The organism is Haematobacter massiliensis, from assembly GCF_000740795.1.
Classification (GTDB): domain Bacteria; phylum Pseudomonadota; class Alphaproteobacteria; order Rhodobacterales; family Rhodobacteraceae; genus Haematobacter; species Haematobacter massiliensis.
Map to the genome: position 1 here is coordinate 1 of NZ_JGYG01000016.1, position 54489 is coordinate 54489.

The window sequence follows — 54489 nt, forward strand, 5'->3', positions numbered from 1 at the left end:
TCAGCCGCCTGTAGCGGGGCAGTGCCTTCGAGCGCCATTCGGTGATCTTGCCGCCCTCGTTCTCGATCCGGGCACGAGGAACCCGCACCGTCTCAGTGCCGAATGTGCCGGTCAGCTGCCGATCGCGATGCCCTTGGCCCGCTCGTTGCCGCGGCCGTAACGGAGCCGTCCAAGAAAGTCGGCCAGTTCCTCTTCGAACATGGACTCAATGGTGGCACGGACATTTGCCCGAAGGCGATCCTCGATCGGATCATACGCCCCTGCGTCGGGCAGTAGCGAAAAGGATGAGCTGTCGGTATTCTGCTTCATGGCGTGATCTCCCTGGCGGTTGCCGCCGCCGGTTGGGTGGGTGTTGGTTCACCCGGAGATTACGCCGCCAGCCAATTTCCACCACTTCCGAGACACGACCAAGCTGCGAGGGCGAATACGGTCGCCCTCGCAGCCAACTTCACGCCTCGGCGCGGGTCTGGTGACTGGGGTTTTCTTTCGAACTCAGATCGCCCGCTCTGAATGGAGTAGAAATCGCCGCGATGAGCTCTGCGTCCTCGCCGATGCCCGCATTTGGTGTAGTCAGCAGAGTGTCGCCGTAAAAGATCGAGTTCGCACCGGCGATCAAGCACAGGATCTGTGCCTCGCGGTTCAAGCTCGAGCGCCCTGCCGACAGCCGCACAATCGAGGCGGGCATCACCAGTCTGGCAGTGGCGACCATACGGACCAGTTCCAGCGGGTCGATGGGGGCCCGTCCGGCCAGCGGCGTTCCCGCGACCGGCACCAACGCATTGATCGGCACGCTTTCCGGATGCGGCACCATCGTCGCCAGCGTCTGCAACATCGAGGCGCGATCCCGCACGCTCTCGCCCATGCCAATGATACCGCCACAGCAGAGCTCGATGCCGTAACTACGCACCGTCGCCAGCGTATCCAGTCGGTCCTGATAGGTGCGGGTGGTGATGATCTTGCCGTAGAATTCGGGGCTGGTGTCGAGGTTGTGGTTATAGGCCGTGAGGCCAACCTCTGCGAGGCGCTCGGCCTGATGGGGTTTGAGCATGCCGAGGGTGACACAGGCCTCCATCCCGAGCGCCCTGACCCCCGCCACCATCTCGACCACGGCGTCGAAATCGCGACCGTCGCGCACCTGTCGCCAAGCCGCCCCCATGCAGAAACGCTCCGCCCCGGCACTACGCGCGGTGGCGGCCATGTCGATAACTTTCGCCGGATCCATAAGACGCTCACGGGTCAGCTCCACATCGCGGTGATGCGCCGATTGCGGACAATAGGCACAGTTCTCAGGGCAACCGCCAGTCTTGATCGACAGCAGGCTGGCCTTCTGCAGGCGGTTCGGGTCGTGGTGCGCGCGATGCGCGGCATTCGCCATCCCGACAAGCTCGAGCAGGGGCAGCTCATGCAGTGCAAGGATTTCATCGGTTTTCCAGTCGTGGCGCAGCGCACTGCTTGCGGATGTATCCAGCCTCACTTGAGCCCCCGCAGTCGCGCCATCCCCTGAGCCGCAAGCCCTACAACAGCGATCTTGGCGAGATCTCCGGCGAGGAAGGGCAGGACTCCGACGGCCATAAGCTGCTCCGATGGCACAAAGGCCGACAGCCAGATCAGGCCAAACCCGTAGACCACGCCAAGCCCGGTCAGCATCGCAAATGTCTGGCCAAGCCAACCCCGTCCCACAGCTAGCCATCCGGTTACGCCCGAGGCGAGCAGATAGCCGACAAGGTAGCCGCCGGTTGGACCGGCAATATAGGTCAGACCCAGACCGCGCGCAGGCGAGCCCGCGAATACCGGCAAGCCGGCGGCACCCGCCGCGAAATATACGGCGAAGATAGCCACTGCCATGCGCGGGCCGAGCAGGAGGGCAAAGGCCATGACCGCCATCGTGTGCAATGTCATCGGGACCGGCCAGAACGGGATTTGCACCTTGGCAGAAATCGTCATCAACGTGACGCCCGCAATGCCGATGGCCAGCGGGCGAAATACGCGGGCCAGGGGCGTTACAGTGCCAGAATACGGTGTGATTGTGGGCATTGGACCCTCCAAATTATCTATAATATGACGAATCCGTCGTTGCATAGGCACATGGATGGGGGTCTTCTGCAAGACCCCTCGCACTATTATAGATAATTATCGGAGCAGCTATCGCCCCCTTGGCCCCGTCCACTGCACATGGCGCGCAAGTATGGCGCAAGCGTTCATGGTGTCGCCAGCGCGAAGAGCGGCCAGGATAGCGCGGTGATCGCGATCGGTTGGGGCTTCCCATTCTGCCCGCCAGCCCGAAAACAGAAAGCGCGCGCTGGCGGCATGCAGATCATCAATACTGCGCATCAGGCGCGGCATATCGCAGGGCTCGAGGATCAGCCGATGAAAGCGCCGGTTGGCTTCCTCCCAACTCTGCACATCTGGGGCGTGGTCACCAACCCGCGTTGCTTCCTCAGCTTTATCAAGAATTGCCTTGGTCAGATTGGGCGCAGCATTGCGGAGCGCCATTGTCTCAAGTGCCGCGCGCATTCCAGCGACCTCTCTGACCTCCTTGGGGCTGAAGCCGGCAACCCGCACGCCACGACGCGGCTCGCTGATGGCAAGTCCCTGCGCCTCCAGGCGACGAAACGCCTCTCGCACAGGGACATGGCTGGCGCCAAATTCTGTGGCGATGTGATCCTGACGCAGTTTGTCGCCGGCACAAAGCGTGCCTGCAATAATCCGATCTGCAAGGATGCGGCTGATTTTGTCAGCCAAGGTTTCTTTGGTACTATCCGTCATTAATTATAGATAAAATGAGATTCTCACTTTGTCGATGGTCTTCACAAGGCAGAATCGTCTAGGCCGCCAGATCGGTAGGCAGCGCCCCCATTCCACCTTGCTGTCGGACAACATGAGCCGCGCTCCTGGGATCGGCCAGGGCAACGAGGCCCCTGTCCAATAGGATTTTGGCCCGCTTCCTCAGCGACACGCGCCAGTTCCTTCAGCGCCGAGAATGCCCGCACCACCCCGGCGACGGAGTTCCGATCGGTGATGGTGATGGCCGCAAAGCCAAGCTCGGCCGCGCGCTTCACCAGTTCCTCGGGATGCGAGGCACCACGCAGGAAGGTGAAGTTCGAGGTGACGCAAAGCTCGGCGTGAGGAATCACAGGAACACCCCCTGCGCATACCAGTTCCGAGATCCGGATTGTGGGGTGCGGAACAGCCAGAGCCGCGGCCCCTCATTGGTCTCTATCCGCCAATAGTCCCGCACACCGCTGCGCCATGCCGGATCATCGAACCACCATTCCGGGGTGATCTGCTCGGGGCCATGCGCCCGAAGGGTGGTGAAACCCATCCGGCGCCAGCTGAAGCGGGCGGGAGGGCTGCCAGAGACCTGGGCCAGAGCTTCCGCCGGGAAGAGGGTGATGGGACGGCGGGGGCGGCGTTTCGGGGGAAACGCTTCCGATGCCGTATAGGCAGCAGGGACGGTCAGGAAGCTGCGTTCTGGAATGCGACTGCTGGCGGGCAGAAAACGCTGCACCGCATCGAAACCCAGCCGGTTGCCGATCCGCGAGATCAGGTCGGAAAGCTCATCCTCCGCACGCGCCTGCGCGTTGCCGATCTGCTCGGGAGCCAGCGGTTCGGTCACCGTGGCGGAGAGGCGCAGCCCGTCGATCCCGAAGCCGGAATCCACCTTATCCCCCCCCTTGAGGAACAAGGCCGAGATCCGAGCCGGGTCCCGCATTGCGCGGGCTATACCGACGTTAACCAGGGCAGCCGAACGATCTACGCGTGCAGTTCCAGCCGGACAGCCCGGGCCCCCATCTGGGCCGATGTCAGCTTGTCGCAAAGCCGGATCAGAAGACGGTCCAGCACCCCCATCACATCGGCCGTGAGCCCGATCGGCTCGGGCAAGGTCATCCGCACCCCGAAATGCGGCGCATCCGCTTCGGCTGCGACAGGCTCGGCCTGGGTCCCAAGCGCCTGATCGAGACGGCGAAGAAGTTCAGCGCCGAACCGGCGCGCCAGTGGTGCCCGGGGCACAGCGGTCAGGTCGGCGATCTTGTGCAGTCCGAGGCGGGTCAGACCGTCGGCGACCGGAGCTTCAATCCGCAGCGCGCTCACTGGCGTCGGGCCCAGCCGAGAGAGCAACCCGCCTTCCGGGATCACCCCGCCACCACGGCGAGCAAGTGCCCAGGCTCCGCCCCGGGTCTCGGCAATGGCGCTTTTCGATGAGACCCCTGCCCTTTCGAGACGAGCCTCAAGATCGGCCAGAAGCACGACCTCGCCACCGAAGAGATGCGGCCCGCCCGAAACATCGACGATCAACCCATCCGTTCCGTCTTTCGCGGCATGAGGCCCGTAACGGCTGGCCCACCTCCGCAGGCCTTCAAGCGCCCTGCCCTCCCGGATCAGATCGGCGGGCCGCGTGGAGAGCGAGGGCACACCGCACGCGCATCGGTCAGCGGCATGCCAGGGTGGAGCCCGACGGCGCTTGCGGTGCTGTTGAGGCAATGCAGATGTTCCGCGTTCGACGCCCGGAGCGTCAACGCGAAAGGCCCCTCAACGGGGCGGACCCTCAGGCTGATGTCGCTCGCCAGCCTGGGGAACCAGATGGACAGCAGCCGTCGTGCCATTCCAACTCACATCATAGATTCCGATTGTTCCTCTTTTGTTCTTATTAAGGATCCAGCGATGACGAGTCGAGTCCAGAGGCGAGGGTAGCGGATCACATTTCCAGCGGGTCTCGGCGGCACTGCTTCCCCTGCCCTCCTGGATCAGCATCAGGCCAGTGGTGCCTCCGGCCTCGGCTGCCAGCTGGAGCCGCCTGCCCGCGGTCAGTGAGATTGGTTTCTCTGGAGCGGCGATCACCAAAGATACTGGCCGCGCCCGTAGCGCTTCTTCGACCGTCCAGAGCAGATCGGTCTCGCCCCTCGCCTCGATGAAGTGCAACCGCTCGGCAACACCGTCTGGCAGGGATCCCGGCATCGGCCGGTCGCGATCATGCGCCAGCACGATCCAGAAGACCGGCCCTGGCAATCTCGTGGTCTGGAACAGCGCAAAGCCGGTTCGGCCCCGGCCCTCGACTTCGTGGACGCGGCCCTTCACCAGGTGAAGCAAATCATCACTTCCAGCCTGCAGACGGTCACGCAGGTTCCGCACGTGTGCCCTCGGCGGCTATTTCGAGAAGACCATTGGCCAGCGGCCGTTGAAGCTTCAAAGCCTCGCTCGTATCCGCGGTCAGCCAGCAGCGCCATTCATCCGGGCGCGTGAGGATCACCGGCATGGCTTTGGGATGCACTGGTCGAACTGCTTCATTTGGCTCACAGGTCAGAAAGCCGAAGAGGTCAGTTGTCACCTCTCCCTCCTTCAGCTTTCTGACCGAAGTCAACTCGGTGTGGATGCCAGCGAAGAAGGCGATCGGGCGGTCCTTGCCGAGGGCAAACCAGACCGGGTTGTTGCGAGGTGCGCCGGGTCGGGCGTCGAGTTCGGAAAAGCTGGTGAATGGAACGAGACAGCGATGTTCCACGCCAAGCCATCTGCGCCAATGGGGTGAGCTGACATTGCGGATATTTGTGACGCCGGGGTCTGTGCGCTTGCCGGCCAGACAGACGGGTGGCGTCGGCATCCCCCATCGGGCCGTGGTCAAAGTCCAATCCCGTCCTTCACCGCGGGGAATGATCGGCGCGGCATAGTCGGGGAAGATGCCGGATGCAGGCGCGAGATTGCCTGCGGTATCGATCAGATCCTCACCGTCTTCGAGCACGCCCCGAAAGACCTGACGCATCGCGTCCTGGCTTTTGGTCTGAGCGTAAAGATTGCACATCACTCCACCTCGCAGCGTTTCCGCATGAGAACAATCAACGAACCTATCCGATTCCTCACGAACGGTCTATCCTGCTGTTTCAGGGCCACCCGATCACAGTCAGGGATCACGCCCGCAGGACGGATCTCACATAAGCATCAGGGTTGAGGATGGTTCCGATCTGCTTTGCCATGCGGTTTTCAAGCCTGAGAAGTTCCCAAAGCCCGAGCTTGCTTGCAGCGCTGGCGAGGATCTCCTGGCTTACTCTCAGCATGCTTCCGAATTCGAAAGCGATGCGTTTGGCCTCTTGGGCGCTTGTTGGCTCTTCATAGAAAGCGCTGACCTCGGTCAGGGCTCTCCAACTTGGAAGGTCATCGACTTCTCGCTTTCTTTTTTTTGTATCTGAGTCTTGCTCTATGTGGCGGACATTCTGTCCGTCAGAGGCGGGCTTTTGTTCGGTTGGCGGCAGGCCGCAAGTTTTTGCGGTGAGGGCCTGAAAGGCTTGGAGAACCGCTTGGTCTGGAGCGCGGTCCGTGGTGGTCTCCGCGCAGGATTTAGCATCAGCGGCTTCCGCTTTGGAGTGCAGGCGCTGCTCAACCTCTTCAACTTCGTATTGGACGACTGCTTGTGGGGCTGCATGTGACGAGAGGACAGCGGTCAGTTGCGAGAGAGCTGCCCGAGCCTCCACGAGTGTCAGTGAGGTACGCCGCACGAGGTTGCGTAGTCCGTCGATGAAGGTGGCGACAGTGTCGCTCAAGTGGAGTTCGGCGCAGGCCGCGCGAAGTCTGAGGATCTGGGCCCGCAGCCCGCGCAATTCGTCTGCCTCCTCGCGGCGGCGCAGGGCAAGGGCGAGCAACTCGTCGGACTGCGCGAAGAGGGGCGATAGGTCTAGCCCGAAGGCGCCGATCGGTTTGCCGTGCTGCATCACAGGGAAGCGCTTACCATTTGCACTGTCACGGCGCCGGATCAAGCCGGCGGCTTCGAGTGTCTCCAGATGCCGCCGCAACTGGCGGTCGGTGAGGCCCTTGGCGCGGAAGCACAGGGTTTCGTTGCTGGCATAGACCGTGAGCAGGGTGGTCGGAGAAACTGGCATTTCTCGGCCATCTGCGCTCTTGCAGGGAAGACAGCTCAACAGAGCGTCCAAGACAATGACCGCGCCTTGCCGGATGCCGAGATCGCGGCTGCATGTGTTGACCGCGGCCATGATGTCACGACGAGAGATAGGTCGGAATGCTGGCTGCAGGGTGATCGAGCCCATGCCGGGGAGCGAGTGCTCCGCAGATTTGGCACAGTTCGCCTGCGCCCCGGCCGCAAGGACCGTGGATGTGATGTGCTTCATAATGATCAGCAGACAAAACTATCCCGTTCGCTCGGAAGCGTTGCTCTTGATTCGTGATTCGGGGGCTGCTAGATTCAGGGTGTCTAATCGAGAATGCGCTTCGGCGCGGCAGCCTCCGGAGCTTCACAGCTTCGGGGGTTTTGTTTTGTTAGCCTTTCCTCCTTTCTGCTCTGCCTCGTTTGGTTATTCGTCGTCCTGCGGAGAACTTGATCTGAACTCCGCGTAGGATTGTTTGATGAAATCCTGAAGCCGGGTGTCCAGCCAGGAAGCGAACTCGGCAGTTGCTCCGCTTCGCTTTACGGTTAGCGTCACCGAGCTGCGTCCAGAACGGATCGTGACGCCGTCGACTGGGGTGCTCTCGGCGATGTCGTCATGTCGTGCACCGCGCTTTGTCGCCTCGCGAATGAGATGGTCCAAGCGCTCGTCGGAGGTCAGGCGTTCATTTGCGGTCCTCAGGATTCGATCAGCCGTCTTCTCGGTCAGCTTCCCAGCGATGAAGAGTTCTGCCAGCGCAGTCCATTTTGGTCGTCCGGACCTCTGTGCGGCACCAATGAGCGAACCGACGTCTGCAGGTACGGCCTGGGTGACTTTTGTTAGGTGGGAAAGACCTGCGGAGGACAGGTTAAGCACCGCCTTCGCTGTTGTTGGTTGATGGCCGGCATCGAGGATCGCTTGGGCGAACCGGGCCCGCTCATAGAAGGATAGGTTCCTTCGGGCAGCGTTCTCGAGGCCCTTAGCTATGAGCGCTGTAGCGTCATCCAGATCTTGGACGTTGGCTCTGACTTTAATGCCCAGATCACGACACGCGGCGAGCCGGCGTCGTCCGTAAATGACCTCGTAGCGACCTTCTGCCTTCGCCCGACGGATCAGTATTGGCACCTGCTGTCCCTGATCCCGGATGCTGTTCGTAAGGCTCTCGAGGCCGTCATTCGCTTCATCATCGTTTACAGCTGTAAACGGTGTAAGCCGGTCAACAGGTCCCCAGTCGTCGATCAAATTAGGTTCAATCTCGCGAATTGCGGCGAGAGATCCCTGCAGGGCGCCGAGTGCAGGCGCGGTGATCTTGGTCGACCGCTCGGATGGCGAGGTGGTGGAGCGCGCGATCGTACTGGCGATGCCTGTCATCCCGCTGAGTGATTTGCGAGCCATTACTTACGCCCCCAGGTTTGCCGGACCATCGTCTCGATCTCGCGGCCGATAGCGTCCATCGAGCCCCGAGCCCTGTCATATGTTGCCCTGGTCATATCTGAGCGAACTACCTCATAGAGAGACTGTTTGAGCATGGTCGCGTCACTGATTGCCGTGCTCTTGAGAGCGGTGGCTGACATGACGCGATCCTGAAACAGGGCCCGCATGAACGAGGTGATCTGCTGAGATGGGATGTCCGTGGGTTCATCGCGGGTGATGAGAAGCTTAAAGTGATCGTAGTTGAGCTCCGCGCCGGCATCTTCGATGACGCCCATGTAAGCACCTGCCAGTTCAAGGAACTGCGCAGTGGACGAAACGTCCAACATCGATGGGGTCATCGGGACAATTATCGAGGTCGCGGCGGCCATACCGGAAATCGTCAGGAAGCCAAGTTGCGGAGGGCTATCCATCAGGACCAGGTCGTAGTCAGCCTCGACCTGGGCGAGTGCATCGCGGATCCGGAAGTAAAAAGGCCTTTCGGGGTTGGAATGAACCGCGGATTCCGTCTCGAACTCTGACAGGACAAGCCGGGAAGGGGCGATCGCGAGCCCGGGGAAATAGGTTTGCACGATCACGTCTGCCATCGGCGAAGGGTTTTCATATTTGATCGCATCATAAATCGTGAGCCCATCGAACTCGATCTCGGGGCTGATACCACACATGGACGTCAGCGAGCCTTGGGGGTCGAGGTCAACGACCAGTACCCGGTAGCCTTGCAATGCGAGGTAGTGGGCAAGGTGGATCGTCGTCGTGCTTTTGCTCGACCCTCCCTTGAAGTTCATCAGCTGCCAGACTTGAAGCTTTTCGCCCTCCATCCGGCGTGGCAAGTAGTGACCCTTCTTCCGGGAGGTTCGCTCAAGAATCTCGCGCGCCTGCAGTATCTCCTGACCGGAGTAGTAGCGGCGTCCTCCACGGTTGGTTGCGGGTTCTGGCAGAACGCCGTCTGCATGAACTTTCCGCATGAACTGCCCGGAAACATCCAGCAGTTCCGCAACCTCTGGGGCCGAGAACTCGCGAAGTGTCTTGGTGTTGTCTGGAGCGAACGCAGCAAGGAGATGCTCCCTGATCGCGGCGTTCAGTCGCTCAGAGATGTCAGTAGCGAGTGCTGACGGGCGATCCGCGGATAGCGGTGTCACGGGAATCATCTGGTTGCCTCAAATCCGAAAATGTGGCCTTTTTCACGCCACTTGATGACAATGGCGGTGATTCACGGACTTATGTCAAGAGTTTCCTGCATATAGTGTCTATGCTGGCGCACAGAGACTAGATGCATGGCGAGGCTGCCCGAACATTTTACAGTTGTAAACGGTCGCCGCAGATTGCTGAGCTTCTAGGCATGGCTGCCGTCCTGCTGGGGTATGTCAGGAAGGCAAACAAGAGTAAGCGAATCTCCTTAAACCCGCCGCCTTGGACGTGGCCTCTCGACGTTTCTGGCCGCTGCCGAGGCCCCGCTTACCGTACCTGAAGGCTCCGGTGCTCCTTTGGGGCAAGTTGTCTCGGTCTCGAAGGTTTCTGCCAACCCAGATCAGCCCAGAAAGAAATTCGACAGCGAGTCACTGGCTCAACTAGCGGAATCAATCCGGCAGAAGGGAGTGATTCAGCCACTGGTAGGAAGACAGCTACATCAAACTGGTGGCTACCAGATTGATGCAGGAGAGCGCCGTTGGCGTGCGGCCCAATTAGCCGGCCTTTCGGTGGTGCCGGTGGTCGTCAGAGACTTCGACGATGATGAAGTGCTTCAAGTGGCGCTGATAGAAAACATTCAACGGGCAAAATTGAGTCCTCTAGAAGAGGCCGAGGCGTATCGACTGCTGATCTACCGATTTGGGCATACTCAAGAGCAGCTCGCAGATGCGATATCCAAGAGCAGGAGCCATATCGCCAATCTTCTCCGCTTGCTGTCGCTGTCTGAGCCAGTGCTAGAGATGTGTTGCGTGACAAGCGGCTGCCGAGGGGGCAGGCATGTGCGCTGATAACGTCGAAGCTGCCCATTGAGCTCGCACAGTAGGTAGTGGAACAAGGTCTATCGGTTGGCGAGGTTGAGCTTCTCGTCAAGCGCGAGGATCTGCGTCCAGTCGTGAAGCAAAACGTCGGCGGGCAAGTTCAAAATATCAGCCCTGAGCTGCTGCATCGTGTATCGATTGCCATGGGTATGCCTGTCGGCATCTCCCTGACGCGCGGTGGACGGAGAGGAAAACTTGTCGCAAGCTTTGACAGCACCGCTGATGTCGAGCGACTCTGCGAATTGCTCGAGCGTGCAGGGTCTCTGGAGCCGTAGTCGCATCCCGGACGTTTAGTTATAGACCTGCTGCTTTGGTCAGGTTCACCCTGAACCTATCGCGGCGGCGCTGATACCTGCGGGTCATCTCGGCGCTGGCGTGGCCGAGCTGCTTCTGGACATGACGCTCGTCGACCTCGGCTGAGGAGGCGAGACCGGCGCGAAGGCTGTGGCCGGAGAAGAGGGCAGGGCGGTCCTTCTCGGGCAGATCGCCCCGCAGTCCCGCTGTTTGAGCGGCCCGCTTGACCAGCCTTGCGACCTCGCGGTCATTAAGGCGGAACGCGCCGGGTTCCTTTCCGCCGCCGGTGACACGACGGAACAGTGGTCCCTGGCTGATACGCGCGAACTTCAGCCAGTCCTCCAGCGCCTTGACCGGGCAGGTTGCGGGTGACGACCCGCGACCGATCTCGACCTCGCGCCAGCCGGTTTTGCCGCGCAGAGTGACGAGCAACCCGCCGGGCAGAACCTCGATCCAGCCGCGCCCGTCCTCGGTCTGATCCCGGCCCGCGTCCAGCCCGGTGATCTCGGACCGTCGCAATCCCCCGGCAAAGCCGATCAGCAACATGGCCCGGTCCCGCAGGCCCCGCAGGGTGCCCCGATCGCAGGTTTCCAGCATGGCCAAAAGATCCTCGGGCAGGATCGCCTCCTTCTGGCGCGGCGGGGCGGCATGGCTGTTGCGGATGCCGGCAAGGACCGTCGCGATATGACGGTCGCGCCGGTCAAGGTTCAGGCCCCGTTGGGTGTAGGCCCAGACCAGCGCCGAAAGGCGGCGCTCGATGGTCGAGACCGCGTTCTTGCGTCCGCCAACCGATTTCGCGCCGGAAGCGCAGGCGGTGATATAGAGGCCGACGACCTGCGGGTTTGGCGTCAGCGCGTCCAACCCCTCGCGCCGGCCCCATCCGGCGAAATGCTTCCAGTCGGCAGCATAGGCCTTGCGGGTGTTGGCCGAACTTGCGGCCGCAGCATAGCCGCGCGCCCGCTCAGTGAGATCTCGCAGGGCAGGGGGCTGGTGGTCGAGCTGGGCAGGGGAGGGGGCGCCCCTCTTCGCGTCTTCCAGATCGGATGCCTCATCTGTCATGGCCATCTCCTTGGGCGGCACGCGCCGGCGTGTGCGCGCTGAGGCGCGATGCCGCCGGAAAAGCGCAGACAGAAGCTCGCGTTCTGCACGGCCTCGCTGGCGCGTCTTGGGTGGGATTTCGGGGCATTTTCTGGGTCCTGGAGCGCATTTCGCTATAGAAGAACATAATGACCGATAATGCAAACTTATTGGACATTGTGGAGCCGACAAAGCTGCGGCGCTATAGGTGCATTTCTCTGGCAGAAAGCGCCGTCACAATATAAGCTGCCGACATGGGAAAACCGCGCGCCGAGCCTTTGGAAACCTTGCCGATGCTGCCCCCGCTGCCGGGCTGGATCGTCTCTGCGCCGTCCGAGCCGCCGGAGGCTGCGGCCTTCCGGTCCGGGGCCGCGCTGGCGCATCTGGGTCAGGCAATGGCGTCGGGGGATGTGCCTCTGGCGCTGTGGCGCGATCGTCTGGCCCTGACGGCGGCCGAGAACTGCGCTGCGATGGCGGGGCGAAGGGAAGGGCAGGGCGCCTTGCGCGATGCCCTGCACCTGACGGGACCGGGCGACGACCCCGGCCCGGCGGGGCGGATCGCACGGCAGTGGTCACGCGCGGCGGCGCGGCCGGTTTCGGTCGCGCATCTGGTCAATACGCTGGACGGAGTAACGGCAGAGCGGATCGCGCTTTGCCTTGATGCCACCGGACCGACCCCAGTGGACCGCGCGGCGCAGGTCGTCGAGGCGGTGCTGACCGATAGTCCGCGAGCCGAGGCCGCCGCCCTGATCCTGTCCGATGCCGCGTTGGCAAAAGCGTTGGGGGCAACGCATGTGCTGCCGCTTCTGGCGCTGACGCTCAAGCCCCGCGATATACGCTTGCGGGGCGATGATCTGCGGCTGGCCTGTCACCGCGCCGTTGTCTCTGCCGTTCGGCAGGCGCTGCCGCTGGCCGGCGATCTGGCCCGTGCGGCGGCCCGCCTTCGGGCAGTGGCCCCGAAGCTGCGCGCCAAGGCGGCGGGCCGGGCGGTCGATCTGTTCCTGTCGCGCGATGCGCTGGTGCCGGGGGCATTGGCCTTCATGTCGGATCGGGCCGCGCGACGGCTCTGCGACCGACTGGTGGCGCTCGGCGCCGTGCGCGAACTGACAGGGCGGGACACGTTCCGACTTTACGGGGTCTGAGCATGGGGCGGCGCGAGGACACAGAACTTGACCGCGAATTGGCCGTTCTTCCCCCTGAGCTGCGCTGGCGGGAATGGATGCGTCGGATCGAGGCGGTGCTGTTCGCAAGCACGACCCCGGTGGCGCGCGAGGATCTGGCGCGGGTCGTGGGGCAGGGGGCCTCAGTCGATCTGTTGATCGAGGATCTGGCAGTGGATCTGGAAGGCCGACCCTATGAGGTGGCACAGGTGGGAAAGGCGTGGATGCTGCGCACGCGCGCGGCCTATGCCCCAGCGATCCGCGCCGCGGCGGATGTGGACGGCCAAGCGCTGAACCTGTCGGAATACGATCTGGCCGTGCTGGCGGCGATTGCGTATCACCAGCCGATCAGCCGCGACGGGTTGAAGGACATCTTCGGAAAAGAGATCAGCCGTGACCTGATCGGCCGACTTGCCGAGCGGGACCTGATCGGCACCGGCCCTCGCGAACCCCGCCGTGGCGCGCCTCATACCTTCGTCACCACCGAGGCGTTCTTGGCTGCCTTCGGGATGGAGTCCTTGCGCGACCTGCCAGACCCCGAGCAATTGGACGATGCAGGCCTGGCAGGCCCATCGGGGGCCATGGAAGGTTAGGCGACCGGCCAGGCTTCAGCAGGGAATCAGCGACTTTGGTGAAGCCGGATTGCTGCCCGCAGCAAGGCGGCCAGATCAGGCTCTCTGGAGGAGGAGGCCGGCCCCGGCCCGGCAGTTTCGCCAAGCCGATCTCTGAGCGTCCCGACCAACCCCTTGTGGTTTTCGGAGGCGCGGGCCAGCCCGAGCCAGAAGGTCAGCGGGCCGCGTTCTGTGGGGTCTCTTACCTCGATCTGCCGCTCTGACAACCGCTGGAAGAAATTGTAGCGAACCCGATGCGACAAGAATGGGACCGTTGATGTCGCCGTTCTGACGGGCACTGGGTGTTTCATAAGCTGCACGGCAAGAGACTTCCGGTCGTCCTGCGCGCGCTCAGCGGAATCAAGGCGCAGCAGATCGTCGATCAGCCGCTCGAGGCGCCGGGCGCCCGTGCTCGCCGGGCCAGTCGGTTTTGCGAGAGGGGCGTCGCAGAAGGCGCAGTACTGTTGTGGCACGAGGCGAGCCTGACGAAATGGCGCAAGGCTCTGCCCACAAGACGGGCAACGGTCGCGCAAGCGGCAGCCATGGCGAAAGCAGGACACGCGGGTTGCCAAGGTCCAGCTCCGCCGGAAATAGGGCACCTCGTCTTCCCCCAGGCAGGAGGGACAGAACTGCAACCAACAGGACTGCGCCGTCGATGTCCCTGCATCTTGCGGCCGGGTCCGCAGCCGCAAGCGCAGGGTCGAGAGTGGACTGTTGGCCAGACAAAGACCGTCGATCTCGTCGGGGCAGATCGCCGTATGGTCGAGCAGCAAGCGACGAACAGAATCCGGCAGATGCCGGTCAAGTTGCGCCGACCATGTCTCGCCGGCCACCCCGAGCACCGCTCCAAAATAGCGCGGCGGCACACCATTGGCATGTGCAAGCCGATGCAGCCAGCTTGACAAAAGCTCCCCAGAAGCTGGCCGGACGTCCACCGGCCAGCGATGCCCCGCGGCCACTCTATAGCGGCGGGCCGGGGAGACGGTGATCCTCTGCGCACTGCTGGTCATGTCATTGAATGGCGCAAGGCCGAGTTCCGTCGCCGTGACAGCGGTACATAGCCGAGGGCCATGACGGTGCTGGACGTGATCCTTTCCTCACCGCTCTCAACAGCTGCCACCGCCGTCCGGGTGACGATGTCGACCACCTCGCCAATCAGCCCTTCCGACAGATCATGGATCATTTTGGCCAGGGGAGGTCGTGAGAGGTTTGAGGCATGCGCAAGCGGCATGCTGGCCTCGAGACTGTCGAGAAGCGTGGCGAAGTCTTCGTCGAATCCCCACCGTGACACTGCGACCGTATCGAACCGCGAGCCCATTTCTTCAGTGTCGTGCAATGCATCATAGACAGCGATTTCGCCGACAAGCACGGGCGAGATGTCATGCACGCGTGCGATCCGCCGCAGGAACGAGAAGATTGCCTTCACATCCTGTCGGCGTCCGCGCAGAACACTGTGGAATTCGTCGAAGATGAGCAGGCGCGGCTTGACGCTGTCGAGAAGATGATCGACCTGTTCGCTGGCGCGGGACAGGCTACGCCAGCCGGCAGCTTGCGGGGCGCGCAGTCCGGACAGAATGCTGGCGTAGAAATGCGACAGGCCTGCCCCCTCCCGGGTCTGGATCACCCAGACCCTTTGCCGGTCGGCACGGCGCAGATGTTCGACGGCGAAGCGTTCGGCGATCATGGTCTTGCCGTTGTGATAGGGACCAGCAATCAACAAGCCGCGTGGACGGAGTGATGGCGGGCGTTCCAACAGCTGCCGCATCGCATCATGTGCCGCAGAGGCACCGGGATGGCCTATCCAGCGTGGCGCCCGAATATGAGCAATGCGGGTGGCAGCATCCGCATCGAGCAACGCTGAGGTTGATGGTAGGAGATGGTCGGCCATGCTACCAGGTCTCCACAGGAAAGACGCGGCGGGGTCGGTCAGGTTCTGGTCCGGTATGGGTCGCCTCCGAAACCTGCCCGACATTTTGATACGCCTTCGGCGCGTCTGCGGCGTGTCGGGCCCTGGTCATTTCCCGCAGGTGAGCCTTCTTGGATTTGGCCCCGGCGACGGTCGCCGCGATTTCCCGGCGCAGAAGCGTCTTTTCCTGCGCCGGTCGTTGTTGGCTCTCTCGCGTGCGCGCTCGGTCGGCTTCATGCTGCCAAAGGGTGATTGGCATGGTCACCCCATCCCGCCGCTTTACCGGACGCCAGATCCGCGTGTCGGGATCGGCGATGTAGATCCGGCTGATGTCCCGGGGGTCGTAGCATAGATCCAGAGGTGGCAACCGGTCACGGCGGGCGACGAGAGGCCCAAGCCATTGCTCGAAGTAGTCGATGGCGAACAGGCTGACGCCCTGGGGAGAGATGCGGCGTGTTGTGCGGGGGAGAAAGTTGAGCAGGACTTGGTCAGGATCATCGATCGGCCGGTCCGTCGGTGGAAGTCGCAGCTCCCATTCGAGGCGAGGCACAGTCAGCTTGCGCGCGTTCTGGGTCTGGTTGTGATCGACGATTGCCAGGGCGATGCAACGCTCGAGGGCCGCGAAGGTCAGACTTGCCCTCTCATCGGACGAATAGTCGCCGCGATCCGCGATCGACCGTCCGGTCTTGCCAGGAAGAGAGCGAAGCACCGTGTTCACTTTTCCAAGGAGGCGCTCGACAACCCCACCTCGGTGAACTGTGCCCTTGTTCCGGGTTCGGACGGTGATCCCGAAGTCGGCGCATCCTTTCGTAAAGGTACTGCTCTGAAATTCCTTGGCGGAGTCCACGACGATCTGCTTAGGGCGGCCATGCATCACCCACGGGTGCGCGATCCCGCGTTCGGCCAGCCAGTTATCCTTGCTGCATATCGCGTGGGCAAGGCACAAGGCGACCGAGAGCCGGGACGGACGCTCGAGGGTCAGACAGAAGCCGATGATGGCACTCGTCGCCACATCGGCGGCGATGGTCAGATAAGGTCTGCCAACGAAGATGCCATGATCGTCGATCACCTCGACGAACTGGATGTCGGCCGGGGTATGATCGATCTGGACGACCTCAAGGGCGTGGGCGGCACGGATGTATCCCGGACGCGGCTTCAGGCGGTGAAGATGCTTGCCACCGGAAAGCCGCCGCCGCGCGATCTCCTCTGGGGTGAACACGCGCGGGATCCGCTTGGCCACAGTGACATAGGACGGGGGCTTGTACCCTTCGCTGTCACAGCGCGCACGGATTTCGTCGACGATGGGCGCGAGATCGGGTTGCTCTGGCTGCAGCCACATCTTTCGCAAAGTGTCGGAAATGATGGCTTCCACGCTGGCCGATATCCTCGCACGCCGCGCGCCATTCGTCCGAGGAAGAAGCGACGAGACACGGCGGTCCTCCCGATACCGGGCGAGGTGATTGTAGACCTGACGCGTCGAAAGGCGCAGTTCCACCGCTGCCCGGCTGACAGCCTCCCGCATCGGCAAGTCGCCATCGAGAACCCGGTCAAGTTCGCGAGCGATCCGAACCGCCTTCGACCAAGCCTCGTCTGAAGCGCGGTAAGCTGCCCGCTCCAAAGGCCGATCTTTGCTGAGCGCTGTCATGCCGCCGTGCCCTTCAAAACCTATTGAAGTCCATAATGAAATTGAAATCGCAAAGCAGAAACCCGCGCCACTTCCGGAGGTACCTTGCGGAAATCATGTGAAAACCACGCAGTGAAATCGTGAAGGAAAAGCGACAGTGGTTCCTGCCCGGCCCGATTGAAGAGGAGCCCGACGATCTGCCGCCCTGGCCACGTGCCGAACGCCGCGAAACTGCGGTCCTCGACGACTGGCGAAAGGCCGAGGCGGGCCACGCCGCACGTCTCGCTCGCGCCGCGGGCCGACTAGGCGCGCTCGACGATCGGTTGCGACGTGGCCCGGAGGGATGGCGGCACCGGCTTGCCCTGATCGAAGCGGCTGATCTGAGCTGGTTTTCAGGCGACCGGATTGGCTCAGATCGGCTAGCGCTCTGGATCTCCATGCGCTTGTCCGGTGTGCAAGACGACACGGCGGCGCTCGCGCGTGTCGGTTGGGCAGTGCGGCGGCTGACAGGTGGGCCTGGACCCGAAGCCGACCTATCTGCCTTTCTCGACCGCCGTGACGCCGAGAATATCCCAGCTGAAGCCGAGTCCTTCGCGGATCGCGCGGGCGGTTGGTTAGGCCTGATGGCGGATGCCGCTGAACTGCACCCGATCACTCGCGCTTGCTTGGGCTTTCACCTCTGGAGCCTCGCAGGACTCGGGCAGTACGGCGACCGCATGGAAGCGGCAGTCACCGCAGCGCGGATCGCAGCCAGTGATGGGAAAGGGGCAATCTTTGCGCCTCTGGCCATGGCCGGGGCCGAGGGGCTGCGCTCCGGTGGCCTACCGGCTGACCGTCTTGCGCGCTGGCTCCATGGGATGGAGACGGCATGTCTGACAGCGATGCGGCACCTTGATGATATCGAGGCGTGGGCGGCGCGGGCGGAGGCCGAGATTGCGCGACTTTCGGGCAAGACGCCCCCGTCCTTGCGCGCCGTGTTGACCGAATGGCCACTCGTTTCCGCTCCGATGGCCGAGACCCTGACCGGCGCCAGTCGCGCGGCCGTCCAGCGAAATCTTGCGTGGATGGAGGCGCGGACTCTGATCCGCGAGGTGACCGGACAGGGGCGGTATCGGATGTGGCGGATATTGTCATGAAAGAAGGACGGAGATTGTATTGGTGTCCTGACTGAATGGGATCAGCGCCCGACGATTTGCAAACCGTCCTGAGCGAATGGATGGTGCCCCAGATGATCGTCCATCCAACGGAAACTACCAGCACATCTTGCGCGGAACGAACACATCGGGCCAACTCGAGGCATCACGGAGTATCGGGACATACTGGGAGGACTGGCAACAAGAAAAGGCCTGATCATCTGAAATCCCAGCCTCCCCTCGTGGGCCACCGCCGTCGGACTGAATACCTTCCAAAGAGATCGAACCGGAGCGCCACGACCCTACTACATCAAGTTTTGCCATAGTTGGTTCGAGAAGCGCGGGAAGCCTGATGGCGCAAGGTGATAGGGTCTAGTCAAGCATTTTGCGATACGTTGGCAATTTCCTTCCTAGCGGGCCTGCAAGAAGCCGTTCGAGCAAGGCACCCAGAACGAGCCAACCCAAGAAATTCACACCCAAGACCCGAGCGACATAAAGTCCGGCAAGGTCGGGCGGGATCATTGGTGCGGCAACAGGCACGGTTGGAGCATCCACAACGTGGGGCAAAGAGATGACGGCGAGTGCGACTCCACGCGCCGCCCAGTTCTCAAACCGGAGGGTGAGTGCCAATCCGGCAGCTGTGGCAACGAGTGTCAAAATCCACCACAACTGGCGCGAACTGAGATTTGCTGCAGGCATTCCCGGAAGCTCTGGCGGCAAGCCGAGCGCGGGGGCGAGAAATGCCACGGCAAATCCGGATACGGCAATCCCGACTGCCGAGAAGGGCCGGACGTTCGTTGACATCTGCGCAGCAGACATTGAAGCGCCAGCCAGGAGCCCGAACCCACACCACGTCAGCGTCAGAAAAATGACGGTCAGACCAGCTCGGGACAGATGGGTTCCCTCAATTTGCATGTCATCGGGTTGGATCGTTGTCGACATGCCAGGCTGATCTTCGGTTTGGACCAGCGGCAGAGCCAACTCTCCGGTTTCATAGCGTTCGGCTTCGATGATCAGAGGCTGGATCAGCCACAGCTGGAGCAGAGCGACTACGACGCCGGCCAAGGCACCCGCAATCAGCCCGCCAGAAAGCAGGGTCTTGGACATGACATGACCTCCAGCCGTCAGTGACAGGGAAATCCGGTCGCGTGCCGGGTGTCGTGAGTCGCTGCGTGCAGCGCATCGGGCTGGGAGAACCCTGCGAAAAATAGCAAAGCTGCCCCGAACACGGCGCTTAGGAGAACCGGCCGAAGGGAAGCATTCGAAGGCGAAACGGCAAGAGTCGATGTGGTCATGCAACAGGTCTCCGCCCGTCACACCCGACGGGAATGGGTTTCATCGAAGTCTGGCCGGTCTCCTGGCTCGCGGATCAGCACGGCCCTTCGCCTTCCCGGGCAGTCGCCCAGTGGCTTGATGAAGGGCCGCTACCGCATACAGTCGCGGGGGCGGCTGAGGCTTCGGGCGCCGCAACTGGGTCCGCCCTTCCCCATTCCCGATTGAGTTCCAGGGCTCTGCACCCCTTGAACACCAAACGCTGATAGGCTCGCGCCGATCCTGTCCGAAGTCAACTGACTACCGGATGGGCGAAAGCTGCATCGGTCCGCCCTTGGAGCCGTGCTGCCCCGTCCCATTAAGTCCATGCTCCACTCCTTGTCCGAGATCCGCAAGGATCGGACAGTCGGGCCGGTGGTCGCCGCAGCAGGCGTCCGCCAGGTGGCGCAGCGTGTCGATCATGGCCTGCATCTCGCGCACTTTGCGTTCGAGGCCGTCGATCTGCTCCGTCGCCAGACGCTTCACGTCCGCGCTCTGGCGGGTGCGGTCGCGCCAAAGAGCGAGCAGTTCCTCGATCTTCTCGACGGGAAAGCCCAGGTCGCGGGACCGGCGGATGAAGCGCAGCATCTGCACTTCGGTTGGAGCGTAGACCCGATAGCCCGACTCGGTCCGTCCTGCTGCCGGGATCAGGCCAATGGATTCGTAGTAGCGGATCATCTTGGCGGACACGCCCGAGGCCTTTGCGGCTTCACCGATGTTCATGACAGGTCTCCCTCAGTTGACGACCGCTGGCGCGAACCGCCGCAGCCGAAGTGCGTTGCCGAGCACGAAGACGGATGAGAGGGCCATCGCGGCGGCGGCGAAGATCGGCGACAGCAGGAGGCCGAAGGCGGGCCACAGGACACCTGCGGCAACCGGAATCAGCGCCGCGTTGTAGGCGAAGGCCCAGAACAGGTTCTGCCGGATGTTGCGCATCACTGCCTTGGAGAGTGCGATGGCGTCCGACACGGCGGTCAGCCGCCCGGTCATCAGCACCACATCCGCCGCCTCGATAGCGATGTCGGTGCCGGTACCGACGGCAATGCCGACATCCGCCTCGGCCAGCGCGGGCGCGTCGTTAATGCCGTCGCCGACATAGGCAAGCTGGCCGATGCCCTTCAGCCGCTTCACTGCATCGACCTTGCCGTCGGGCAGGACCTCGGCCACCACCTCGTCGATGCCAAGCTGGCGGGCGATGGCATTGGCGGTACGGGCATTGTCGCCGGTGATCATGGCGACCTTCAGGCCAAGGGCGTGCAGGGCGCGGATCGCTTGCGGTGTGGTGTCCTTGATCGGGTCGGCGACGGCGAGGATCGCAGCCAACTTCCCGTCGATAGCGGCATATAGCGGCGACTTGCCTTCGTCGCCAAGCCGCGCGGCGGTGTCGGCGAAGGGGGTTACGTCAAGGCCGAGCTTCACCATGTAGCGGTCGGCCCCGACTTCGATCTTCTGCCCGCCCGCAACGGCGGTGACACCGAAGCCAGTGACGGAGTCGAAGGTCGTGACGTCGGGCAGGGGCAACCCTTCCTCGGCCGCCGCCGTGACGATGGCGCGGGCGATCGGGTGTTCGGACTTCGCCTCGACCGCCGCGACGGCGGCGAGGACCGCGGCCCGGTCAAAGCCGTCAGCCAGCACGAGGTCGGTCAGCCGGGGCTTGCCCTCGGTCAGCGTGCCGGTCTTGTCAAGCGCCACCACCTTCACGCCTTGCAGCGATTGCAGCGCCTCGCCCTTGCGGAAGAGGACGCCCAGTTCCGCACCGCGCCCGGTACCGACCATGATCGAGGTGGGCGTGGCCAGACCCATCGCGCAGGGGCAGGCGATGATCAGGACGGCGACGGCGTTGACGAGGCCGAAGGTCAGCGCGGGGTCGGGGCCGAAGACCAGCCAGACGGCGAACGTCAGCGCGGCGAGGGCCATGACAGCGGGCACGAACCACATCGTCACCTGATCGACCAGCGCCTGGATCGGCAGCTTGCCACCCTGTGCGGCCTCGACCATGCGGATGATCTGCGCGAGCATCGTCGCTTCGCCCACCGCTGTCGCGCGGAAGGTGAAGGCGCCGGTCTGATTGACGGTGCCACCGGTGACGGCGCTGCCTGCGGTCTTTTCGACGGGCACGGGTTCGCCCGAGATCATGCTTTCGTCGATCCAGCTTGCGCCGGACGTGACTTCGCCGTCGACCGGCACCCGCTCACCGGGGCGGACCTCGACCACATCGCCGGGGCGGACCTCGGCAACGGGCACCTCGACCGTCGCGCCGTCCCGGACGACGCGGGCGGTCTTGGACTGAAGGCCGACCAGCCGTTTGATTGCCTCCGACGTGCGGCCCTTGGCGCGGGCCTCGAGATAGCGGCCAAGCAGGATCAGCGTCACGATCACCGCTGCCGCCTCGTAGTAGACGAAAGTGGTCCCTTGCGGCAGCACGCCGGGGGCGAAGGTGGCGACCAGCGAATAGCCGTAGGCGGCCGAGGTGCCCACCGCGACCAAGCTGTTCATGTCGGGGGCCAGACGGGCCAGCGCGGGCAGGCCTTTGCGAAAGAAGCGCAGGCCGGGGCCGAACAGGACGGCGGTGGTCAGGGCGAACTGGATCAGCCAGCTGGCCTGCATGCCGATGGTGTTCATCACCGCCATGTGGACCCACATGAACAGGTGCGACCCCATCTCCAGCACGAACACCGGCAGCGTCAGCGCGGCGGCAATCAGCAGGTCGCGCTTGAGCAACGCCTCGTCTGCGGCTTTCTTCGCGGCGGTCTCGTCCGCCGCAGCCATGGCAGGCGCAGCGGGGCGGGCCTCGTACCCCGCATCAGCAACTGAACGGATCAGCGATGCCAGATCGGCAGACCCGGTCACTGTCGCCCGCTCGGTCGCAAGGTTGACGGCGGCAGAGGTCACGCCCGGCACCGTTTTCAACGCCCGTTCCACCCGCGCAACGCAGGAGGCGCAGGTCATTCCCTCGATCTCCAGATCCACGGGACGCGCGGGTACGGCGTAGCCTGCACCCTCCACCGCCTGTACCAAAGCCGCGCGGTCCAGCGCCGGGCCGGTCACTTCGGCGCGCTCGGTCGCGAGATTGACCGATGCCGTTGCCACCCCCGGCACCGCTTTCAGCGCCCGTTCGACATGCGCCACGCAGGAGGCGCAGGTCATGCCCTCGACGTCGATCACCATCCGGGCTGTGGCGGTTACGGATGGTTGCCTTGCCTGCATGTTCATTGCGGGACTCCTTTCAAGGTGCTTCCGCAAACGGAGATAGGGCTTCCCATCATGGGAAGGTCAAGGGGTAACTTCAATTTTCACCTCACGGCTTTGTGGGGTTGACCTTACAACCGTGGGAAGCCCTATCTGATGGCGCATGAGGCAAAACGCTGAAGGAGGCACTCATGCAGTTCCATATCGAGAACATGACCTGCGGCGGCTGCGTGCGCAGCGTGACCAAGGCCATCCAGTCGGTCGATCCGGCGGCGGAGGTCAGCGCGGACCCCGGAACCCACAAGGTCGACGTCAAGTCTGTGGCCCCCCGTGAGCGGCTGACAGCGGCGCTGACCGAGGTCGGCTACGCGCCCGCCTGAAGCACAGACTTTCCACAACAGAGAAAAGGAAACGACCATGAAGAAGATCGCAATCGGTGCTGTTCTCGCCGCGATGGTGGCAGGCGGAACTTACGTGTATGCCCAGTCGGACGGCATGGCGGGGATGGACCACTCGGGCATGAACATGGGGGGCGATGGCATGGCGATGATGAGCCATGCCACGCTGATCCCGCCGGAACTGGCCAATGATCCGGCAACCGTGGCCTATGCGGCCGCGATGGACAAGATGATGGCGGACATGATGGTGCCCTATACGGGTGACGTGGATGTCGATTTCGCCGCGGGCATGATCCCGCACCACCAAGCGGCCATCGATATGGCGAAGATCCAGCTTGAATTTGGCACGGATCCCGGGATGCGCGAACTGGCCGAGGCGATCATCGCTGCGCAGGAATCCGAGATCGCCACGCTCAAGGCGTTTCTCGCCTCCAAGGGCATGTAAGCCCGGGATGATGACCTTGGGCGGCGCGGTCGGGATTGGCCGCGCCCCCTGCAAATCCGGGACGCAGGGAGTTCGGTTCCATGACCAACAACGCGCAGAAACCGGACACCCCGCCGCCGATGGCCGGAATGGACCATGCCGCAATGGGGCATGGTGCAAAGTCCTCAATTGATCACGCTGCGATGGGCCTTGGCGCGAAATCCGTCGATCATGCTGCGATGGGGCATGCGCCGCAGGGCGGTGGTGCCGACGCAGGCCACGGCGACATGGTGGCCGATTTCCGCCGCCGGTTCTGGGTCTGCCTCGTCCTTACCATCCCGGTCCTGGTCCTGTCGCCAATGGTGCGCGATTTCCTTGGGCAAGGGATGGCCCCGCTGTTCGCCGCCGAGGAATGGGTGGCCCTGGCCCTGTCCTCGATCATTTATTTCTGGGGCGGCTGGCCCTTCCTGACCGGCGCGCTTCCCGAAGTTCGCAGCGGCCGTCCGGGGATGATGACGCTGGTCGCGCTGGCGATTTCCACCGCCTATTTTTACTCCGCCGCCGTCACCCTTGGCCTTCCGGGGGGCGAACCGTTCTACTGGGAACTCGCCACGCTGGTGACCATCATGTTGCTGGGTCACTGGCTGGAAATGCGCTCGGTCCTCGGCGCCTCGCGGGCGCTGGAGGAACTGGTGCGCCTCCTGCCCGATACGGCGCTACGCGTCAAAGCGGATGGCGGGACGGAAGAGGTGCCCGTTGCGGCTCTGGTCGCAGGCGACCGCGTAGTGATCCGCCCCGGCGCAAAGGTGCCGGTCGATGGCACGATCACCGAAGGAACCTCTTCGTTCAACGAGGCCATGCTGACCGGCGAGTCGAAGCCGGTCAACCGGACCACGGGCGAGACAGTGATCGGCGGGGCGGTCAACGGCGAGGGTGCGGTCACCATCGAGGTGAAGGCGACGGGCGAGGCCACATATCTGTCGCAGGTCATCGCCATGGTGAAGGCCGCGCAGAACAGCCGGTCGCGGACTCAAGACCTTGCCACACGCGCGGCGACAGTCTTGACCTGGGTCGCAATCACCGTGGGCCTCGGGTCGTTCGCGTATTGGGTTTGGGCAGGCGAAAGCGTCACCTTCGCGCTGGAGCGGATGGTAACGGTGATGGTCATCGCCTGCCCCCATGCGCTTGGCCTTGCGGTGCCCTTGGTCGTGGCAGTGTCAACCTCGCTCGCGGCCAAGAACGGCCTGCTAATCCGCGACCGTGCCGCCTTCGAGCGGGCACGAGACCTGAACGCAGTCGTCTTTGACAAGACGGGAACGCTGACCGAGGGAAGGTTCGGCGTCAGCGATATCGTCATGCTTGAGGGTGGCGACGAGGCTGCGGCGCTGCGCATGGCAGCCTCGGTCGAAAGCCAGTCGCAGCATCCGATTGCGCAGGGGATCGTGGCGGCTGCAACGGGCAAGGGAATCGCCTTCCCGGCACCGGAGGGGTTGCAGAGCATCACCGGCGCGGGCGTGACCGCGAGGGTGGACGGGCAGGAGGTGGCCATCGTCAGCCCCGGCCACCTGCGCCGACAGAACACGCCCGTCACTGATCCGCGCCTTGCGGCATTGGAAGAGGCAGGCAAGACGGTGGTCGTTCTGGTCAAGGACGGCAAGCCGCATGCGCTTTTCGCGCTGGCGGACATCGTTCGGGCGGAATCGCGCGACGTGGTTGCCCGGCTCAGGGCCCGCGGTGTGCAGTCGATCATGATGACGGGCGATGCCGAGGGTGTTGCAAAGTCGGTCGCAAAGGAGCTGGGCCTCGACGAATACTTCGCCCAGGTGCTGCCGGACCAGAAGGCGGCCAAGGTGCGGGAACTGCGGGCGCGCGGGTTGAAGGTCGCGATGGTCGGCGACGGGGTCAACGACGCCCCGGCGCTGGTCGAGGCTGATCTCGGCATCGCCATCGGCGCAGGCACGGATGTGGCGGTGGAATCGGCCGACGTCGTGCTCGTCCGCTCCGACCCGCGCGATGTCGAGGCAATCCTCGGCCTGTCGCGCGCAACCTATTCCAAAATGGTGCAGAACCTGATCTGGGCCACGGGATACAACGCCTTTGCCATCCCGATGGCGGCGGGGATCACCTTCGGGACCGGGTTCATGATGACCCCGGCAGTCGGGGCGGTGTTCATGTCGGCCTCGACCATCATCGTCGCGATCAACGCCCAGCTTTTGCGGCGCTACCAGGGCTGACGCGCTTATCCCATACCATGCAGCCCATGCAGGCTGCCGGTCATCAGAACTGGAAGCAGGACCGGCGCGGCGACGACAAGGACCAGCAGACGCTCCCGCCATCGCGCCAGCCGCCAACACAGGAAGGCGGCCAGCGTCACGACCAAGGCGACCTCGAACAACCCGAAAACATTGCCGTAGAACCGCGCGTCCCAATAGCTGACCGGACTGCGGAACACCCAGTCCGAGACGGGCCAGAATTGGCGGCGGGCGTCATCGTGATGGGTCAGGAAATCCGCAAGGGCATGCAGGAGACCGGCACCCGCAAAGGCGCGCAGGATGATCTGTCTGCGCCAGACAGCCAACCCGAGCAGCCCTCCCCAGAAAAAGAAGCTGTGGTCAATCGCAAAGACCGACTGCCAGGTCTCTGAGAAGAAAAGCGTGCTGAAGACCTCATGTTCTGGCACGCCAACAACCCGGGTCGCCCAGAGCACCATCGCAAACATCGGCAGGTCCGGGGCTAGCCCTCCTGCGAGCGCTGCGATCAAGGTTGCCGGTGCTAGTGGCCGCGTGCAGACGGCAGCCCCGATCAGCATGTGCGACGGCGTGTTCATGACCTCAGCAGACCGGGTCCGGCATGGATGCTTCGTCCTCTGCAATCCGGCGCAGCAGCGCATAGGGGATCGCGCCGTTCAGGACGGTCCGTCCCACCACCAAGCCCGGAGTGCCGACAAACCCGAATATGTCGGCAAGTGCCCGCGTCCGGTCGAGGTCTGCCTGCACTTCCGGGGATGTCATGTCGCGGGCCAGCCGGTCGGCGTCGAGACCGACGTCGGCCGCCACGCGCAGGACTGAGGCCTCCTCGGCCACGAGCGGTGTTCGCATGAAGCGGCGGCGAAGCTCCTGCTGCTTGCCTTGCCGTGCAGCCGCGACCGAAGCGCGCGCGGCAAGCTCGGAGGGAGGTCCGAAGATGGGGAGTTCATGTTGGACAAGGCGGAAGGAGGCAGGAAATTCGGCCAGCAATGTGTCGAGGTCCCGCTCCAGCGCCCGGCAGTAGGGGCAGCGGAACTCGCTGAAATAGGCAATCGGCACGACTCCCGGTGTCCCGTCGGTGCCAAAGAGGGCAGGGCAGGGGTCGACACGCACAACTTCAGCACGCGCGAGGCGCTGGTCTGCATCTTCTGACGGCGGATCGAGGCCAATGAATGCCGGCGTTGCTCCGGACGTTTGGCCACTCCCTTCATGGCGGCGAAACGGCGGCAGATCCGCAATGTCGGCATAGCGCGGCCCTCGGCCCGGGAGCCGGTCCCAGGGAAGGGCACGCAGACCATAGATAAGGGCAACGATCCCGCCGAAGACAAGAAAGTCGCGGCGTCTCACGTTCACACCACAGTCACCGGTGTTCCAACCGGCACCTGTTCGTAGAGCTGGATCACATGCTCGTTTAGCATCCGGATACAACCGTTCGACACGGACTGGCCGATGGACCACGGCTCGGTCGTGCCATGGATACGGTAGTAGGTATCGCGCCCTTCCCGGTAAAGGTAGAGCGCGCGCGCCCCAAGGGGGTTGTTCGGCCCGCCTGGGACACCATCGGCGAACTGGGCATAACGGTCAGGATTGCGGCGGATCATGTCGTTCGTCGGACGCCAAGCAGGCCATTCGGCCTTGCGCTCGATGATCGCGGACCCCCTGAAGGCAAGTCCGGCCTTGCCGACACCGACTCCGTAACGGATCGCACGCTCGGTGTCGAAGACATGGTAGAGAAAGAAGCTTCGCGGGAACACGAGGATCTGTCCGGGCGCGTGCTGCTCGCGGACGCGCACCTCGCGCGGCTGGAACTCGTCGGCCAGCACGAATGGCTCTGCGGTATGGGCCCGAAGGATGGTGGGCGAGGACAGCGCTGCAAGTGCGGCCCCGCCAATGAGGAAGCGTCGGGAAATCATGCTGTCTCCTGAGAGGAACGAGAAGGATCGGGTTCGTTCAGGAGACGCGTCGCGGCGGAGGGGTATGGGGGTCCAAACTGCGGCTGGAGCCCATGACCGGCGTGATCTCGAAATGCGACGATCCGGCCACCGCCATCAGAGTGACAAGCAATGGCTCGCCGGGGAAAACAAGATGACACGTCCCGTGTCCTGACCCCTCGCCGCAGAGCGCATCCTGTATCAGGGGCTGGGCGTGAAGTGCGTCAGCATGCGTTCCGTGCGGCGATCGTTCTGAATGCGCCAGTCCGAAAAGGATGGCGAGCAGGAAGAAGCTGCACAGAAGAGCGGTGATCAATCGCATGGCAGGAGCATAGCCCCTCTCACGTAAGCACCTACTGATCACATCGGAGTGAGGGGTTAAATTCCTTGCAGGATTGGCGAAAACGCAACGCATTCACCTGTTTGTGACCCGGCCGCGATGCAAAGCCGTTTGACCTTCCCACGTTGGAAGGAAGCAAGCCTTCTGCAAAAAGGAGCAGAACATGCGATTCACTCGACGGCTTTTTGTTGCCGGAGCACTTGCCGCGCCTTTCGTGACCGGTCGCGCCGCCATCGCGTCGGAAGACACGCAGGGCCCGGTCCGCAACAACATCTCGGCTTTCCGCACCCACGAGTGGAGGGATCACTTCGATGCTCTGGGGGTCGGGATCATCATCTCCGACACGACAGCCAAGGTCCTCCAGCATTGGACGAGCGACGGTCAGATGTATCTCTACCCAAGCTCGGTCCCGCTATCGGACGAGCTGACCCGCCGGGGCTATACCGAGGTCGTCGAGAAACGGGTGAACCCGAGCTGGGCGCCGACACCGTCGATGCGGGAACGCAACCCGGAATGGCCGGCGTTCGTGCCTGGCGGCGACCCGACCAACCCGCTCGGCACCCGTGCCCTTTACCTGTCGTGGCAATACTACCGCATCCATGGTACACACGACACGCGCAAGATCGGCCGCCGCTCGTCGAACGGCTGCATCGGGCTCTACAACGAACATATCGAGGAAGTTTTCGACCGGACGCCGGTCGGGACGCAAGTGAAGCTGATCTAGCTAGATGAAACGTTCTTCGACCTCACCGAACGCACTCAAAGACCTGTTTTCGCACAGGTTGTTGCGGTTCGTATCGATGTGGCTATTGTCCTTGGTCCTGACGCTTGGCCTGGTTCTCGGACAGGCTGCGGAGGCGGGCTCGGTCGAAGATCATCATCCCGAGACTTCAATCGAGATCGCGAGCAACTTAGGGCAAGAGACCGCGCAGGCACCTGCATGCCACCCGGGCCTCGCCTGTACTGTTTTCGTGCTGCCCGAGGGGCCGGTCACAGCACTGTCGTTGTCAATCGTGATCACTCTGCGATCGGACCTGACGCAGTCGCAACGCCGCTTCGGCGGCCCGTCTGTGACCCTGCCTCCCCCCCGAACCCGTATCTGACAGTCAGGCCGGACGTGCGTCTGACGGTTCGATAGGCTCTCCGCAGCTCTGTCGACAGTTCAATCTCTGTCAGCCTGACACCAGACAGTTGTGCAAGCCTCACGATCCGCCGGAAGGGCGGGTCGCGGGATCGGTCAACAACAAGAAACCAAGGGCAGTCAGGCAGATGAAACCACAATGGACAGGCGCTTTGGCGCTTGCCGCTTCCGCAGTCGCGGCAGTGGCGCTGGCACATAACGGGGCGACGGGTGTCGTCCTGGAACGGATGAACGGAATGACGGCGATGCGGGACACGGTGGCTGAGCTGGCACCGATGATGCAGGGCACGGTCCCCTACGACACATTCATCGTGTCAGAGGGTGCGAGCGTCATTGCCGGTCACGCGGGCGAGACGATGCTGTCGCTGTTCCCGGAAGGCAGCCTCGAAGGGGTTACCTACGCCAGGCCGGAGATCTGGTCCGACTGGCAGGACTTCGCAGCACTTGCCGAGGAATTGAAGACTTACGCTGACGCGCTCGCCGTGGCAGCTCCGAACGGTCTTGAGCCGGCGCTGCCGCCGCCCGGAGATATGGCCGGGATGGATCACTCGGCGATGGCCATGACCCCGGCACCACAGGGAGATGAGGGCTTCACGATAGCGGAATTGATGGGCTACGGCGAAAGGCCCCCGGAGGTCCAGGTTTCGCGCGGCACATCGGACCCGGCGACGCTGGCGTTTGATCTGACGACGCTGGCGGCAGACGACCTCTTCACCCGGATCAGCGCCACCTGTTCGTCCTGCCATTCGCAATTTCGCGCCGGTCGGAACTGACGATGCGGGGCTTGATCCGCTTTTCGGTGATCGTCCCGGTCGTTGTGGCCGGGTTCGGTGCCGGGGTTCTGGCGCTTTGGCCCATCGGCGCGCCCGAGCCCGCCGCGTTCCCGCCCGGGGATGCAGAGCGCGGCGCCTATCTGGCCCGCGCCAGCGGCTGCGTGTCCTGTCACACCAACGCGGCAGCCAAAGGACCGGCGCTCGCCGGAGGCGCGCCGCTCGACACGCCCTTCGGTACCTTTGTGCCCCCGAACATCACCCCGCACACCACTGCGGGGATCGGCGACTGGACCATTCAGGATTTCGCCAAAGCTGTCCGCCAGGGGGTTTCGCCCGAGGGTGACCCCTACTATCCCGTGTTCACATATTCCTTCTACGCAGGCTTCACGGATCAGGAGATCGCCGACCTGTGGGAGGCGTTCCGCACCGTTCCGCCGGTTGCGGATGCTGCCCCCGCGCATGATGTGGGATTTCCGTTCAGTTTCCGCTCTGGGCTGAAGCTCTGGCGCGCCGCCTACCTCGACGCGCCGGATACCGATGCGCTGATGGGCACATCATCGCCGTGGAACCGCGGGCGTTTGCTGGTCGAAGGGGCGGCGCATTGTGCGGCCTGTCATACCGGCCGAACGCTTGCGGGCGGCCTTGACGAATCCGCCCGGTTCGCTGGAAACGACAGCCTTCCCGGTGGCAGCAAGGCACCGTCGATCCTGACAGCCGATCTTCTGGAAGGCGGCTGGACGGTCGCGAACCTCGCCTATGCGCTCCAGTCGGGGCTGCTGCCCAACGGGGACGCTTTCGGCGGCAGCATGGCGGAGGTCGTGGCTGAGGGCACCTCGTACCTCACCGACGCCGACCGCGAGGCCATCGCAACCTACCTGCTCGACCCCGACGGCAGCGGGGACATCCCGGAACCTGCGCCTCCTGCCATGGAGACCCCGATGGCGGGGATGGACCACTCGCAAATGGAGATGGGCAATGAGAACTAGAGTGCTCGCTGTGACGCTTGCTCTGGGCGTCTTTGCCCTTGTAGCCGCGTTCATCTGGGCGACGGTGGGCACGCTCGATCCGCGAGACACCGTTGCGGATCGGGACGTGCCGACGGCCGAAGTGTCGGAAGTCCTTCCGGATGGTCGGATCGACGTCCAGGTCTATGCGCTCGGTAACCGGGACGTCCGCCTCGAGATCCAGTTCACACCGAATGGAGATGCTGTCGAAACGGCGGCCATGCGACCCGACGTGAACTTCGCGATGGTCGAGATGCACATGGACGGTTTTGATCCGCCGCTTCAACTGATCGAGGCCGGGGCCTGGAGGGCGAACCTGAAGTTGCCGATGGCCGGGCGATGGGTGGTCAGCGTTGGTTTTGGCGAGGATCGTGCAGAGGTTGAATTTGATGCGGAGTGACGGACTGACACAGCAGGCACAGCACAATGATACCCTGCGCAGAAGTCTTCGCGGCACCGCAGTCGGTATCGCACTGTTCGCAGTCCTCGGGACGGTGACCGCAGTCTGGGCTAACCCGCTGTTCGTCCGCATGACCCCGGTTGGTCCGTGGGAGTTCGGGGCCACCGTCCTGACGGCACTCTTGGCTGGAGTGACAGTCACGCTCTGGGTTCCCCGATGCCGGCTGCGGACATCCGGGGCAGGCGGTCTTGCGAGCTTCCTCGGGATCGCCTGTCCGACCTGCAACAAGGTGCTGATGCTGATCTTCGGTGGTCCGGCGCTGCTTGCATGGTTCGATCCCGTCCGGCCCTGGCTCGCGGTAGCCGGGGTCATCGTCATGGGCTATGCTGCCTTTCGCACCTGGCGCGCGTTTCGCGAGTCCCGATCTGACCTTCACATTGTCGGCGGCGTTGAAACTCCCATGACGGGAGGCCCGCAGTGACAGCGTCAACTGGTTTGCGGTCAGCGATGCGTGGGCTGGCCCGGAAAACGCTGGTCCGGCACACGCTCGTGGCCATTCTTGCGATGGGGCTCGTGCTGGGCTTTGCGGCAGTTCATGCCCAATTTAGCCCGATGCACCGCTGGAACCGCGCCTTCGGGGATGCTTCGCTGGTGCTGATCGCACTGTCGATGGCCTTCGGGCCGCTGACCCGCTTCCTACGCGCGGCGGTTCCGCTGCTGCCGTTCCGGCGTGAGATGGGTATCCATGCTTGCCTTCTGGTGATCGTCCACGCGGCAATCATTCTCGTCGGCTGGGTCGAATGGGATCTGATGCGGCTGTTCGGGTTCGAATGGCATCCCGACCTCTTGGCCTATGTCATGTTCCAGCATGGTTTCGGGCTTGCCAACGTCATCGGGATCGCGGCCCTCGTCCTCGCAGTTCTGCTTGCCGCTACGTCGAGCGATTTCGCGATGCGGCGTCTGGGGCTGTCCGGCTGGAAGTTCTTGCAGATGGGCGTCCTGCCGATGTGGTGGCTGACCGTCGCCCACGTCGCCTACTTCCTCTTCATGCATTTCCTGAGCTTCCACCAGGCAACGCCACCGCCGAATCCGCTACAGCTCTGGTTCGTCGGGTTGGTAGTTCTAGTCCTTGGTCTGCGCGCGGCGGCTTACCTGAAGACCATCCGCGCCAAGGCCCCGTCCGAACTGCCGGGAGAGGAGGCAAGCCATGCGCCGATCTGAACGCGAACTCGCTCATGCGGCAAGGAAGACGACCCGGCGGTCCCTCCTGCTGGGTGGGGCGATGTCCTCGGTGGTCAGTGTTCTCGGCTTCCGGATGTGGCAACTGGGCGTCCGCGATGCCGAACAATACTACCTGCTGGCCGAAGAAAACCGGATCAGCCTGCGGCTGATACGTCCTGACAGGGGGCGCATCTTTGACCGTGCTGGGAAGGTCATTGCGGATAACGAACAGGCCTACCGCATCACGCTCGTGCGGGAGGAAGCACGGGATGTCGAAGATGTCCTCGAGAAGCTGCGTCTACTCCTTGGTTTAGACGAGGAAACACTGACCAAGGTCCGCGAGCAGACGGCCCGTGTGCGGGCTTTCGTTCCGATTACGGTAAAGGACCGGGTCACCTGGGACGAGCTTTCCATCGTGGCCTTGAACTCCCCCGTGCTTCCGGGCGTTCACCCCGAGATGGTCCTGTCCCGTGTTTATCCTTTCGGGCCCGATTTCGCCCATCAGGTCGGCTATGTGGGACCGGTCAGCGACAACGATCTGGAAAACGAGGCTGCCGACAATGAGCCACTGCTCCGCCTTCCCGATTTTGAAATCGGGAAGACCGGGGTCGAGCGCAGCCATGAACGCGCCCTGCGCGGCCTGCCGGGAACCCAGCGGGTTGAGGTCAATGTCTCCGGTCGCACGATGCGCGAGCTGGCGCTCGACCCTGCTACCTCGGGCCCCGACATGCAGGTCACCCTCGACCACCACCTTCAGAACTTCATGCGCGTCCGCCTTGAAGGGCAAAGTGCCGCCGCGATCGTGATGGACGTGACGAGCGGCGATCTTCTTGGCTGCACCTCGGCGCCGTCCTTCGATCCGAACCTCTTCGTCCGCGGGATTTCCAGCCGCGACTACGGCGCGCTCCGCGACAGCGAATTCCGCCCGCTCTCCGACAAGACGGTGCAGGGGGCCTATCCGCCGGGATCGACGATCAAGATGTCGAATGCGCTGGCCGCGCTGGAAACCGGGCTGATGGACCCGGAAGAGACTGTCGCCTGCAATGGCTATGTCGAGATCTCCGGCCGCAGGTTCCACTGCTGGAAGCGCGGTGGTCATGGCCGAGTGAACATGGTCGGCGCGCTGCGCGAGTCCTGCGACGTATACTTCTATGAGGTCGCGCAGCGCATCGGCATCGACGGTATCTTCGCGATGAACGACCGGCTGGGGCTTGGCCAGAAGTACGACCTTCCGCTGTCCGGCATGGCGCATGGCAACAACCCGTCGCGCGCTTGGAAGCAGGAAAGGTATGGGCAGGACTGGCTGATAGGGGACACCATCAATGCCTCAATCGGCCAGGGCTTCACGCTCGCCTCGCCGATCCAGCTTGCTACCATGACGGCGCGACTGGCGTCGGGGACCGCCGTTCTGCCGCGTCTGGTGCGGCCGTTTGGCGGGCAGGACCAAGACAATCCTGATCCGGCCCCACTCGGTCTGTCGGCCGAAGCACTGGCCATCGTGCGACAGGGCATGTTCGAGGTCTCGAACCACGAGCGCGGGACGGCCTATGCCTCGCGCATCGCCGATCCGGCGCAGGCGATGGCGGGCAAGACTGGAACGAGCCAGGTCTTCTCTATCACCGCAGCTGAGCGGGCCGCAGGCGTCCGTTCGCAGGACGAGCTGCCGTGGAACCGTCGAGATCACGGGCTGTTCGTGGCCTTCGCACCGTATGATGCGCCCCGCTTTGCCGTCACGGTCGTGGTGGAGCACGGTGGCGGCGGGTCAACGGCCGCCGCGCCAATTGCGCGCGACATCATGCTGTTTGCGCAGCATGGCGGCTTGCCCCCCGAGGACGCCTATCCGACATCGCAGAGGGCGCGCGTGCGGGAGGACCTGGCTCTCTTGTCCGAACGCATCCTGCCGCCGGACGGCACGACGGCTACGGTGAGCCGGACATGATGCACTGGCTCAGAAGGGCGTGCTCCCTTAGCGTTCTCGGAGTCGCCGTCGCCGCAACCCCCTTTGTACTTTCGTCGGTTCCAGCCCGTGCGTTTTTTCACGACACGCCCGACATCGAAGGTGGGCGTGCCATTTACGCGGCCAGATGCGCCTCCTGCCACGGTGCCAATCTGGAAGGGCAGCCGGACTGGCAGTCGGCGAGGGAGGACGGCACCTATCCCGCGCCGCCCCACGACGAAACCGGCCACACCTGGCATCATGGGGACGCGATGCTGCGGGACTACATCCGCCGCGGGGGGCAGGCGGTGCTGGACGATATGGGGGTCGACTTCACCTCCGGCATGCCTGGGTTTGGCGACGAGCTGACCGAAGACGACATCGAAGCCGTCCTCGCCTATATCCGGTCAACCTGGCCCGACCGCATCCGCGCCGCGCAGGCTGAACGTAGCCAGTTGGAAGCAGGTTCGCCTTGAAGCCGCAAGCAGGTCCGCCGACCTCCCGATTTCCGCTTGCCTCTCTAGGAACTAGAGGGTGCAGACCGCCTGAAACTCTTTATCCGTCACACAAGGCACTTCTCATGCGCGTCACGTCAATCCTGCTTGCCATCACTCTCGTCTTCGCTCCCGGCCTTTCCCCGGCGCAGGAGATTACCGAGGACCGGATCAGGGAACTGGTCGTCGAAACCTTGCGCGAGAACCCGGAGCTTGTGCTCGAGGCGCTTCAGACGCTGGAGGCACGCCAAGCAGAGGCCCAGGCCGCCGCTGCCGCCGCGACCCTGGCTGACGAGCGCACCCTGCTGGAGCGCGACCCCAACGCGCCGGTCCTCGGCAACCCGGAAGGCGACGTGACGGTGGTGGAGTTCTTCGATTACAACTGTCCCTACTGCAAACGCGCGATGCCTGAAATCGACGCCCTGCTGGCCGAAGACGGAAACATCCGTCTTGTGCTTCGGGAGTGGCCCATACTCAGCGAAGGGTCAGCGATCGCGGCGCGGGCCGCTTTGGCCGCGCGGAAGCAGGGCAAGTATGCCGAATTGCACAATGCGTTGATGGGCGCACGCGCCAAGTTGGAGGAACAGTCGGTGCTGCGGATCGCGGGCGAGGTCGGGCTCGATGTCGAGCAGCTCAAGGCCGACATGCAATCGCCCGAGGTCGAGGAGCATATCGCCACGTCTATGCGACTGGCCGAGGCGCTCGGCTTCAACGGCACGCCGTCTTTTGTGGTAGGCGACCAGCTGATCCCCGGTTTCGTCGAGAAGGCGCAGCTTGCCGAAGCGGTGTCAGCGGCACGGGCTGTCGAATGAGTGCCCGTATCCCACGCCTTCCTGTTATCCTTCTTTGGCGGCCCTTCCCGGTCAGAGTGACGGTCTTGGGCAGGATCGGAAAATCCGTCCTCGTGGCCGCGGTGTGGATCGGCCTTGCAGGGTTTGCTTGGGCGCATTCGTTCACCGTGAGCCTTCTGGTCGTCGGCGAGAACGTCGAGGAAAACCTTGCAGAGGCCGTCCGCGGTTTCCTGCTGGCAGCGGACGAACGGGACGGGCACGCCAACGAAACGTCCGACGGGCATCTCGGCGGGGTTGATGTGCAGATCTTGCCGCTTCCACGAGATGCAGCCGGGCTGGTCGAAGGCCTGTTCGGCACGCCCGACGAGCCGACCGATGTCGTGATTGTCCTTGGCCCCGAACCTTTGGCCAGCGATGCCGCGCGTGCGTATCGGTCGGCAACTACGGTCTTGCAGCAGGCCGTTCCGCCGGACGGGTGGGACAGTGACGACGGAACCGACAGTTTCGTGTCGCGCTATCGGGTCGCTTATGGCGCGACGCCTGGTGTGATGGCGGCAACGGGGTATCATGCGGCTCGCAGGCTCGACGTCGCGATCAGACCTCTGGACGGTGTGGTCCCGCAAGACGCGCTGGAAGACGGCTGGCGATCAACCGCCTCCGGTCTGCCCTGGTGACCAAAGCACCAACAGTGCCAGGCGTCATTGGCACTGGACAGACCTCAACCGGCTGATCGAGATCAGGCTGCGGCGTAGCTCGTGAAGACACTGCCGCTGCCGTCCGTGCCGACGAGGATGACGTCATAGGCCTCGCGCTCGGTCTCGGGGCCCATGCCCGGCGACCCGTAGGGCATTCTGGGAACGGAGAGGCCGACGGCAGCAGGGCGTTCAGCCAAAAGCCGCCGGATGTCGGCAGCGGGCACATGCCCCTCGACCGTGTAGTCGCCGATGGTGGCGGTGTGGCATGAGGCGAGGGTCTCGGGAATGCCGCGCTCGCGCTTGAACGCCTCAAGCTCCTCGATGCTGCGTTCCTCGAAGGTCACGCGAAAGCCGCTGTCGCGTAGATGTCCGATCCACCCGTTGCAGCAAGGGCAGCCTGGATCCTTGACGACGTGGATGCTTTCGTCACCCCCGGCAAGGGCCGGGGTTGCCGCAATTGCGGCCAGCCAAGGAACAGCGGCGAGAACCGTGCGCCGGGACAATGTCATGATGTCGGCCTTTCAATGAGACTCTTCTGCAACCATGGCTCCGGGCGCATGAATTCGCGAGCAAAGTCTGGTGAACCCGGCCACCGATCACTGAAATGCTACTCTAGCCGCGGATCCCCGGCCTGGACCAGCAGAACGCCATGGTTCTCGTCGGCGTCATCGTCGGTGATTGTCCGTGTGGCGACGCCAGGCAACTCGGCAAACGCCTGCATCATCCGCTTCGGATACCAGGTCATCGGCAGACTTTCAAAACCGGGCACGCCGTCGAGCACCCGCGACAGCGCGATGGTGCAGTTCGCCTTCGGCACCGCGCCATAGGCCATCGCCCGCTGCATGATCAGTGCCGCGACCTCGGGCGAAACCTCGACGGTCTGTTCAACCACGTCGTAGGTCTCGCGGGCGTGGTAGTCGATGTAGAAATCCACCATCTTCGGGGTGATCCCGTAGTGTACGTCGTTGCGTTCGGGCAGCCGGGGATGCCGCCAGGTGCCAGCCGGATCGAACAGCACGCGCTGCGATCCGTTGATCAGCAGGCCCGCATGAGCACCCGCTCCGCTGCGTGTCGAGAGTACCGTGTAGAGCGTGACCGAGGTCGGGCCGGGATGTTCGTAGCGCGCGGCGGCCACGGCCTCATCGGGTGCCCAGATCGGCTCGGCGCCGCAGGACGCCAGGCCAAGGATTGCCGCAAGGGCGAGGAGAAGCTTTTCCATCGAGTCGCTGTCCCGCGTTTTCTTGCAGGTTCCGCGCAATTGCGATGGATACCAGTAAACTCTGCGACAGTGCGACGGAGGATTTGGAAACGCGGCATTGATGCCGCAGACATTCGAGGCCGGGTGCCGATCAGGGACACCGAACTGTCAGATGACGGGAGCAGCCAATCCTGATAGATACATAAATCATGGCTTTGTCGTCGTTTCGCATGCGTGTCCTGATCCCCGCCGCATATCTGGTCGCGGCGATCCTGCCCGTAGTGGCACTGGGCGAAGGACGGCAGCAGTTCCAGGACGACCATGCACAGATGATGGCCATGGCCGGTCATCTTGCGCAGATGCCGGGGATGGGCGGTGCGGACGACGTGACCCAACAGTTGCTCTGTCAGCAACACTGCATGTTCGCCGCCGCGGCCTTTCCTGCGCCGGACCGGGTTCCGGAAACTGTCGCGCGGTCTTCCGATGGTGAGGTTGGTATCGTCATGCTTCCCACCTCGCTGGCCATTCCGCCCCCGGGGCGGCCTCCCAAGATCGCCGTGATCTGAGCCTACGGTTCTGGCATTCGCCGGGGACCATTTGTCCAATTCACGACACGATACAGGAGAATTCGCATGTCGCCCCTTTCTCGCCGCGGCTTTCTGGCCGCTTCTGCGGCCACGGCCGCTTCACTGGTGCTTCCCGCACGGGTCTGGGCCCAGTCCGGCCGAATGTCGCTGACCGCCACCACCCGCACCATCGACGTGCGGGGGAGAGCCGCAACCGTCTGGGGGCTTCTGGACGGCGCTGGCCGGTCCGGCCTTGTCCTCGATCCGGGCCAGGCTTTCGCCGTCGATCTGACAAACACGCTTGGCGAGGCGACGATCATCCACTGGCACGGGCAGATTCCGCCGAACGCGCAGGACGGCGTCCCCGACCTGCCGATGCCGGTCCTTCAACCCGGCGAAACCCGGGCCTACGATTTCGCGGCGCGACCGGGCACGCACTGGATGCATGCCCACATCCCGGCGCATGAGATGATGCTGCTTGCAGCACCTCTGGTCGTGCGGCGTCCCGAGGACGTTGCTGCCGACCGGCAGGAGGTGACGCTGTTCCTGCACGACTTCGCGTTCAAACCGCCCGCCGAGGTCCTGGCAGAGATCACCGGCGGTGCATCCATGGCCGGAATGGACCACGGCCAGATGGGGCAGGGCGGCATGGACCATTCCGGAATGGACATGGGTGCGATGGGTCAGGGGGACATGATGGCGATGCCGGGCATGGACGGCATGGCGATGGACCTGAACGACTACAACTTCGACGCCTATCTCGCCAACGACCGCACACTGGACGACCCCGAAGTGGTTCAGATCGACAAGGGCGGGCGGGTCCTTGTCCGTATCATCAACGCTGCGGCGGCGACGGTTTTCTGGATCGATACCGGCATCCTGCCGGGGCGGCTGGTAGCGGTCGATGGCGAGCCAGTGCAGCCCCTGCCCGGCAGCCGCTTTGGCGTCGCAATGGGCCAGCGGCTGGACGTCGAACTGGATGTGCCGAGTGATGGCGGGGCCTTCCCGATCCTTGCCCTGCGCGAAGGTGCCAAGGAAAGGACGGGTGTCATCCTTGCCACGCCGGGCGCGGCGGTGACCAGGATCGCCGAGATGTCGGAGGCCGACCATCCCGCCTTCAGCGGCGATCTGGCGCAGGAGGCCGCCCTGCGCGCCGTCACCCCGTTGCCCGAACGCGCGCCAGCCTCGCAGCCGATGCTGATGTTGGGCGGCTCAATGATGCCCTATATTTGGACGATCAACGGGCAGACCTGGGGCACCCACGTTCCCGTCACGGCGAAGACCGGCGACCGGGTCGAGATCATGTTTCACAACATGTCGATGATGGCGCATCCGATGCACCTGCACGGCCACGCCTTCCAGGTGGTGGGTATCGGCATGGACCGGATCGCGGGGGCGGTGCGCGACACGGTGCATGTGCCGCCGATGGGCATGGTGACGGTTGCGGTGGACGCGGGCGAGGTGGCGCGGTGGATGCTGCACTGCCACCACATGCCGCATCTCTCGACCGGCATGATGACCGAGTTCGCGGTGTCGGCCTGACGCACGCCCGGACCCGCAGCCTGTATGCGGGTCCGGGCCCTTTCCCGGAGAGAGCGGACCCATGCCAACACTTATCGGCCGCCGTGCCGTCCTTGGTGCACTCGCCGCGCCCTTCCTTGCAGGGTCTGCCGAGGCTCGCCCACCCTTCCGGCTGCTCAAGGATCCGCAACCGCTGCTGTCTCCGCCGATCCTTGACGAAGCTGGCACTACGCGGAAACTCGACGACTTCGCCGGCCGGGTGATGCTCTTGAACATCTGGGCGACCTGGTGCCCGCCCTGCAGGGAAGAAATGCCGACACTTGACCGGCTCCAGTCCCGGCTGGGCGGTGCGGATTTCGCGGTGCTGCCGCTGTGCATCGACGACGCGGGGATCGGCAGGGGGCGACGCTTCTACGACGAGATCGGCATCGTCGATCTGCCGCTCTATTGGGCCGAAGCCCTTCGGGTTCAGCTAGCCCTTGCCTTCATCGGCCTGCCGACAACCCTTCTGATCGACCGGCAGACCCGGGAGATCGGACGCCTTCAAGGTCCGTACGCATGGGACAGCGAGGACGCCGTTGACCAGATCGTCGGTGCCCTCTGAGGGATAAGTCGGTGTTGGTCGAAGACCGTCTGCCAAAGATCGGACCCCGGGCGGATGTGATTTCAGGCCGCAGGATAGCTGGTGAAAATCTCCAGTTCTCCATCGCGCCGGATCAGCAGCACGTCGTAGGCATCGCGGCTGTCCTCGGACCCCATCCCGGGCGAGCCGTAGGGCATGTCGGGCACCGCAAGTCCGACCGCATCGGGGCGTTCGGCCAGCAGCCGCCGGATGTCTGCAGCAGGAACATGGCCTTCAAGCGCATAGCCGTCGACCACACCCGTATGGCAGGAGAAGGCCTTCGCCGGGACGCCTTGGTCCATCTTGAAGCGGATCAGCAGCGTTCCCATCGACACTTCGTCCGTCACGGTGAAGCCTTGCGCGCGCAGGTAATCGACCCAGGCTTCGCAGCATTCACAGCCGCGTCCCTTGACGACATGGATCGGTGGTTCCGCTTGCGACCAGGCGGCACGCCCTTGGAGCGCGACGCCCGCCGCTGCCGCAAGCATCAGGTTGCGGCGTCCGATGTGGTGTCCGCTCATCCCTGATCCCCTTCAACCAAAGCTGCAAAGCCCGTCTCGCGGCGCCAGGTCGCCAGCGCATCAAGATCCTGCGCCGAAGCAATCTCGCGTTCCGGCAGTGCTTCGCGGTCCGTCGGATCGACCGGCCGACCGTCAACGCGCACCTCGTAGTGCAGGTTCGGGCCGCTGACGAGGCCCGTCGCGCCAACGGCACCGATGCTGTCACCGGCCTTGACCCGCGTGCCTTCCCGCACATCTTCGGCAATCTCGGACAGATGGGCATAGCGTGTCACAACCCCGCCGCCGTGGTCGATGTCGATGGTCAGGCCATAGCCCCGGATCGTACCGGCAAAGACGACGCGCCCTGCGCCGGTGGCCGAGACTTCGGTTCCGACCGGAGCGGCATAGTCGATCCCGGTATGCATCCGCACGCCCCCAAGAACAGGGTGGTTGCGTCGCCCGAAGACGGAAGACAGCCGGGCACCGAGGATCGGCGCGGCGGACCGCTGCACGGCTTCCCCGTCCTCGAACACGATGACGGGACCTGCTGCATCCGTGGCGACGAGTTCAAGTACCCGGTCTGCAAGTTCCAGTCGCGCATAGTTCAGCCGTGGCTCGCCCGCGATGCTGCCGTCAGGAAGCTGGTCTTCCTGCCAGACCAGTGCAAAAGTTTCGCCGCCCTGCAAGTCGCGCCGGAAGTCGACCTGGCCCGCGAGGAGCGCAGTCAGGTCCACGGCGAAGCGTTCCGGCGCGTTGCGCGCAACGAGGGCTTCGTAAAGCGTGCCGTCAAGCACAAGCGTTTCCCGCCGGTCCGTTTCACGGATTGGCGGATCAAGCCGCGCGGCTCCAACGGGGCCGTCGAAGGTCAGCACAATCTCGACGCCATCTTCCACGAAGAGCGACATGCGTGTCAGGCTCGCCGGATCGCCCGATGTGGCCGTCCACTCGATGCGATGGCCTGGCCGCAGGTCGGTGAGGTCGTAAACCCCCGCGAGAGCCAAGGCGGCCTCTGCCCGGATCCCGGCAGGGACACCCGCATGACCGAGCACACTGTCGAGCGTGTCGCCGGAGGCAATCGTCGCTTCGAACACGGCGGGAAGATGCGCGGTCGGCGTGTCGGCTGCAGCCTGCAACGGCACGAGGGAGGCGGCGGCAAGGACTATGAGGGCAGAGCGGATCATCTGGCAGAATGACCTTTCAACTGAGGGTTCGGCGGATCTTCGGAACGGCAAAGCGCCGGTCCTCGTGGAAGTCGATGATGCTGGCAAAGCGTCCGTCCGGGTGGAACAGGAACACACCGGCGGTGTGGTCCATCGTGTAGTCACCATCGTCCCGCGGCACGCGCGCGTATTTCACCCGGAAATCGGCGGCAGCTTTCTCGACCTGTTCGGCGGACCCTGTCAACCCGATGATGCGCGGATCGAAGTTGCTCACGTAGTCGGCGAGGGCCTCCGGCGTATCGCGGTCGGGGTCGACCGTGATCAGGGCCACGACCAGCCGGTCGGCGTCGGGCCCCAGTTCCTCAAGCCAGAGCGAGATGTCGCTTAGTGTCGTCGGACAGACATCCGGGCACCAAGTGAAGCCGAAGAAGGCCATGACCGGGCGACCGACCCAGTCCAAAGGCCTGACGGGTTGTCCGCGGTGGTCAGTGAGATCCCAGTCCATGTCACCGACAGGCAGGGGCAACAAGGCGTTCCCGCGCTGCCGGTCACGTGTCCGCCACGCGCCAACCCCCAGCATGAAGGCGACAGCCGCGCCTGTGGCCCCCAGGCCTAGGATCACTGCCCGGCGTCGCTGCAATCCGGACCCTCCGCGCGCAGGGACAGCACGTCGGCATCGACCGTCACGTCGCCCGCATTCTCGAAGGTCAGGGTGACGGGGAACCGGTCACCCTCCTTCAGCGCTGTGGCCAGACCCATCAGCATGCCGTGGTAGGCGCCGGGGGACAGCGCCACGGTCTCGCCCGCCGGAACCGGGATCGACATCGCGTGCGGCATTGAAGCGATGCCGTCGGTGACGACGGTCTCGTGAAGCATCGGCATGGTCGCGGCCGGCGTCGTGATGCCGATAAGGGCGTCGTCTGTGCTACCTCCGTTCGTGATCTCGACATAGAACACCGCCGGGCGATCCGCGCCAATGGTCGCCTTGGACCAGGCGTGTTCTATGGTGAGGTCGCCGACCGTAAACGTCCCGCAGGCGAAGGCGGCAGGGGCGGCGAGGAGCAGGGCCGTGGAAAGGAACAATGATTTCATTTGTCAGAATCTCGATCTGAGGTCGGAAAGGATTTCGACGGCTGGCGTGCCGTAGGCGAACTGCCTCAGCCATACGCCGTCAGGGCCGATCAGGAACAGGCCGGGACTGTGCGACATGGTGTAGCCGTCCGCGACCGCTGCGTCGGCCTCACGGGCGAAGTAGATCTTGAAGCTCTCGGCCGCAGCCTCCGTGTCCGCATCAGTGCCCGCAAGCCCGAGGATCGCCGGGTGAAACGCCTCGGTATACTCCCGAAGGCCGAGCCGCCGGTCCCGCACCGGGTCGATGGAAACGAAGATGGGCTGCACCTTCGCCGCATCTGGCCCGAGATCGTCCATCACCTGCGCGACCTCGGATAGGGTGGTGGGGCACACGTCCGGGCAATTGGTGAAGCCGAAGAAGACCAGCAGGAACTTGCCACGAAACTCTTCCGATGTCCGCTGCGTCCCCTCGCTGTCCGCAAGCGAGAAGGACGGGGAAAAGGCCGCGTCCGCAACGTCTTGCATCCCGGCAGATGACCAGCGCAGCGCGAAGAACGCCACGGTCGCCACAATGGCTGCGGTCCAGAGGATGATTTGCAGATTCCGAAGGCGCATTCAGAAGTCCCAAGCTTTGTAGTAGGCGGTCTAGAACCTTGAGCAACTAGAGGTTCAAGTCGCAACCATCCCGTCCACATCCGGCAGGCGGGCTTTCGCCTATCCATGCGGGACCAGAAAACGCGCCAGCGCGATACCGATAAGCACACCGACGAGGCCGAAGGCAATCCCATAGCCGACTCCGTACTGCAGACAGTCGAGCCGCTTGCCTCCGCGCCTTCGGGCGACAAGCACCCCCCAGACGAAGCCCGCGAGGGCGAAGACGGGTCCAATCATGCGACGCCCCTTTTCTGTGAGCTCGTGGGCCTGGTCCGCCGGAGCAGGCCATATCCGGTCCAGCTTGCGACCAGCATTGCCAGCGGCATCCAGTCCCCGAAACGGGCATAGAGGGTTGCGCGAAGCGGCCTCGGCAGACGTGCGTCGATGATTCCCTGTTCGCCGAGCTCGAGAAAAGCCGTGACGCGCCCGAACGGGTCGACCACCGCCGAGATTCCGGTGTTAGCCGCGCGAACCAGCGGCAAGCCTTCTTCGACCGCACGCATCCGCGCCGAGGCGAAGTGCTGCCATGGTCCGATCGAGGTGCCGAACCAGGCGTCGTTGGTCGCGTTGAAGATCCAGTCGGGCCGTATCGCGTCATCGACCACATGCCCGGGGAAGATGATCTCATAGCAGATCGCAACGCCGGGAAACGGGAAAGGGCCGAAAGCAAGAGTCGCGGGTCCGGGGCCGGGCGAGAAGTCGCCAAGTGACTGAACGATCCGCGGGAACGGCAGAAGCCCGCGCCAGGGCACATATTCGCCGAAGGGGACGAGGTGATGCTTCGCATAGCGAGCCAGGACGCCGCCGTCCGATCCGATGGCAAGGACCGCGTTGTGATAGACTGCGTCTGTACCGGCGAGTTCCCGCTCCGGGCTGCCGGTCAAGAGCACGGCGCGATCCGGCAGAAGCCAGCCGATCACCGCTCTTGCCCCCGGATCTTCGGCAAGAAACCCTGGCCAAGCAGTTTCTGGCCACAAGAGCAGGTCGAACGCACCGGGCCGGGCCGAGAGGAACAGGAGCCGCGCGATGTTGGCGTTGCGCGCAGCCGGGTCCCACTTCGCGCTCTGTGGGATGTTCGGCTGGACGATGCGAACCTCCCGTCCTTGGCCGGTGTCCGCCGACAGAAGCGCAACGCGAAGGTATCCGAACATGGCCAAGGCCAACATCGTTGCTGCAGCCACCCCAAGATATGCCCGACGGCTTTCCCGCGCCGGGCCGCCCATCGCATGTCCGATGCTGGCCGCTGCCAGGACGAGGACGAACCCCAGTCCGTAGCTGCCCAAGACCGAGGCCGCTTGGGCAAGAATGGTCCAGTCGGCCAGTGCATAGGCGGCAAGATTCCAGGGAAAACCTGTGAGCACATGACCACGTAGCCATTCAGCGATTGTCCAGGCGGTGGCAAGCGACAGGGCAGGCGGCAGGCCCGCTCGCGCCAGCTGCGCCGCCAAGGCGCAGGACAGCGCGGGGAAAACCGAGAGAACCGCAGCAAGACCTAGGACGGCGGGCAGCGCCAGTCCGCCGAAGCGGTCGGCCTCGACCTGAAAGCTCTCGGTGATCCAGAACAGCCCCGGCACAAACTGGCCAAGACCGAACGCAAAACCAATGAGCATGGAAGATGTGCCAGTTGCCGCGCGCAGCAGCAGTGAAAGAGCCGCGAAGGACAGTAACGCGAAGGGCAGGAGCGAGAAGGGGGGCAGCGCCAAGACAAAGACGGCACCAGAGATCAATCCAATTGGTAGCCAGATCGCTACGCGCGGTCCTTCCGATCCGACGAACAAGGGTCCATCAAGGTCGATCAACAGCCGTGCCCCCCGAACGTGAGCGAAGACGATAAGTGCTCAAGTGGGTAGAGGTGCAATGGCTGTTTCTTGCGTTCACGCTCTTGTCAGATCTGCCCCCATCGTGGCGCATTCCTTGCGACCAGCGAGCTCCTTTGCAAAGGGACCAGCATTCTGACATACGTCTGTCGCCATCTATTCTCCTTGTACCGACTCCTTCACGCTGACCTGCCCCCCGGAAGTTCCCTCGCTGTGATGTAGAGTCTGCCCAACCTGAGAAGGAGCAGACGACATGAGGAAAAGCCGTTTCACCGAGGCGCAGATCATCGGGATGATCAAGGAGCAGGAGGCAGGTTTGCCGATCTCCGAGCTTTGCCGGAAGCACGGGCTGAGCCCCGCGACGTTCTACAAGCTCAAGGCCAAATACGGGGGGATGGACCTCTCCGACGCCAAGCGGCTGAAGCAGCTCGAGGACGAGAACGCGAAGCTGAAGCGCCTGTTGGCTGATGCCATGCTGGACAACGTGGTGCTCAAGGATCTGCTGGGAAAGCCCTGACGACGCCGATGCAACGGCGGGACGCGGTGCTGCAGGCGATGAAGGATCATCCGATCTCTCAGCGCCGGGCCTGTGTCCTGATCGGTGTCGATCCGAAGACAGTGCGGCGTGAGCGGCCGCCCGATAACCCGGAAATCCGTGAAGAGATGCACAAGATCGCCGAGAAACGCCGCCGCTTCGGCTATCGGCGTGTGGGCATCATGCTGGAGCGCAAGGGCATGATCATGAACGATAAGAAGCTCTACCGCATCTACCGGGAAGAGGGGCTGTCGGTGCGCCGCCGCCGTGGCCGCAAGAGGGCCCGCGGAAGCCGAACCCCGATGCCGGTGCCATTGCGCCCGAACCAGCGGTGGTCGCTGGACTTCCTGTCGGACACGTTCGGGGCCTGCCGCAAGTTCCGCATCCTGGCGGTCAACGACGATTGTTGCCGCGAGAACCTCGCCCTGATCGCCGACACCAGCATCTCGGGGGCCAGGGTGGCGCGGGAACTCGATGCGCTGGTCAGGATCTACGGCAAACCCGCTTGCATCGTGTCGGACAACGGCACCGAGTTCACCAGCAAGGCCATCCTGAAGTGGGCCAACGAGAAGGGCGTCGAATGGCACTACATCGACCCGGGCAAGCCGCAGCAGAACGGCTACATCGAGTCATTCAACGGCAGCCTGCGCGACGAATGCCTGAACGAGGAGATCTTCGACAGCCTGGCCGACGCCCGCCGCAAGTTGGCCCTCTGGCGATACGACTACAACAACGTCAGGCCGCATTCCTCGCTGGGTAACAGAACACCGGCAGAAGCGCGCCGGGCGCTTGAGCAACTTGATGGCTTCGCTCCCGGCGCGCTTGCCCAACCTGAAACCGACCACTATCAACCCCAAGGACTCTCGCTATGAACGAGGGACGACCGGGGGGCAGGTCAACGCAGACTTGAATGGACATGGGAGGCCATTCTCACGTCCAATTCCGTGTTTGTCGTGCGCGGCAAACCTCGCTGCCCTCAATTGAGCTGAAAGCAGACAACATGTCGACCCGACGGCATTTCCTGAAGATGACTTCCGCTCTCTTCTCCGCGCCACTTGTGACCCCGGCTTTCGCGGCCTCTGATCTTCAGGGCCAGTGGGCAGCCTGGGATGCGCAGGTGACACCCCCGGGCTATGTTGCGGCTACGACCAATCCATGGGGCCTGCATCCGCGGCTGCTTCCGGTCCGCGTCGAGGCTCGCGCCGGGCTGACGCCAGGCGACATCCATGTCGATGCGATCGCGCGCTATCTCTACCACATCCAGCCTGACGGCACTGCGATGCGCTATGGCGTCGCCATCGGGCGGTCCGGGCTCTACGAGCCGGGCATCTATACGATTGGCCGCAAGGCCAAGTGGCCAAGGTGGACTCCCACACCACAGATGATCGAGCGCGAACCCGAGACCTACGCGCAGTATGCCGACGGCATGGATCCCGGTCCTGGCAATGCGCTCGGGTCGCGGGCGCTCTACTTGTTCCTCGGTAGCCGTGACACCTATCTGCGCATCCACGGCACGCCATTTCCGCGGTCCATCGGCAGCCGGGCCAGTTCCGGCTGTGTGCGCATGGTTATGCCGCACATCATCGATCTCTACGACCAGGTTCAGACCGGAGTGACGGCACATCTGTATCCGGCCGAAGAAGGCAACGTGGAGCTGACGGCCTGAACATGATTGCGGGTAAGAGCAAGGAATTCAGTTCGCGAACTCCGAAGGCAGGGCGTTTCCCCCGCACGGTCGGTGCTGGGCGATCCGCGGTGCTGGCGATCGCCTTGATGATGCTCTCAGCCTGTGTGGCACCGGTCGGAGGGATCGGCGACGAGCCGTCGCGCTTCCTGCAGGAGCTGCCCGAGGGCGTGATGGCCATCGCCGCACCCTACCAGAACCTGCGCGCAGTGGTCTTGCAGCCCGAGGACGGCTGCTACTGGTACGAGCATGTCGGCCCGGTTGAGACGACCATGCTGCCGCTCCGTACGGCGGAAGGTCGTCCGATCTGCACCGCTACGGAAAACCGTCCTGCCACAACCGGCTGAGCGCGCGAAAAATGGTCAGTTGCCCCAGTTCGCCGATGGTCAAACCTTGATCAGTGCCGCCGTCACATACATAAATGCAATCCCGCCGAGGAAGCCGCCGAGGACAGCAGGAGAGTACAGGATCGCCTGCCGGTCGCTGTTCTGGCGTTGAAGATAGGCCGTGACCTCGACCATGACCTGCAGGATCGCCCCGGCGCCGACCGCAAGCGCGAAAGCCGACCATTGCGGGGCGTAGGCAAGGCTACCGGCCCAGATCCCAAGCACGGCGGGTCCCCCGGCAAGCAGCGTCAGCGCGGCAAAGCTCCAGAGCGGAGGGCGGATGCGCAGCATGGGTGCTGCGATGCCGATGCCTTCGGTCACGTTGTGCAGCGCAAAGCCGAGAACGAGGAAGGTGCCGAGGCCCGCCGCACCAGCAGCGAAGGCGCCACCGATGGCCAGCCCTTCGCCGAAATTGTGCAGCCCGATGCCGAGCGCGATGTAGAACGCCAGCGCCAGCCCCTCGGGCCGTCCGCGCCAGCGCCCGATGGCCATGAGGAGAAGGAAACTCGCGAGAGCCGACAGCCAGACCATGGCCGATCCTTGGAACAGCGCGGCTGCCTCAGCCGCGAGTTCGGTGGCCTCGCCCATCATGTCGAGGAGCAGGAAGGCCAGCATGCCGACGGTCAGCGCCAGCACGAAGTTCATGCCGGAAGTGCCGAAGCCGCGCATCGCCGGGTAGAACATCAGCCCGAGGGCGACAGGCAGCAAACCGACCAGCGCGCCGACCAGCGCCTGTAACTGAAGCTGCCCCCCGGATGCCTGCGGCGTGGGCACGGCAACAGCGATTTCGTGCCCGAACACAGTGCCGGTGTTGGTCACGAGGGCCACTTGATGCGCCTCGCCCAGCACCCACGGGTAGGGGATCTGCACCCAGACGGCACTGCCGCGCGCAATCGGTCCCGACGGGTCCTGCGTGAAGGTCCAGAAGGCGTCATCGACGGCAACCTGCGCGATCTGCATCGCCTCCGACCCGCCCGCACGCACAAGAACCTGGATGCCGGTGCTGTCGAGGATCGTCCGCTCGACGGTGAGCGACTCGACCGGTGGGGCACCGTTGTTGAAGCCGCGCAACGGATCGAGCGAGGCGATCAAGACGAAAGACACCAGAATGGCCGCCAGAGGCAGGAACACCAGCAGAAGCCGGATCAGCGGGGAACGGGTCGGTTGGCTCTGGTCGCTCATGCCCCCGGCCCCCGCACGTCGAACATGCCGACCCAGCCCAGCTCGGTGAACTCGGATTGATGGGCGTGGAACATGTACATGCCGTCCTCATGGTCGGCGAAGCTGAACTCGAGGATGCCGCGCTGCGCCTGGCACTGCATGATCAGATCGACCGTGCGCAGGGTCGGCGTCAGCTGCGTGCCAGTGTCGTAGTAGTCGAAGAAATTCGCGTGCAGGTGGAACGAGTTGATCGGGTCGAACTCGGTCACGTTGACGAGGTAGATGCGCACGGGCCGGGTCTTGTCGATCGGGATCGGCACGTTCATGTAGGCCTGCCCCACGGTGTTGACCGCATAGACTTCGTTCCCACCGTCGAAATTGGTGTCGAAGGCGTTCATCACCATCGCCAGCTCCTGCCAAAGGGCATTTTCGGGGCTGCCCAGAACGCGTGACGCAGCAACGGCAGCAAGCGCGGGGTCGGTCTGCCGGGAAGGGTCGGGGTCGATCACGAACAACCCGTACATGCCCTTGTGCATGTGCCGCTTCAGCGGCAGGGCGTGGCAGTGGTAGAGGTGACAGCCGAAGGGTTTGGCATCGAACTCATAGACGAACTCTTCGCCGGGGCCGATCAGTCCTGCACCGGGAACACCGTCCATCCGCGCAGAGTGAATGCCGTGGAAGTGCATCGAATGCGGGTGCGAGCCGAAGTTGCGGAAGATGATGCGCAGCTTCTCGCCTTCCTTCGCCCGAAGGGCAGGGCCGGGGACGCGGTTGTTGTAGGTCCAGGCGGGAAAGAAGATGCCGGGGGCGATCTCGATTTCCTTGTCGTAAGCCTCGACCTCGAAGGTGCGCAGGGTGCGGCCGTCGGGCAGAAGCTCGGTCGTGCCGGTGTCCCAGTCCGTCAGCATGGCCGTGGGGTCGAAGCCGTTGCGGGCATGATCGACAGAACCCAGGGTGGTCATGTTGCCATGCGCCATGCCGGGCATCGGGGCGGCATAGGGATCGGCCGACATCGCCGACATGTCGTGTCCGGCTATCGGGTCGGGCGCGGTCTGGGAACGCGCGGTTCCCGCGACAATTGCAGCGCCGCCTGCGGCCACGAGTCCGCCGACCAGCAAAGCGCGGCGCGACGGGTCAACCGAAGTGTCTTGGTCGGCAGGCATGGAATGAGGCTTTCCCGGCGCGCACAAAAGGCGTGGCGCGAAATGTTAGACAAGGCTAACAATCTGCCCGGCGCGTTTGCTTGTCAACGGGGTTCGTGCAAGACTGCGCCGACAATGAACGATGATCCACATCACACACTGTCGGCCACCAGTGATGACCGCTCTCCCGACCTGCGCGCGGAGGCTTTTCAGGGCGTGCGCGCCGCGCGTAGCCGCGAGTTGGCAGAGGATTACGTCGAGCTGATCGCCGAACTGATCCACGCGCAGGGCGAGGCGCGCCCCGTGGACATCGCCACCCGGATGGGCGTGACGGCACCGACCGTCGCCAAGACGCTTGACCGGCTCGCCCGCGACGGCCTGATCACCCGGGCCAAGTATCGGTCGATCTTCCTCACGGAAGAGGGTAGGGCGCTGGCAAAGGAGTGCCGCCACCGGCACGACATCGTTCTGCGGTTCCTGCTTAGCCTCGGGCTCGACCCCGAGACGGCCGAGCGGGACGCCGAAGGGATCGAGCATCATGTAAGCGAGCGGACGCTCGAGCTTTTCGCGGCCTTTGTCGCCCGAAGCTGACCGGTGCGGGTCAGGTGCCCTCTATGGCAAGGCGGACATCCTCGAAGAACTTTTCACCCGAGACGATCTCAAGCTTCTTGCCTTGCAGGTAGAAGGTGGGCGTCTGGTTCACACCAAGCGCTTCCACATCCGCCATGTCCTGATTGATCGTGGCCGTGATCCCGGGGAACATCTTGTCGGTTTCCGCTTTGGCCAGATCCAGCCCGACGGCGCCCGCGGCTTGCCACGCGATTTTCATGTCCGGACCGTCGTGCAGCGCCCATTCCGGCTGTTTCTCAAAGATTGCGTCGAGCACCTGCTCGAACTTGCCTTGCATCCGCGCCACCTCGAGGATGCGCGCGGCTTCATCCGACCCTTTGTGGAACAGAGTGTAGCGCAGGACCACCCTGATCTGGGTCGGAAATTGGCGGCGTATTTCTGCGATGATCGGATGGAACGCCCGGCAGGCCTCGCAAGAGGGATCGAAGAACTCGACCAGCGTGACGGGGGCATCGACCGGGCCAAGGATGGGCGAATGGGCGCGCACCAGAAGCGAGTCGTCCACTGCGGGGGCGGTCGCAGCGTCGGCTTGCGCCTCGGCCTCGCGGCGGCGGGTCAGGAATACGGCACCACCGCCGAAGGCGGCAAGTCCAAGGGCGGAAGCCCCGATCAACACAGTGCGGCGGTTCATGTGCGGTTTCCTTTCGGCAGGATGAGACAGGCAAGGATCGCGGCAAAGGCGGCCAGCGAAAGGTAAGGGATGGGTACGCCCAGGATCATCTGCGCCTCGCCGGTGCAGGACGGGCCGTTCTGGGTGCAAGGCACGATGGGTGCAGGAAGAATGCCAGCGTAAAGCCCGGAGTGCCAGGCGGCCAGCGCCAGACCCGCCAGCACCAGCGGCAGGGCATAAAGCCATGCGCTGCCATCCCCGCGCCACAGCGACAGGCCAAGGATCGGCACCAGCGGGAACATCGCGATGCGCTGATACCAGCACAGGGTGCAGGGCATCTGTCCCAGCACCTCGCCGATGAACAACGCGCCAAACGTGGCCCCCAAGGCGATCAGGAAAGCGAGCGTAAGCACCAGATCGTCGCGAGACAGCGCCTGTTCATCAGTTCTGGTCAAGAGCAGGCTCCTTGCTGCGGCGTGACGGAAGCGAGGCCACAAGAATGAACAGCGCCCCAAGCGTGATGGCGATATCGGCACCGTTGAAGGTGGGCCAGTGCCAATCCTGCCAGTAGAGATCGAGGAAGTCGGTGACGGCCCCCTGCCGCAGCCGGTCGATGATGTTGCCAAGGGCCCCGCCAACGATCAGCGCCAGGCCTGCCTTCTCGAACGGGTGGCGTGCCCGGAACGCCATGACGGCAAACATCAGCGTCAGTGCGCCGGTCAGCGCCGCCATCAGCAGGGGCTTGCCTGCCATGACGCCGCCCATCATGCCAAAGCTGGCGCCTTCGTTGAACCCGAGGGCAAGATTGAAGCCCGGAAAGACCGGAACCGCCATCCCCCGGGAAAGCAGCGACAGCGCCGCGACCTTGGTCAACTGGTCCACCAGTAATGTGGCGGCGATAAGGAAAATCAGCTTTGTTCGGGTCATGGTTCAGCCTTGCGGTTGATGCCGATCCAGCGCGGGACCGATGCGGCGTATCGGTCATAGTCCGACCCGATTGCCGCGCGCAAGGCGGCCTCTTCCGAACGGATCTGCGTGCTGGCGGACCACAGGAACAGGATCGGCGCAAGGACCGTCGGTGCAGAGGGGACTGCCAGCGCGACCCCTGCCAGCAACGCCGCCTGTCCGACGAAGGTCGGGTTGCGGCTGAAGCGGTAGAGCCCGCCAGAGACGAGATCGCCGGTCTCGGCGCCGACCACGCCAACACGCCAGGACGACCCCATCGACATCTGCGCCGCGAAAGCCACCATCGCGCCAAGGCCTGCGACAAGGACCCCGATCAGGCCAAGGATGACGGCGTGCCCCTCGGTCCAGAGCGGATCGGTCTTGTGAAGCAGGGGTATCGCAAGCCAGACCAGCGGCCCGAAGAAAGCGATCGCAAAAGCCGCACGGAATCCCATGGCGGCCAGCCGGTCGCGCCCCTTTGCCCGCGAAAACAGCCAGACAGACCGGCCCGCAGACTGCGCTGCCACCGCGCTCCCCCAGAAGAACATCGCAAGATAGCCGAACAGAAGGGCCAGCGCGGCGCAGCCAAAACCCGAGATCATCGAGTCACGCCTCGCGTTCCGGGTTGAACCGCAACAGGCGCAGCGCGTTCAGCGTCACCAGCACGGTCGCCCCGGTATCAGCCAGGATCGCAAGCCAGAGGCCGGTCAGCCCCAAGACGGAAGTCATCAGGAACACCGCCTTCAGGCCAAGCGCGATGGTAACGTTCTGGCGGATGTTGGCCATTGCGGCCCGCGACAGCCGGATCACCGCCGGGATGTCGGTCACCCGGTCGCGCAGGATAGCCGCATCGGCGGTTTCCAGCGCCACATCGGTCCCGGACCCCATCGCCACGCCGACATTGGCCTGCTTCAGCGCGGGCGCGTCGTTGATCCCGTCGCCAATCATCATCACGCCGCCCTCGTCGTGCATCGTCTTGATGAACTTCAGCTTGTCCTCGGGCATCATGTCGGCTTGGAACTCCATCCCCAGGCCCCCCGCGATGGCCGCCGCCGTGCGCGGGTTGTCCCCGGTCAGGATGACTGCGCCGACCCCCATGGCCTCGAGTTGGCGCACCGCGTCCTTGGCGTCGTCGCGCGGTTCGTCGCGCATGGCGATCAGGCCGAGCGGGGTCTTCGCGCGGAACACTGCCACGGCCGTCTTGCCCTCCTCCTCGAACACCGTCGCCTTCCGCAGGCCAAGGCCCTCCAGCCCGCCAAGCTCCATCGCATAGCGCGGCGAGGCGACCCAGGCCGGGGCATCACCGACCGTTGCGACCACGCCCTTGCCCATCAGCGCCTTGGCATCCTTCGACGCCAGCGCCTCGACCCCGGCCTCCTTCGCCTTGTTCAGGATGGCGACGGCAAGCGGGTGGCTCGATCCGGTCTCGACCCCGGCGGCAACGGCCAGCAGTTCGGCCTCGGTCGTGGTGCCGAAGGTGACGACATCGGTGACCTTGGGGCGCCCATGCGTCAGCGTCCCGGTCTTGTCGAACGCGATGCGGCTGACCTTGGACGCCGCTTCGATGACGACACCGCCTTTCATCAAAAGCCCGCGCCGCGCGCCCGTCGACATCGCCGAGGCGATAGAGGCGGGGACCGAGATGACCAGGGCACAGGGGCAGCCGATGAGAAGCAGCGTCAGGCCGCGATAGACCCACGTGTTCCAGTCCGCGCCAAAGGCCAGCGGCGGCACCAGGATCACCAGCACCGACAGCGCTACGATCAGCGGCATGTACCAGCGGCTGAAACGGTCAATGAAACGTTCGGTCGGCGCGCGCGCCTCCTCGGCCTCTTCCACCAGCCGGATGATCCGGGCGATGGTGTTGTCTTCCGGCCCCTTGGTC

Annotated in this window: 63 protein-coding genes, 3 pseudogenes and 1 riboswitch (1 of these 67 only partly in view); of the genes and pseudogenes, 26 read left to right on the plus strand and 40 right to left on the minus strand. The window is 63.9% G+C overall.

The window, feature by feature from the left end:
• The 12 genes and pseudogenes from CN97_RS20400 to repA all read right to left on the minus strand — a co-directional run.
• Positions 1 to 309 (minus strand): annotated as a pseudogene (locus tag CN97_RS20400) (transposase); the annotation flags it as partial.
• Positions 310 to 448: 139 nt separating this feature from the next.
• Positions 449 to 1468 carry a biotin synthase BioB gene (bioB, locus tag CN97_RS17060; RefSeq protein ID WP_035714096.1) on the minus strand — a complete coding sequence of 340 codons (1020 nt, stop codon included), beginning with the start codon at positions 1466 to 1468 and terminating at the stop codon, positions 449 to 451.
• Positions 1469 to 1470: 2 nt separating this feature from the next.
• On the minus strand, positions 1471 to 2034 hold the full coding sequence (locus CN97_RS17065) for a biotin transporter BioY (RefSeq protein ID WP_035714005.1): 564 nt from the start codon (positions 2032 to 2034) through the stop codon (positions 1471 to 1473).
• 108 nt (positions 2035 to 2142) lie between these two features.
• A complete protein-coding gene (locus CN97_RS20405; RefSeq protein ID WP_084684238.1) occupies positions 2143 to 2766 on the minus strand; it encodes a GntR family transcriptional regulator in 624 nt (207 codons plus the stop codon).
• Positions 2767 to 2945: 179 nt separating this feature from the next.
• Positions 2946 to 3131 (minus strand): annotated as a pseudogene (locus CN97_RS20410) (PHP domain-containing protein); the annotation flags it as partial.
• Positions 3131 to 3685, minus strand: a complete 555-nt coding sequence (locus CN97_RS21405) for a hypothetical protein (protein ID WP_345998303.1) — start codon at positions 3683 to 3685, stop codon at positions 3131 to 3133. The pseudogene CN97_RS20410 and the gene CN97_RS21405, both read right to left, overlap by 1 nt.
• Before the next feature lie 68 nt (positions 3686 to 3753).
• On the minus strand, positions 3754 to 4296 hold the full coding sequence (locus tag CN97_RS21410) for a Y-family DNA polymerase (protein ID WP_306424947.1): 543 nt from the start codon (positions 4294 to 4296) through the stop codon (positions 3754 to 3756).
• 234 nt (positions 4297 to 4530) lie between these two features.
• The gene (locus CN97_RS17080) at positions 4531 to 5130 is read right to left on the minus strand and encodes an ImuA family protein (RefSeq protein ID WP_051911372.1); all 600 of its coding nucleotides are present in this window, start codon (positions 5128 to 5130) and stop codon (positions 4531 to 4533) included.
• Positions 5114 to 5794 carry an SOS response-associated peptidase gene (locus CN97_RS17085; protein ID WP_035714009.1) on the minus strand — a complete coding sequence of 227 codons (681 nt, stop codon included), beginning with the start codon at positions 5792 to 5794 and terminating at the stop codon, positions 5114 to 5116. Before CN97_RS17085 ends, CN97_RS17080 begins: the two co-directional genes overlap by 17 nt.
• A gap of 106 nt (positions 5795 to 5900) precedes the next feature.
• On the minus strand, positions 5901 to 7112 hold the full coding sequence (locus tag CN97_RS17090) for a helix-turn-helix domain-containing protein (protein WP_051911374.1): 1212 nt from the start codon (positions 7110 to 7112) through the stop codon (positions 5901 to 5903).
• A 183-nt stretch (positions 7113 to 7295) separates the two neighbouring features.
• Positions 7296 to 8261 carry a plasmid partitioning protein RepB gene (repB, locus tag CN97_RS17095; protein WP_035714011.1) on the minus strand — a complete coding sequence of 322 codons (966 nt, stop codon included), beginning with the start codon at positions 8259 to 8261 and terminating at the stop codon, positions 7296 to 7298.
• Entirely contained in the window at positions 8261 to 9445 is a 1185-nt protein-coding gene (repA, locus tag CN97_RS17100) for a plasmid partitioning protein RepA (protein WP_035714014.1), read from the minus strand. Before repA ends, repB begins: the two co-directional genes overlap by 1 nt.
• Positions 9446 to 9781: 336 nt before the next feature.
• On the opposite strand from repA, the gene CN97_RS20415 reads away from it, so the two are divergent.
• Positions 9782 to 10273, plus strand: coding sequence for a ParB/RepB/Spo0J family partition protein (locus CN97_RS20415; protein WP_158212556.1), 492 nt, complete (start codon positions 9782 to 9784; stop codon positions 10271 to 10273).
• Positions 10274 to 10311: 38 nt separating this feature from the next.
• Positions 10312 to 10578 (plus strand): hypothetical protein, encoded by a 267-nt coding sequence (locus CN97_RS20800; protein ID WP_131389347.1) that lies wholly within the window; start codon positions 10312 to 10314, stop codon positions 10576 to 10578.
• Between the two features lie 19 nt (positions 10579 to 10597).
• Here CN97_RS20800 and CN97_RS17110 read toward each other — a convergent pair whose 3' ends face one another.
• Positions 10598 to 11656, minus strand: a complete 1059-nt coding sequence (locus tag CN97_RS17110; protein ID WP_226937282.1) for a site-specific integrase — start codon at positions 11654 to 11656, stop codon at positions 10598 to 10600.
• A gap of 272 nt (positions 11657 to 11928) precedes the next feature.
• On the opposite strand from CN97_RS17110, the gene CN97_RS17115 reads away from it, so the two are divergent.
• Both CN97_RS17115 and scpB read left to right on the plus strand, forming a co-directional pair.
• Positions 11929 to 12816 carry a DUF1403 family protein gene (locus CN97_RS17115; RefSeq protein ID WP_035714019.1) on the plus strand — a complete coding sequence of 296 codons (888 nt, stop codon included), beginning with the start codon at positions 11929 to 11931 and terminating at the stop codon, positions 12814 to 12816.
• A gap of 2 nt (positions 12817 to 12818) precedes the next feature.
• Positions 12819 to 13427: an SMC-Scp complex subunit ScpB gene (scpB, locus tag CN97_RS17120; RefSeq protein WP_035714022.1), complete on the plus strand. Its 609-nt coding sequence runs from the start codon at positions 12819 to 12821 to the stop codon at positions 13425 to 13427.
• 26 nt (positions 13428 to 13453) lie between these two features.
• Here the strand turns inward: scpB and CN97_RS21280 are convergent, their stop codons facing one another.
• From CN97_RS21280 to CN97_RS17135, 4 genes and pseudogenes are all read right to left on the minus strand, one after another.
• Positions 13454 to 13708: a hypothetical protein gene (locus CN97_RS21280; protein ID WP_248700113.1), complete on the minus strand. Its 255-nt coding sequence runs from the start codon at positions 13706 to 13708 to the stop codon at positions 13454 to 13456.
• 279 nt (positions 13709 to 13987) lie between these two features.
• Positions 13988 to 14455 (minus strand): annotated as a pseudogene (locus tag CN97_RS21485) (TniQ family protein); the annotation flags it as partial.
• Entirely contained in the window at positions 14452 to 15333 is an 882-nt protein-coding gene (locus tag CN97_RS17130; RefSeq protein WP_035714025.1) for a TniB family NTP-binding protein, read from the minus strand. The pseudogene CN97_RS21485 and the gene CN97_RS17130, both read right to left, overlap by 4 nt.
• A 1-nt stretch (position 15334) precedes the next feature.
• On the minus strand, positions 15335 to 16723 hold the full coding sequence (locus tag CN97_RS17135; protein WP_248700114.1) for a transposase family protein: 1389 nt from the start codon (positions 16721 to 16723) through the stop codon (positions 15335 to 15337).
• A 392-nt stretch (positions 16724 to 17115) separates the two neighbouring features.
• Here CN97_RS17135 and CN97_RS17140 point away from each other — a divergent pair, with 392 nt between their 5' ends.
• On the plus strand, positions 17116 to 18111 hold the full coding sequence (locus CN97_RS17140; protein WP_248700115.1) for a hypothetical protein: 996 nt from the start codon (positions 17116 to 17118) through the stop codon (positions 18109 to 18111).
• Positions 18112 to 18480: 369 nt separating this feature from the next.
• On the opposite strand, the gene CN97_RS17145 is transcribed toward CN97_RS17140, so the two are convergent.
• From CN97_RS17145 to CN97_RS17155, 4 genes are all read right to left on the minus strand, one after another.
• A complete protein-coding gene (locus tag CN97_RS17145) occupies positions 18481 to 19215 on the minus strand; it encodes a CbtA family protein (RefSeq protein ID WP_051911379.1) in 735 nt (244 codons plus the stop codon).
• Positions 19216 to 19232: 17 nt separating this feature from the next.
• Complete coding sequence (locus tag CN97_RS20420) at positions 19233 to 19403, minus strand: CbtB domain-containing protein (protein ID WP_084684240.1); 171 nt, start codon at positions 19401 to 19403, stop codon at positions 19233 to 19235.
• Positions 19404 to 19438: 35 nt separating this feature from the next.
• A riboswitch (cobalamin riboswitch) is annotated at positions 19439 to 19655 on the minus strand.
• 25 nt (positions 19656 to 19680) lie between these two features.
• On the minus strand, positions 19681 to 20142 hold the full coding sequence (gene cueR / locus CN97_RS17150; protein WP_084684241.1) for a Cu(I)-responsive transcriptional regulator: 462 nt from the start codon (positions 20140 to 20142) through the stop codon (positions 19681 to 19683).
• A 12-nt stretch (positions 20143 to 20154) separates the two neighbouring features.
• The gene (locus tag CN97_RS17155; protein ID WP_455423164.1) at positions 20155 to 22626 is read right to left on the minus strand and encodes a heavy metal translocating P-type ATPase; all 2472 of its coding nucleotides are present in this window, start codon (positions 22624 to 22626) and stop codon (positions 20155 to 20157) included.
• A 173-nt stretch (positions 22627 to 22799) separates the two neighbouring features.
• On the opposite strand from CN97_RS17155, the gene CN97_RS17160 reads away from it, so the two are divergent.
• From CN97_RS17160 to CN97_RS17170, 3 genes are all read left to right on the plus strand, one after another.
• Positions 22800 to 22988, plus strand: coding sequence for a heavy-metal-associated domain-containing protein (locus CN97_RS17160; protein ID WP_035714032.1), 189 nt, complete (start codon positions 22800 to 22802; stop codon positions 22986 to 22988).
• 37 nt (positions 22989 to 23025) lie between these two features.
• Positions 23026 to 23451 (plus strand): CopM family metallochaperone, encoded by a 426-nt coding sequence (gene copM / locus CN97_RS17165; RefSeq protein ID WP_051911381.1) that lies wholly within the window; start codon positions 23026 to 23028, stop codon positions 23449 to 23451.
• An 80-nt stretch (positions 23452 to 23531) separates the two neighbouring features.
• Entirely contained in the window at positions 23532 to 25664 is a 2133-nt protein-coding gene (locus CN97_RS17170; protein ID WP_211253710.1) for a copper-translocating P-type ATPase, read from the plus strand.
• 5 nt (positions 25665 to 25669) lie between these two features.
• Here the strand turns inward: CN97_RS17170 and CN97_RS17175 are convergent, their stop codons facing one another.
• The 3 genes from CN97_RS17175 to CN97_RS17185 all read right to left on the minus strand — a co-directional run bounded on the left by CN97_RS17175 (position 25670) and on the right by CN97_RS17185 (position 27589).
• Positions 25670 to 26149, minus strand: coding sequence for a hypothetical protein (locus CN97_RS17175; protein WP_051911383.1), 480 nt, complete (start codon positions 26147 to 26149; stop codon positions 25670 to 25672).
• 112 nt (positions 26150 to 26261) lie between these two features.
• Entirely contained in the window at positions 26262 to 26735 is a 474-nt protein-coding gene (locus tag CN97_RS20985) for a DsbA family protein (RefSeq protein ID WP_169743200.1), read from the minus strand.
• Positions 26736 to 27025: 290 nt separating this feature from the next.
• Positions 27026 to 27589 (minus strand): L,D-transpeptidase, encoded by a 564-nt coding sequence (locus CN97_RS17185; RefSeq protein ID WP_035714035.1) that lies wholly within the window; start codon positions 27587 to 27589, stop codon positions 27026 to 27028.
• 521 nt (positions 27590 to 28110) lie between these two features.
• On the opposite strand from CN97_RS17185, the gene CN97_RS17190 reads away from it, so the two are divergent.
• The 11 genes from CN97_RS17190 (at position 28111) to CN97_RS17235 (ending at position 36381) form a co-directional block, all read left to right on the plus strand.
• Positions 28111 to 28671, plus strand: a complete 561-nt coding sequence (locus tag CN97_RS17190) for a L,D-transpeptidase (protein WP_035714037.1) — start codon at positions 28111 to 28113, stop codon at positions 28669 to 28671.
• Positions 28672 to 28675: 4 nt separating this feature from the next.
• The gene (locus CN97_RS20805; RefSeq protein WP_140418217.1) at positions 28676 to 29050 is read left to right on the plus strand and encodes a hypothetical protein; all 375 of its coding nucleotides are present in this window, start codon (positions 28676 to 28678) and stop codon (positions 29048 to 29050) included.
• A gap of 166 nt (positions 29051 to 29216) precedes the next feature.
• Entirely contained in the window at positions 29217 to 29861 is a 645-nt protein-coding gene (locus CN97_RS17195) for a c-type cytochrome (RefSeq protein WP_035714039.1), read from the plus strand.
• A 2-nt stretch (positions 29862 to 29863) separates the two neighbouring features.
• Positions 29864 to 30847, plus strand: coding sequence for a c-type cytochrome (locus CN97_RS17200; protein WP_248700116.1), 984 nt, complete (start codon positions 29864 to 29866; stop codon positions 30845 to 30847).
• Positions 30837 to 31265, plus strand: a complete 429-nt coding sequence (locus CN97_RS17205) for a FixH family protein (protein ID WP_140418216.1) — start codon at positions 30837 to 30839, stop codon at positions 31263 to 31265. The genes CN97_RS17200 and CN97_RS17205 overlap by 11 nt, the downstream gene beginning before the upstream one ends.
• Positions 31255 to 31746, plus strand: a complete 492-nt coding sequence (locus tag CN97_RS17210; protein ID WP_035714045.1) for a hypothetical protein — start codon at positions 31255 to 31257, stop codon at positions 31744 to 31746. The genes CN97_RS17205 and CN97_RS17210 overlap by 11 nt, the downstream gene beginning before the upstream one ends.
• Positions 31743 to 32486, plus strand: a complete 744-nt coding sequence (locus CN97_RS17215; RefSeq protein WP_248700117.1) for a ferric reductase-like transmembrane domain-containing protein — start codon at positions 31743 to 31745, stop codon at positions 32484 to 32486. Before CN97_RS17210 ends, CN97_RS17215 begins: the two co-directional genes overlap by 4 nt.
• On the plus strand, positions 32473 to 34425 hold the full coding sequence (gene mrdA, locus CN97_RS17220) for a penicillin-binding protein 2 (RefSeq protein WP_035714048.1): 1953 nt from the start codon (positions 32473 to 32475) through the stop codon (positions 34423 to 34425). The genes CN97_RS17215 and mrdA overlap by 14 nt, the downstream gene beginning before the upstream one ends.
• Positions 34422 to 34898, plus strand: coding sequence for a c-type cytochrome (locus tag CN97_RS17225; RefSeq protein ID WP_165053279.1), 477 nt, complete (start codon positions 34422 to 34424; stop codon positions 34896 to 34898). Before mrdA ends, CN97_RS17225 begins: the two co-directional genes overlap by 4 nt.
• Positions 34899 to 35002: 104 nt before the next feature.
• Entirely contained in the window at positions 35003 to 35728 is a 726-nt protein-coding gene (locus CN97_RS17230; protein WP_051911390.1) for a DsbA family protein, read from the plus strand.
• The gene (locus tag CN97_RS17235; protein ID WP_169743201.1) at positions 35725 to 36381 is read left to right on the plus strand and encodes a hypothetical protein; all 657 of its coding nucleotides are present in this window, start codon (positions 35725 to 35727) and stop codon (positions 36379 to 36381) included. The genes CN97_RS17230 and CN97_RS17235 overlap by 4 nt, the downstream gene beginning before the upstream one ends.
• 62 nt (positions 36382 to 36443) lie before the next feature.
• On the opposite strand, the gene CN97_RS17240 is transcribed toward CN97_RS17235, so the two are convergent.
• Positions 36444 to 36911 carry a DUF411 domain-containing protein gene (locus CN97_RS17240; RefSeq protein ID WP_035714052.1) on the minus strand — a complete coding sequence of 156 codons (468 nt, stop codon included), beginning with the start codon at positions 36909 to 36911 and terminating at the stop codon, positions 36444 to 36446.
• Positions 36912 to 37009: 98 nt separating this feature from the next.
• On the minus strand, positions 37010 to 37621 hold the full coding sequence (locus CN97_RS17245) for a hypothetical protein (protein WP_035714053.1): 612 nt from the start codon (positions 37619 to 37621) through the stop codon (positions 37010 to 37012).
• A gap of 188 nt (positions 37622 to 37809) precedes the next feature.
• Between CN97_RS17245 and CN97_RS17250 the strand changes: the two genes are divergently transcribed.
• The 3 genes from CN97_RS17250 (at position 37810) to CN97_RS17260 (ending at position 40291) form a co-directional block, all read left to right on the plus strand.
• On the plus strand, positions 37810 to 38166 hold the full coding sequence (locus tag CN97_RS17250; protein WP_140418215.1) for a hypothetical protein: 357 nt from the start codon (positions 37810 to 37812) through the stop codon (positions 38164 to 38166).
• 66 nt (positions 38167 to 38232) lie between these two features.
• A complete protein-coding gene (locus CN97_RS17255; RefSeq protein WP_035714057.1) occupies positions 38233 to 39708 on the plus strand; it encodes a multicopper oxidase family protein in 1476 nt (491 codons plus the stop codon).
• A 61-nt stretch (positions 39709 to 39769) separates the two neighbouring features.
• The gene (locus CN97_RS17260; RefSeq protein ID WP_088217531.1) at positions 39770 to 40291 is read left to right on the plus strand and encodes a TlpA family protein disulfide reductase; all 522 of its coding nucleotides are present in this window, start codon (positions 39770 to 39772) and stop codon (positions 40289 to 40291) included.
• A 62-nt stretch (positions 40292 to 40353) separates the two neighbouring features.
• Here the strand turns inward: CN97_RS17260 and CN97_RS17265 are convergent, their stop codons facing one another.
• From CN97_RS17265 to lnt, 7 genes are all read right to left on the minus strand, one after another.
• Complete coding sequence (locus CN97_RS17265; RefSeq protein ID WP_035714060.1) at positions 40354 to 40830, minus strand: DUF411 domain-containing protein; 477 nt, start codon at positions 40828 to 40830, stop codon at positions 40354 to 40356.
• Positions 40827 to 41990, minus strand: coding sequence for a M23 family metallopeptidase (locus tag CN97_RS17270; protein WP_051911392.1), 1164 nt, complete (start codon positions 41988 to 41990; stop codon positions 40827 to 40829). Before CN97_RS17270 ends, CN97_RS17265 begins: the two co-directional genes overlap by 4 nt.
• Before the next feature lie 16 nt (positions 41991 to 42006).
• Positions 42007 to 42549, minus strand: coding sequence for an SCO family protein (locus CN97_RS17275; protein ID WP_051911399.1), 543 nt, complete (start codon positions 42547 to 42549; stop codon positions 42007 to 42009).
• A gap of 38 nt (positions 42550 to 42587) precedes the next feature.
• Positions 42588 to 43061, minus strand: coding sequence for a copper chaperone PCu(A)C (locus tag CN97_RS17280; RefSeq protein WP_035714065.1), 474 nt, complete (start codon positions 43059 to 43061; stop codon positions 42588 to 42590).
• Positions 43062 to 43064: 3 nt separating this feature from the next.
• The gene (locus tag CN97_RS17285; protein WP_035714068.1) at positions 43065 to 43655 is read right to left on the minus strand and encodes an SCO family protein; all 591 of its coding nucleotides are present in this window, start codon (positions 43653 to 43655) and stop codon (positions 43065 to 43067) included.
• Positions 43656 to 43754: 99 nt separating this feature from the next.
• A complete protein-coding gene (locus CN97_RS20990) occupies positions 43755 to 43931 on the minus strand; it encodes a hypothetical protein (protein ID WP_088217530.1) in 177 nt (58 codons plus the stop codon).
• Complete coding sequence (gene lnt / locus CN97_RS17290) at positions 43928 to 45493, minus strand: apolipoprotein N-acyltransferase (RefSeq protein WP_241699904.1); 1566 nt, start codon at positions 45491 to 45493, stop codon at positions 43928 to 43930. The genes CN97_RS20990 and lnt overlap by 4 nt, the downstream gene beginning before the upstream one ends.
• Before the next feature lie 271 nt (positions 45494 to 45764).
• On the opposite strand from lnt, the gene CN97_RS17300 reads away from it, so the two are divergent.
• The 3 genes from CN97_RS17300 to CN97_RS17310 all read left to right on the plus strand — a co-directional run bounded on the left by CN97_RS17300 (position 45765) and on the right by CN97_RS17310 (position 48077).
• A protein-coding gene (locus CN97_RS17300) for an IS3 family transposase (protein ID WP_088217529.1) occupies positions 45765 to 46918 on the plus strand; the annotation gives its coding sequence in 2 pieces (ribosomal slippage) (positions 45765 to 46014 and positions 46014 to 46918; 1155 coding nt in all).
• Between the two features lie 128 nt (positions 46919 to 47046).
• Positions 47047 to 47712: a L,D-transpeptidase gene (locus CN97_RS17305; RefSeq protein ID WP_035714072.1), complete on the plus strand. Its 666-nt coding sequence runs from the start codon at positions 47047 to 47049 to the stop codon at positions 47710 to 47712.
• Positions 47713 to 47801: 89 nt separating this feature from the next.
• The gene (locus CN97_RS17310; RefSeq protein ID WP_035714143.1) at positions 47802 to 48077 is read left to right on the plus strand and encodes a hypothetical protein; all 276 of its coding nucleotides are present in this window, start codon (positions 47802 to 47804) and stop codon (positions 48075 to 48077) included.
• 39 nt (positions 48078 to 48116) lie between these two features.
• On the opposite strand, the gene CN97_RS17315 is transcribed toward CN97_RS17310, so the two are convergent.
• Complete coding sequence (locus CN97_RS17315) at positions 48117 to 49298, minus strand: ZIP family metal transporter (protein WP_035714074.1); 1182 nt, start codon at positions 49296 to 49298, stop codon at positions 48117 to 48119.
• On the minus strand, positions 49295 to 50440 hold the full coding sequence (locus CN97_RS17320) for a multicopper oxidase domain-containing protein (RefSeq protein WP_035714076.1): 1146 nt from the start codon (positions 50438 to 50440) through the stop codon (positions 49295 to 49297). Before CN97_RS17320 ends, CN97_RS17315 begins: the two co-directional genes overlap by 4 nt.
• Positions 50441 to 50554: 114 nt before the next feature.
• Between CN97_RS17320 and mntR the strand changes: the two genes are divergently transcribed.
• Complete coding sequence (gene mntR, locus CN97_RS17325) at positions 50555 to 51010, plus strand: manganese-binding transcriptional regulator MntR (RefSeq protein WP_051911394.1); 456 nt, start codon at positions 50555 to 50557, stop codon at positions 51008 to 51010.
• Positions 51011 to 51020: 10 nt separating this feature from the next.
• Here the strand turns inward: mntR and CN97_RS17330 are convergent, their stop codons facing one another.
• The 5 genes in view from CN97_RS17330 to CN97_RS17350 are tightly spaced (at most 4 nt apart) and all read right to left on the minus strand, a layout consistent with a single transcriptional unit that may run on beyond the window.
• Entirely contained in the window at positions 51021 to 51680 is a 660-nt protein-coding gene (locus CN97_RS17330; protein WP_035714079.1) for a DsbA family protein, read from the minus strand.
• Positions 51677 to 52114: a disulfide bond formation protein B gene (locus CN97_RS17335; protein WP_241699905.1), complete on the minus strand. Its 438-nt coding sequence runs from the start codon at positions 52112 to 52114 to the stop codon at positions 51677 to 51679. Before CN97_RS17335 ends, CN97_RS17330 begins: the two co-directional genes overlap by 4 nt.
• Entirely contained in the window at positions 52101 to 52586 is a 486-nt protein-coding gene (gene lspA / locus CN97_RS17340) for a signal peptidase II (RefSeq protein ID WP_035714081.1), read from the minus strand. Before lspA ends, CN97_RS17335 begins: the two co-directional genes overlap by 14 nt.
• Positions 52583 to 53206 (minus strand): methyltransferase family protein, encoded by a 624-nt coding sequence (locus CN97_RS17345; RefSeq protein WP_035714083.1) that lies wholly within the window; start codon positions 53204 to 53206, stop codon positions 52583 to 52585. The genes lspA and CN97_RS17345 overlap by 4 nt, the downstream gene beginning before the upstream one ends.
• Before the next feature lie 4 nt (positions 53207 to 53210).
• Positions 53211 to 54489, minus strand: partial view of a heavy metal translocating P-type ATPase gene (locus CN97_RS17350; protein ID WP_035714086.1) — the 3' portion only. It continues 1022 nt past the right edge of the window; the window shows 1279 of its 2301 coding nt (coding positions 1023-2301); the start codon falls outside the window, past its right edge; its stop codon occupies positions 53211 to 53213.

Bases quoted from the DNA above. Each gene is read 5' to 3' on its own strand.
- CN97_RS17210 (WP_035714045.1), top strand. From the start codon at position 31,255: ATGCGGAGTGACGGACTGACACAGCAGGCACAGCACAATGATACCCTG.
- CN97_RS17235 (WP_169743201.1), top strand. From the start codon at position 35,725: ATGAGTGCCCGTATCCCACGCCTTCCTGTTATCCTTCTTTGGCGGCCC.
- repB (WP_035714011.1), bottom strand. From the start codon at position 8,261: ATGGCTCGCAAATCACTCAGCGGGATGACAGGCATCGCCAGTACGATC.
- CN97_RS17285 (WP_035714068.1), bottom strand. From the start codon at position 43,655: ATGCGCCTTCGGAATCTGCAAATCATCCTCTGGACCGCAGCCATTGTG.
- CN97_RS17225 (WP_165053279.1), top strand. From the start codon at position 34,422: ATGATGCACTGGCTCAGAAGGGCGTGCTCCCTTAGCGTTCTCGGAGTC.
- CN97_RS17260 (WP_088217531.1), top strand. From the start codon at position 39,770: ATGCCAACACTTATCGGCCGCCGTGCCGTCCTTGGTGCACTCGCCGCG.
- CN97_RS17190 (WP_035714037.1), top strand. From the start codon at position 28,111: ATGCGATTCACTCGACGGCTTTTTGTTGCCGGAGCACTTGCCGCGCCT.
- CN97_RS17195 (WP_035714039.1), top strand. From the start codon at position 29,217: ATGAAACCACAATGGACAGGCGCTTTGGCGCTTGCCGCTTCCGCAGTC.
- CN97_RS17130 (WP_035714025.1), bottom strand. From the start codon at position 15,333: ATGGCCGACCATCTCCTACCATCAACCTCAGCGTTGCTCGATGCGGAT.
- repA (WP_035714014.1), bottom strand. From the start codon at position 9,445: ATGATTCCCGTGACACCGCTATCCGCGGATCGCCCGTCAGCACTCGCT.
- CN97_RS17185 (WP_035714035.1), bottom strand. From the start codon at position 27,589: ATGATTTCCCGACGCTTCCTCATTGGCGGGGCCGCACTTGCAGCGCTG.
- CN97_RS17275 (WP_051911399.1), bottom strand. From the start codon at position 42,549: ATGCTGGGGGTTGGCGCGTGGCGGACACGTGACCGGCAGCGCGGGAAC.
- CN97_RS17065 (WP_035714005.1), bottom strand. From the start codon at position 2,034: ATGCCCACAATCACACCGTATTCTGGCACTGTAACGCCCCTGGCCCGC.
- lspA (WP_035714081.1), bottom strand. From the start codon at position 52,586: ATGACCCGAACAAAGCTGATTTTCCTTATCGCCGCCACATTACTGGTG.
- CN97_RS17240 (WP_035714052.1), bottom strand. From the start codon at position 36,911: ATGACATTGTCCCGGCGCACGGTTCTCGCCGCTGTTCCTTGGCTGGCC.
- CN97_RS17265 (WP_035714060.1), bottom strand. From the start codon at position 40,830: ATGAGCGGACACCACATCGGACGCCGCAACCTGATGCTTGCGGCAGCG.
- mrdA (WP_035714048.1), top strand. From the start codon at position 32,473: ATGCGCCGATCTGAACGCGAACTCGCTCATGCGGCAAGGAAGACGACC.
- CN97_RS17205 (WP_140418216.1), top strand. From the start codon at position 30,837: ATGAGAACTAGAGTGCTCGCTGTGACGCTTGCTCTGGGCGTCTTTGCC.
- CN97_RS17145 (WP_051911379.1), bottom strand. From the start codon at position 19,215: ATGTCCAAGACCCTGCTTTCTGGCGGGCTGATTGCGGGTGCCTTGGCC.
- CN97_RS17330 (WP_035714079.1), bottom strand. From the start codon at position 51,680: ATGAACCGCCGCACTGTGTTGATCGGGGCTTCCGCCCTTGGACTTGCC.
- CN97_RS17160 (WP_035714032.1), top strand. From the start codon at position 22,800: ATGCAGTTCCATATCGAGAACATGACCTGCGGCGGCTGCGTGCGCAGC.
- CN97_RS20420 (WP_084684240.1), bottom strand. From the start codon at position 19,403: ATGACCACATCGACTCTTGCCGTTTCGCCTTCGAATGCTTCCCTTCGG.
- cueR (WP_084684241.1), bottom strand. From the start codon at position 20,142: ATGAACATCGGTGAAGCCGCAAAGGCCTCGGGCGTGTCCGCCAAGATG.
- CN97_RS17230 (WP_051911390.1), top strand. From the start codon at position 35,003: ATGCGCGTCACGTCAATCCTGCTTGCCATCACTCTCGTCTTCGCTCCC.
- CN97_RS17320 (WP_035714076.1), bottom strand. From the start codon at position 50,440: ATGCCTGCCGACCAAGACACTTCGGTTGACCCGTCGCGCCGCGCTTTG.
- CN97_RS17345 (WP_035714083.1), bottom strand. From the start codon at position 53,206: ATGATCTCGGGTTTTGGCTGCGCCGCGCTGGCCCTTCTGTTCGGCTAT.
- CN97_RS17085 (WP_035714009.1), bottom strand. From the start codon at position 5,794: ATGTGCAATCTTTACGCTCAGACCAAAAGCCAGGACGCGATGCGTCAG.
- CN97_RS17170 (WP_211253710.1), top strand. From the start codon at position 23,532: ATGACCAACAACGCGCAGAAACCGGACACCCCGCCGCCGATGGCCGGA.
- CN97_RS17115 (WP_035714019.1), top strand. From the start codon at position 11,929: ATGGGAAAACCGCGCGCCGAGCCTTTGGAAACCTTGCCGATGCTGCCC.
- scpB (WP_035714022.1), top strand. From the start codon at position 12,819: ATGGGGCGGCGCGAGGACACAGAACTTGACCGCGAATTGGCCGTTCTT.
- CN97_RS17155 (WP_455423164.1), bottom strand. From the start codon at position 22,626: ATGCAGGCAAGGCAACCATCCGTAACCGCCACAGCCCGGATGGTGATC.
- CN97_RS17090 (WP_051911374.1), bottom strand. From the start codon at position 7,112: ATGAAGCACATCACATCCACGGTCCTTGCGGCCGGGGCGCAGGCGAAC.
- CN97_RS17175 (WP_051911383.1), bottom strand. From the start codon at position 26,149: ATGTTTGCGATGGTGCTCTGGGCGACCCGGGTTGTTGGCGTGCCAGAA.
- CN97_RS17245 (WP_035714053.1), bottom strand. From the start codon at position 37,621: ATGGAAAAGCTTCTCCTCGCCCTTGCGGCAATCCTTGGCCTGGCGTCC.
- CN97_RS17315 (WP_035714074.1), bottom strand. From the start codon at position 49,298: ATGAGCGACCAGAGCCAACCGACCCGTTCCCCGCTGATCCGGCTTCTG.
- CN97_RS17305 (WP_035714072.1), top strand. From the start codon at position 47,047: ATGTCGACCCGACGGCATTTCCTGAAGATGACTTCCGCTCTCTTCTCC.
- CN97_RS17110 (WP_226937282.1), bottom strand. From the start codon at position 11,656: ATGACAGATGAGGCATCCGATCTGGAAGACGCGAAGAGGGGCGCCCCC.
- CN97_RS17200 (WP_248700116.1), top strand. From the start codon at position 29,864: ATGCGGGGCTTGATCCGCTTTTCGGTGATCGTCCCGGTCGTTGTGGCC.
- CN97_RS20990 (WP_088217530.1), bottom strand. From the start codon at position 43,931: ATGATTGGACCCGTCTTCGCCCTCGCGGGCTTCGTCTGGGGGGTGCTT.
- CN97_RS17270 (WP_051911392.1), bottom strand. From the start codon at position 41,990: ATGATCCGCTCTGCCCTCATAGTCCTTGCCGCCGCCTCCCTCGTGCCG.
- mntR (WP_051911394.1), top strand. From the start codon at position 50,555: ATGAACGATGATCCACATCACACACTGTCGGCCACCAGTGATGACCGC.
- CN97_RS17255 (WP_035714057.1), top strand. From the start codon at position 38,233: ATGTCGCCCCTTTCTCGCCGCGGCTTTCTGGCCGCTTCTGCGGCCACG.
- CN97_RS17280 (WP_035714065.1), bottom strand. From the start codon at position 43,061: ATGAAATCATTGTTCCTTTCCACGGCCCTGCTCCTCGCCGCCCCTGCC.
- CN97_RS20805 (WP_140418217.1), top strand. From the start codon at position 28,676: ATGAAACGTTCTTCGACCTCACCGAACGCACTCAAAGACCTGTTTTCG.
- copM (WP_051911381.1), top strand. From the start codon at position 23,026: ATGAAGAAGATCGCAATCGGTGCTGTTCTCGCCGCGATGGTGGCAGGC.
- CN97_RS17250 (WP_140418215.1), top strand. From the start codon at position 37,810: ATGGCTTTGTCGTCGTTTCGCATGCGTGTCCTGATCCCCGCCGCATAT.
- CN97_RS20405 (WP_084684238.1), bottom strand. From the start codon at position 2,766: ATGACGGATAGTACCAAAGAAACCTTGGCTGACAAAATCAGCCGCATC.